The organism is Listeria grandensis, from assembly GCF_014322885.1.
Taxonomy (GTDB): Bacteria; Bacillota; Bacilli; order Lactobacillales; family Listeriaceae; genus Listeria_A; species Listeria_A grandensis.
In genome coordinates, this window is the sequence record NZ_JAASUG010000003.1 from 57672 (window position 1) to 115342 (window position 57671).

Here is a 57671-nt window from a genome sequence, read left to right on the forward strand (position 1 = left end):
CTTCTTCAATCACTCTACCGTCTTCCATTACGGCTACTCGATTACAGATTTCGCGAATAACAGACATTTCATGCGTAATAAGTAAAATCGTAATATTGTATTCTTTATTGATTTTTTGCAGTAGTTCGAGAATCGCGCCTGTCGTCTCAGGATCGAGCGCGCTTGTTGCTTCGTCACACAGGAGCACGTCAGGATTGGTTGCTAACGCCCGCGCAATACCGATGCGCTGTTTCTGTCCCCCTGAGAGCTGGTCTGGATAGTTTTTAGCCTTATCTGCTAGTCCCACAAAGGCGAGAAGCTCCATCACCCGTTGTTCGCGTTCTTTACGATTCGTATGTATTAAAGCCAGTGGAATCGCGATATTATCGAAGACGGTTTTCGAGTTTAGTAAGTTAAAATGTTGAAAAATCATACCGATCTTTTTTCGTTCCGCACGGAGTTCTTTGGCTTTTAATGTCGTCAAGTCTGTGCCTCCGACTGCAACGGAGCCTGTTGTCGGTCGTTCTAGCAAGTTCACTGTGCGAATCAACGTACTTTTACCAGCGCCGCTGAAACCAACCACGCCGAAAATATCCCCTTTTTCAATGGTCAAACTCACGCCGTCCAAGGCTGTTATTTCTTTTCCTCCGCTTTTGAATGTTTTTGTTACATTTTTGAATTCAATCATTTTCTCACTCCCTTAGTTACACAACTTTACCACAAAAAAATCTCCCCTTAAGTTAATAAGAGGAGATTCTAATCCAAACATCTATGTACCGAATAATTATACAGCCATATTAATGCAGTCTTTGTCGTCTCATCTTATCTACCAAGCACGTAAAATGCTTGTTGGAATTGGCACAGTATCAAAAAATTGATCTGTTGCCGAGGTTTCATAGGGCCAAATCCCTCCACCTCTCTGGATAAAATGCGTTCGTCGTTATTTATTTTTTATAACTATATCGTGTATTTCGGACACTGTCAACCATTTTTGAAAAAGTTATTTGTTTATTGTCCATTTTTTTTGCGTAGTTGCTCGAGTTTGGATGCGATTCTGGCTTTATTTTTGTTTGTTGTTTGCTCGTCTAATGTGATTGTGGTGCCATTGATGATGACTGAACTGCCTTCATGAATGTTTTTTGGTACTTTTGTTTGTGGGATTGTCCAGGTTTGCTGATTAGGCTCTAGTAGAAAAACAGCTTTTCCATCCTCGATATGATCTAAAATCGCTTTTTTCAAGTTGATTCACCTACTTCACGGTCGCAATGCCTTGTTCTTTTATTTGCCTAACAATGCCGTCGCCGATTCCGTTTATTTTTTTCAAGTCATCAATGGTGCGATATGGTCGCTCTGCAATAATTTTATCTGCTAAAACGGGCCCAACGCTTGGAAGGTACTGCAATTCTTCGGCAGTTGCGGTATTCACATTGATTTTAGCAGGGACAGGTACTGCATCTCCTGGTTCTTCCGCTGTTTGTTTGCCTGTTTCATTCCCCGGTTTCGGTGTTCCAGACTTCTCCGTTGCAACGTGAATTTGCTTGCCATCAGTCTCAATTGTGACTGTCCCTTCAACGTCTGTACCATATGTTGTAATATCACGATCCTTCAACCACTGAATGACTTCGCGATGTGGGTGCCCGTAGGAATTTCCTTTTTCAGCAGAATAAACTGCCACCTCAGGCTTCACTGCATCTAAAAAGTACGGTTGATTCGATGTAGAGGAGCCATGGTGTCCTAAATCTAGGATTTGTGCGTTCAAATCCAGACCGCTATCCACCATTTCACGTTCGCGCGGCTTCTCTGCGTCGCCTGTAAAAATAGCTGCCACATCTTTGTAAGTCAGACGGATCGCGATCGAGTCATTATTGGCGTTATCCGATAGTTTATCTGGACTCAATACTTGAATTCCAAACGGGCCAAATGTCGCTTTTTCACCGCGTCTTGGTTCTTTATATTTCGCATTGGATGCAAGCGCTGCGTCAATGACGCGCTCATAAATCGAACTATTGAATACAAGTCCATCCATCCAAATTTCTTTCGGTTTATATTGGTTGATAACTTTATCCGCGTTGCCAATATGATCCGAATGTGGGTGTGTTAAAAGCAGCAAATCAATTTTCTGGATATCTGCTTTTTCAAGGTAAGTCATAATCCGATTATCGTCATGGCGCCCTGTATCGATCAATATAGTTGTTCCATCGTCGGCTTGGATTAACGTGCTATCCCCTTGCCCCACATCGAAAAAAGTGAACTTCGCTCCTTTCAATGTATTTTCGGTCACGCTTGATTGTGTATTGTTCGAGCATCCGCTAATAAGTGCGATTAAAAAAATCGCGATGATGCCCCATCCTGTTAATCTCTTCAAAATCTCAACTCCCTAATTCTCTTCATTTAGAATAGCAGAATCATTGTCAGGAGTAAATAGCTGCACGCCAACTTGGGAGATTTCCACAAAATAAAAACGAGCCCCAAAAACAGGGACCCGCTCTCTATTATTTTACTTTCTCAAAGAATTTAAACGTCACTTCTTCGCTTTTTGGATTGTAGTCAATGATCCAATCATGGTCTTTAAAGTACCAATAATCATGATCCTCTACATAGAATAAAATATCGCCGATTTTGTGTTGCAATGCCATTTCTGTAGGCTTTTCAGATACTAAACCAATCGAAAAACCCGGATGTAGCGAACTATTTGAGCCACCATATTTTGCGAATAATCTAATTCCATTACCGTCAGCCGTGTTAAATTCATTTCTGAACCAGTGTTGTGCTTGATCGCTTACTTCGATTTGCATTGTCATCACTCCTCTTCCAAATTCGATTACTGCAAGAATAGCAGATATCTACACATTTCGCATGTATTTTGCTTACAACTAGATAACTGTATGTACCACTCTTTTTGAATAGTTAAACTTCTTTAGCAAAAATAAAAACGCAAAACCCGCATTCACAGGCTTTGCGTCATACTACTTATTTTTCTAATGGTGCTTTTCCAAGGAATGCTTTGAACATCCAGATATGTTTGTCGATCGCTGCTTTGAAGCCGATTAACATGTCTTGCGTTACATCATCGCCTTCTTTTCCAGTTAGTTCGATACCTTGTTGATATTCGTCACGCAATAATTCTAATGTTCCAACAAGATCTTCCATAAACTGATCGATTGTTTTTGGTTTTGTGTATGGTGCTTCTTCTACGCTAGCATTTTCTGAGAACTCTTTTAATGTCGAAAACGGTGCGCCACCAATGGCTAATAAACGCTCTGCTACTTCATCCATTTGTTCGCCGAATTCGCTGTATAGGTCGTCCATTTTTTCATGTAGTGTAAAGAAGTTATGTCCACGCATGAACCAGTGGATTTGGTGAATTTTCACCGTAAATACGTTTAAGTTCGCCACCTGATGGTTTAAAAATTCCTTCGTGTCTACTGAGTTAATTGTTTTCATTTATAATTCTCCTCCTTATTTATAATAACTATTATCTAATAATAATTATAAACTAGTTTTTCCGATTTGTCCAATCGTGTTATGCCTCACAATCATTTGTACCACTCTGACTGAAATTAAAACATAGTTGACATCTGTTTGTTTTGTAACTACAATGGTTACAAAGGAGTTGGTTTGCATGAAAATAAGTAGTCGTTTTACAGTTGCTACTCACATTTTATCACTAATTGCTACCGAAGAGCTACCATTAACCTCCGAACAAATTGCAGGGAGCGTTAATACAAATGCTGTCGTGATCCGGCGCATTAGTGGCCAACTAAAAAAAGCTGGACTCATCGCTGTGAGAGCTGGAACCGGTGGGGCAACACTCCTTAAGCCGCTAGATGAAATTACACTGCTCGAAGTTTATAAAGCTGTGGATAGCGTTGCGGATGGTGAGTTGTTCCAGTTTCATGATAATCCAAACCCAAATTGCCATGTCGGTGCACACATTCAAACCGCGATGGAGAATACTTTACGTGAGGCTCAGCTAGCCATGGAACACGTATTAGCAGATAAAACAATGGCTGACATCGTGAACGCAATTCGGCTAGAATTTACCTGAAACAATCGAATAGAATCATTTTTGATGTTCTTCTGAGTCAAAAGTGATTCTATTTGCTATACTATGTAGAGAGAAAGAGGTGAATGGCATGGATATTTGGTTGCACGCGGCTCCTCCTGCCTCGGAAACAGAAATTGCGGCATGGGAGCATAAACATGGTGTTTCTTTACCTGATACTTACAAGGCATTGTTGCGCGTACATAATGGTGGTTTACTTGCAAAAAATCATTTTCCCGTCGCAGAGCCTACTTCCTATGGACTGACGGACGCTGAAATTTATACGCTCGCTGGCTTAGATGAACTTCAGATACGGATTCCAGAAGCGCAAGATGTCGATTTACCCGGTGTCCAAGTTTATTTCCATCAAGATGGGCATCGTTACATTGGATTGGATTATCAAACCGCGGAACCTTGCGTGATTTATGTAGATTTTGAAACGCTGCAAACGCTCATTGTAGCAGAAGATTTTGATCGTTTTGTTGCCTCGCTGTACTTCTCTCCTTTTGCGGTGAATATGGTGTACGAATATCCGCTTGAAAAATTGGACCAGATGCTGGCGATGGCCAATGTAGCGAAAACCTTGGAAATCTTGCAGTTGCTGGAGGATCGTGAAGAGAAAGACTGGTATTTGACGCATTTGGATCATTTACTCCATTCGGAAGAAGCGCCTTATCAGCAAATTGGCATTACCTTGCTTGAAAATCAAATATATTATTTCAGACGAAAATTAGATCCCAAACGCGTTACGGCTATGTTATCATGGCTTGAATCACAGCATTTTTGGCCAGAAAAAGTGGCAGAATTACGAAGAGAATGGGAGGATTAGAATGGTAGTTCGAATATTGTTTGTATGTTTAGGGAATATATGCCGCTCTCCGATGGCAGAAGGGATGTTTCGCGCAAAAGTCGAAGCGGCAGGTTTAGGTGATCAGATCCGGATTGATTCCGCAGCAACAGGAAATTGGAATTTAGGCAATCCGCCACATCGCGGAACGCAGCAGATCTTGACGAAACACGGTATCGATTATTCACAAATGCGAGCGCGACTTATCGGTCAGGAAGACTTTGCTGATTTTGATTATGTTATCGGTATGGATGGCTCGAATATGCAAGACTTAGAGGCTTTAAAACCAGCAGATAGCCCCGTTGTTTTAAAAAAGTTGATGGATTTTGCAGCAGGTGAGGAGACAACGGATGTTCCCGATCCGTATTACACAGGGAATTTCGACGAAACCGAACGACTCGTTAGCGCAGGTTGCGAAGGACTTCTTAATGCAATTCGAGAGCGTTTTTCATTATAGCAACAACTGATTTGTTTTAGTAAGTAAGAATAGTGGATAGTTTTCAATCATTTATTAATACATGCACAGAGGTGACCTCATGACACTTGTTGTAAGGTTCTTCTTTTTGCCTATAATAATGGGCACGTTCTTGGTAAATTAATATGATTCATCCTTAACTGACCTACTCTGTATACCCCAAAAGAACATGCTAGCTCCTAGCGATATAGTCTAAATAACGATAACACCGTAATTCTCATTAAAAAAGATAACATGTATTAGATTTTATTTTCTAATTTAAAGAGTGACCATGTTCAATGACACATTTCTAAACTCCATTTCAAACATTTTGACATACCAAATACACATAAGAAAGAGCGTCACTTTTTCAGCGAGCCCTTTCTTACATTTACTTTGTTCGTTTCATCTATCCTTTATTTTTTGCTCTTCTCGTAGCAAGCAACAACGAAAAACATTATACATATTACTCCATACATTTCCGTTCCTATAAAATCACCATTTACTATATATTCTATCAAGTTCACCTTTCCAACGCTCCCAACCCAATAACTTCCAACTGCGTCCTTCTTCCAGCCCCCCCTCTTCTATTATCTGTTACTTTGTTCACTTCTTCTTTTGCCTTGTCAATATCTTGTTGTGTGGTTCCCTCAGCTAGCTTGCCATCTTTATCAAACAGGTTATTCGTTGCTTGTTCCGCTATCTGCTCCGCTGTTGTTGCATTTTGTAACTGCTCTGCTTTTTCAATTTCATCTAAAAGTGCCTTCTTCTTAGCTGCATTGGTCACTTTATTTACCAACGCTTTAGCTTTATTAATATTTGTCGCGGTAATCCCTTTTGCTAGCGTGTTGTGCATACAGTTGCCAAACAATTTATCGACTGCGTTGATTGCTGCTTGCAGATTTTTAGCTCCTGCAAGTATACTTTGAGCATTTGCAAGCTTATAAGCTAGTCTATCTCTCCATACTACATTTACTACACCACCCACTCGGTCTTTCAGGTCATCCAGATCAGATTGCGTGACGTACGATTTCAATTCTGTATGATTTGAGTTTGTAAATATACTTTCTACGGTTGCAGTAAGACTATGATTATAATTATATTGCCTTTGCGCTTCGGTAACTTTAGCTTGAAGTTCACTTTTAACCTTTTTGTTACCGTATATATACTGAACACACTCTTGTGCATCATCAATTTGTTCTTGCGTATTCTCAGTACTCACTCCAAGAACAATCAGATGGTTAAGATGATAATTAGCGTGTTGAACCCACTGTGCATCAGATATAGGCACTAACTCATCCTTAGTCAGATAACCCATATCCCTTCCTTCCTGGTCTGTTATTTCTAATTTAAAGTCTGAAGAACCACTTACGGGGGATGCAAGTCTCCATATAATGCCGTTCAAATAAGAATAATATGGTGTTCCTTCAACAATTGAGGCATGATAAGCATTATCCACCACTAGTCTGAAATTATATTTTTTTGTAGCCGCCCATGAAGGAAAATAAATAGCGGTTAAGTTCCCATTTTTATCCCATGTGAAATCTGAAAATACTTCTCCTACTGTGACTGAGTTAGATTTTCTTTAACTACTTCACTATTGATGACGATAGATTGAAGCTAATAATTGAACAGCTGCGCCCACTGTTTCCCTGTTTCTGAACCATATGGGCTAGGCGCTATAATCTTCGGTTTCCATCTTATTTTGTCGTTTCTTAAAAGCACAAAAAAGTGGTCAACTCTTTAATAATTGAAAACTTCGTGTTAGACAAAAGCGAAATCCTTGATCAACCTTACAAAAATGTAACTTTTAATTTTGATCAACCTTACAAAAACGTAATTTTTAATACAGTATTTACATGTTATAATCAAGACGATCAAACACAAAGAAAAGGGGTTAAAAGATGAGAAAAAAAATGATGCTATTCTTCCTTGCCACGGTATGCCTAGGTGTTTCATTGACATTACACAGTGTTCACGCGGCCAGTACGCCCGTAAAACCAAACGTTATTGATATTTCTAAGTGGCAAGATCCTAAAAAAATTGATTTTAAAAAATGGAAAGAACAAGGTATAGAAGCGGTGGTTATTAAGCTCACAGAAGGGATGGAAGATGATCAGCCCGTTTTAAATCTGCAGGCTGAAAAACAAATAGAGGGTGCACTTGAAGCCGGAATTAGAGTGAATTTTTATCATTACAGTTGGATGAACAGCATCCAAAACGCGCGAGAAGAAGCAGATTGGTTTGCTAAAATAGCAGACAAGTTACAAGTACCGAAAGATTCTGTCATGGCGGTAGATTTAGAAAGCAATGGCTTGACGAAAGATCGCCAAATGCTAACAGATCAAACTAATGCTTTTTTGGATAGAATGCGAGAACATGGCTACCAAAAATTAGATGTTTACGCTTCTCTGTCATGGTATCAAAATCGATTTTACCCTGAACAATTGTCCATTGATAATTTTTGGCTCGCTTATTGGCCTGAAACACCTATAGAACCTCCGTTCCCAGTTGGTTTATGGCAATTTGCCAGTGATTATCGATTAGATGGTTATGATGGGGATCTCGACGCTAACATTGACTATACGGGCTTTTACACAGGTAAGGAAGTTAAGTAGAGATACCAGATGGGGATCTCGCTAGCAAAACGCGGATTTCCCCGTTAAGGACTAAAATAGTCAAAAACCGAAGAGGATGGGACAAAAGTTGATTAGTATCAACAGATGTTCCATCCTTTTCTGACGTTTAGTCAAGCAATAAATCTCATAAGAATTTAAGTTTTGATTATTTATCTAGCAAATTGCGCGTTTCCGTTTTTTTCCGACGCGGTCTTTTTCAATCACTTTTTCGATGTAGTCAGTTGCTAGTGGAACTTTACATGAGGTGTCACCCATATCTACGTGAACTTGGCCGATTTTTTTTGCAACAGAAATGGCTTTTTCAAGTAGAGGAGGGTAGTAGGTTCCGGTGCAGATGACAAATTGATTCATCGTGTATTTCACGCTGTTTTTGGCGTCGTGAATATTTTTTTCGATATTTTCTAAAAGAGTGAACACCTCGGCTTCGTTAATTTCCTCGTTCGGTGCCAGTGATAAATAATTAGCGTAACAGCTCCATCCAGTATCCACCATTCGTTCTTCGCTCGATGCCATCCATGTTTTTGCGAGTTCGGTTGCATATGGTGTTTCTGCTGCGAGGCTTGCTACGATAGCTTCGTTTATAGCGGAACAGTTTGCAATTTCTGCCCAGTTGAGAAGTTCTTCTTTTGTGACTTCTTTTGGATCGATGGTTAAGCCAGCTAAATACTGAGCATCATAGTTCCCAGTCGCAAAAAGTTCACGTGAGACGTCTGGATCCTTTATTTTCTTGACTAAAAATTTTTTCATGTCCCCGATTTTAACACCAAAAATTGGTTCGTTAGCGCCATGTTTACAGAGGGTCTTTTTGGTTTGCTCAGAACCGAGAGATTCAAGTTGCTGCATCACTTCATTTGTATTCATGTGGTTCTCCTTTTTGAACTTCATTACTTTAGAGTATAGCGGAAATTTGGGTGGATAGCGAGCGAATTGTGAAATGCATGTTGAGCTCAGATTAATTTATATTTTCAAATTATATGCAACATTATATGTTAACGAGCACCCTTGCCGAGCATTCAATCTATATTAAAAGGGGATATGCTACATGAAATCTCCATAATTCCGACAATTCTGTGAACAATGGCTAACCAGCTATCTTTTTATGCGCCAAGACAGTATAATAAAATGGAATGGTAGTATTTAGAAAGTGGGGTATTCGTATGGTGCAAAAAATTTTTCAATATATCGAACAAAATAGAGAAAACATTGTTCGCTATTGGATTTCCACTTATTACACACAGTCCGAAGAATATACACAGCGAAAAGAATATGATGGATTTCTTATGACACAGGCGCAGGAAATCACACAACTCTTTCACATGATCAATCAACAACTGCAGCAGAATTATGTCAGTACATCCGTCTTTCAAAATGTTGGAGAAGATCGGAAGGATATCGGAACGCCATTGTTAGAAACAGTGCACTACTTCCATCTTGTCTTTACAGCTACACTGGAATATCTTTATCAACAACTCCAACAAAACAAGTTCACGTGCTCAAACACCGCTTTATATCAATATACCTTGCTTCTTCGTAAACTAGAGATACAAGCCGAGCAAGATTTAATCCTTGGATACATGAAATAAGGGCTGGCACATTTAGACATATCTTCGCGCTATTTCCCTCTACAAGTATGACAGAATTTGTTTTATAGACATCAAAATATACTAGGATGAGCAGGTAAAACCACGGTCATGGTCTTACCTGCTCATCTTAGTGTGTTTTCTATTTTGTTCCTAAATTTTTACTAGCTAAAAAGTCTTTCAAATCTTTCCTTGTTGGGTGTTTCAAACCGCGTTCAATTTGATCCGTCCAACCTTCCACACGCTTGCCACCAGTTCTAGCTGCATAGTAATCGCGGATGGTATCGTCATACATTTTGAAGTCATCCATTGTTTTTGGTTGGAAATGATTTTCGTGATAAACAAGGTCTGTAGCAAGTCTCGGCTTCGGTTCTGAATTCGCCTTCGGATGTCCAATTGTCAAGCCAAATAGCGGTGTCGCATAATCTGGAATGTGCAACAACTCCGAAACTTTCACAAGGTCGTTGCGAATGCCGCCGATATAACAAATACCAAAGCCCATCGATTCTGCAGCAATGGCCATGTTTTGTGCGGCCAATGTCGCGTCAACGGTTGCCACAAGTAGCCGCTCCATGGATGACAAGGAGTTCGTTTCCACACCTCGCGCTTTACCAATTTCGTGATGCCGTGACAAATCCGCGACAAAAACAAAGAATTGTCCAGTCTGAACGACATAGTCCTGGTTCCCAGCAACGGCAGAGAGCTCCTGACGCAACTTTGTATCCGTGACACCGATTATGGAGTATGCTTGCACAAAACTTGATGTAGAGGCTGCCTGTGCGCTTTTAACGAGCAGTTCAATCTCACTTTTTGTCAATGCCTCTTTTGTGAATTCACGTACCGAATAATGACTCAGAATCCCCTCAATCGTTTCGTTCATCCCACTCATCCCCTAATCTTTAAAAATTTTACGCTCATATTGCGGCATCTGATCTAGCGCACCGAACTGCTGTTGTCGCAAACATTCATAAATCAAAATGGCTGCCGTATTCGAAAGGTTTAGCGACCGAATATGATCCGTCATCGGAATCCGCAAACAAGTCTCCTCATGCGCCTCTAAAATGGCATCCGGCAACCCTGTCGTTTCCTTCCCAAAAATGAAAAAATAATCTTTGTCCGTATCTTGATAGTTGACATCACTGTACAAATGGCGTCCGAATTTTGTAATGAAATAAAATTCACCACCTGCATTTTTTTCAAAAAACTCCTCGATGGAATCATAGTAGTTCAATTTCACATGATCCCAATAATCAAGCCCTGCTCGCTTAAGCATCTTGTCATCCGTCGAAAACCCGAGCGGTCTAATTAAATGTAAGTAGGTATCCGTTCCTGCACACGTTCTTGAAATATTACCCGTATTTGCCGGAATTTCTGGTTGATAAAGCACAATATGATTTGCCAAATTCTTCACCTTGCTCCTATTAAATTCTTTGCTCGCGTAATTTCTGCGAGTACTTCTGTATCTTGTTCTTCCGCTCGCAATAGCGCCTGTTCTGCCTCTTCGCCGCCAATTTTTCCAAGCGCCCAGGCTGCCGTTCCCCGAATCACCGGACGTGGATCTTCTGTCATGCAACGAATGAGCTCGGGTACAGCCGTCTTATCCTTATAACGCGCAAGCACAATGATCGCATTGCGTTGGATCGGCTTTTTGCCACGCCAAGACCCAGCCATCGGACCAAATTTTTGCTTAAATTCTTTATTTGATATAGAAAGTAATGGCTTTAATTCCGGTTTCACAAGCTCTGGATCCGGCTCCATCGCTTCATGGAAATGAAAGTCATGTCCCCGATTGTACGGACAAACAGACTGGCACGTATCGCAACCATATAACCGATTATGCAACACATCTCGATATTTTTCATCCAAAAAGCCTTTCGTCTGGCTCAAATAACTCAGACAAATCTTCGGATTCATCTTGCCTTCCCCGAGCAAACTCCCCGTAGGACAAGCCTCGACACACTTATTGCAATCGCCACACAAATCCCCCATCGGTTTATCCGGCGCAAGCGGCAAATTCGTCAGCATCTCCCCTAAATAAATAAAAGAGCCAAATTCTGGCGATATCAAAAGCGTATTCTTGCCACGCCAACCAATGCCCGCTCGCTCTGCCACCGCCACATCAGAAAATTCGCCCGTATCTACCATGGATTTAAAACGAGCATCCGGAACTCGCTCTGCGATAAAAGCCTCTAGTAACGTCAGTTTTTCGCGAAGCACTGTATGGTAATCCGTTCCCCACGAGGCACGCGAAAAAATGCCACGCCTCGCTTCTTTTCTGCTCACCGGTTCATTCTTCATTTTTGAAGGGTAGGCAAGCGCAATCGCAATAATCGACCGTGGCTCCTTAAAAATCAGGTCAGGATAAACACGTTCATCGATATTTGGATGTTCAAAACCAGTTAAAACATCCTCTTTCGCCGCGACTTCTAACCGCGCTTTCAATTCCAAAAAAGGATCCGCCGAAGCAAATCCTATTTTTTGAATACCTATTTCAGCTGCGTACTCAATGATGTCTTGTTTTAAGTCGTTCATATCTATATTTTGCAAGGTTCGCACCTCAGTTCTTAGTATCTTTTGACTTTTGGTAAGATGAAAATATGGCTTTAAGCAACCGGACCCAGCTTTGTTGTAGCTCTTATGAGGGTATCTTCCCGATTTAGAGCCTCCATATGCAGTGGAATGAAATGAGACTGCCTTCCTGTTACCCAATGCAGCATTTCGAGTAAAATAAAACGCAATGCTTCGCTTATAAAGGTCGAAACACTGCGTTGATAACATATTTAAGAGCGGGTGATGAGAATCGAACTCACGACAACAGCTTGGAAGGCTGTAGTTTTACCACTAAACTACACCCGCATAGTTTAGAACAAGTTGTTCTAGCAACAATTAATATAATATCACTACTAATTAGGTTTGGCAAGGCTTTTTTGAAAGTTTTTTAATTATTTTCGAATATGGAATCAGTAGATATATTTTCGTAGAACTTAGTAAGCCTGATTTCGATTTTCACATAATATACACTGCGCTGGTTTGACTGTTAATATATACGAAAACACGCACTAGATTAAATTGTTAGTACGTGTTTTCACTTCAGAACAGTCTTTAATCTCTATCTCAAACTTAATTTACAACACTGGTACGCTTACTATATTAATCGTGCTACCTGTTGCGTCATAAGCTGTTAAGGTTACACTATCTGTCCGATTTTTAATCAATAATTTTGCATAGTATTGGTAGTCTGATCCTGTTGTTGGAACACTAATCGTCTTTTGAAGAACATTATTTACACTTAAGCTAATTTTTGCTACATCCGCAGTAAATTTGCCTTTCACATAGCCATCTGTACCAAGAAGGAATGGCTCTACTGTTACTCTATCATACGGGCTCGCAGAAACAAAAGGCACTGCTTTTGTACTAACTACTTGACCAGCTGAATTATAGCCTATCATTTCTACAACATCCGTAGCCTTCGTGATGTTTGGTTTTGCGTAAAATCTAATGACACCATCTGTTACCCCGATGCGTTTTATTGCTACTTTATTGACTTGTAGTTCTACTTTAGTGATATCACCTGTAAATGTTCCTGTTACATAACCGTCTACGCCGAGGAGGAAAGGCTCTACTATCATACTACCGCTCAAACCAGCAGATGCAAAAGGTACTGCTTTTGTGCTAACTACTTCGCCAGCTGAGTTATAGCCTACCATTTCCACGACATCTGTAGTCTTCGTGATGTTTGGTTTTGCATAAAAATTGATAATACCATCCCTTACTCCAATGCGCTTGATTGCTACTTTATTGACTTGTAGTTCTACTTTAGTGATATCACCTGTAAATGTCCCTGTTACGTAGCCATCCGTGCCAAGTTTATATGGTGCTATGGAAGTGATAGATCCAGCTACCACAGGTTTTGTTACTGCTACTGGTTTTGTGTCGAGTACTTTTCCATCAACGCCATATGCAGTTAGCTTCACGCTATCTGTTACATTACGTATAAGTGGATTGGCATAGTACTTAAAGTCTGGTGATGTGACGCTTATTTTATTACCTTCTACGTCGTTGACTGTCAAACTGATTTTTGCGATGCTACCAGAAAATTGTCCTGTTACGTAGCTATCTTTACCAAGTTGATATGGAGCTACTATTAAACTGAAGTTTTCTGGTGCCTTTGTTCCACTCAGTAAATTTTGTGCTTTGTCTAGCTCTTTTTGCATATTTGCTTTCACGACTGGGTCTAGGACTACATTAATCATATTCTGGGCAAAATCAATTGTCTTTTGGGCTGTAGTTGGTTTGAGTGTATTCGTGTTTGGCTCGTTGTCTTTGAAAAGGGCAAGTACTGCTGTTGCTGCCATTTGTTTTGCTAGCCCTTCATTGGCTCCTGGAACAAGCGGTTTCTCATTGTTGCTGACTTTTACTATTTTTCGAGCTACTTCGGTTGTACCAGTGTATCCTGCTACTTCTACTTTTGAGCCTTGTGTGATGAAATTGTTTGTGGAGAGGCTATAAGTTCGATCTGTATTTACTGTTACAGTTGCCTTCACAACACCATCTATAAGTAGGCATACACTGGTAACGCCTTTACCTACTGTTCCTGTAACGGCTGTTGATGTTATATCTGCATCATTCGCCAGTAAACTATAGTCTTGTGGTGTATTTTTTACTTTCAATAAATCTTTTGCTTGTTCCATTGTTACTTGCATGTTTGCTCTTATAGTTACATCTGCTAATCCGTCCACTAATTTTTGTGCATCATCAATTGCTTGTTGATCGGTTGTCGGCTTTAGTACATTGGTGCTCGGATTATTGTTTGCGAACAGCCCTAGTACTGCATTCGTTGCATCAAAAGGTCTCGTGGGAGTGAGAGCGAGCGTTGATGCCGAATTAGAACTGTTTAAAAAATTTTGGGCTAGTTGCACATTTACTAACATCTCTGTTTTCTGTGTGGAATCTGTCAATTGATTTACCAAAGCTTTAGCCGCATCAATCGCGCTTTGCGTTACAGTAGATTTAATAGTCCCACTTGTTTGTTCATTATTAACAAATAAATCACTAACAGCCCCATTAGCATTATTAAATTGTTTTTGTAGGTCTCTAGCATTGTTATCATCGAATTCCCACTGCATTTCATCTAAAAGGCGCATTAAACGGTCTCGTTCATAAGAGGATGCTACATTCTGCGCAGCGGCATATGCTGTGTCTATGTCGGCTTGTGTGATCCCTTTTGCAAGGTGAAGAAATAGTGTATTCTCATATAAATTATAGACTTTTTGACCAAAATCTTGAAGTCCTGTCAAATCGCCTATAAAGTCGGCTGCAGTCAAAATAGCATCATTTCGTTCTACTGTTTTGCCGTCTGGTGAGATAACATTGATGCCAACCATTGTATTTTTACCGAATTTTTGGGTTTCTATATAGATATATAGGCTCTGTGCCACTCCTACGGCGGTAGTTGAATATTGCGTGTCAATCGTTCCGTCTGGGAGGCTCGTTTGCAAGCCATACCCTTTAGGCAATTTAGTTACATCAACCACCAGATAGGAACCGTTAAATCTGATATTTGGTAAGTAGTTAGAGACATTCGTTTTCGTAAACAATAAATAAGGTGCTTGTGTTGCTGGAACCGTGTACTTCGGGGCTGTGGCTAATACCGTTGCTTCTACTGGTGCTTCTGAGAATACGTTAAAAGGTGTTACAATACTTGTTCCTAAAATAGAAGTTACGGTTAACACACTAATTACTTTCTTCATTTTACTATTCATTTTGCTACAACCTCTTTCGTTTTTGATTGGTATTACTTGATTATGAAAAAAATTGCGTCTAGATATTAGATATTGATTTTTTTGAATTATTCGACTTTAGATCCCTCGTTATTTTTTGCCCAACGTCGGCGCTAAAAAAATTATAGCACAGTAAAAATGATTACGGTAGTTCGTTTAGATATTTGTCACTAAATGTTTGGATTCTCGTGCCTTTTCCCTATCTGCTTTGACTTATGATCGTCAGGATTTGAATTTATTGCTCTTTTCAAGATTATATCTTTCGAAAATAATTTTGTATTTTAAAAGCTTATTTTTAGTCAGCTGATAACTCATACACGTTAGGATCAATGAAACATTTAAAACTAATTTCCCTAATTGTTCATTCTTTCTTCATATTTGCTAGATACACTTAGCTTATCAGTAATGAAGGAAGTGAATGGAATGGTGAAACAACGACGGATTGATTGGTATTTAATTGGTATTGCAGTGCTCGCTGCGTTTCTTAATTTTTGGGGTGTATGGAATGATGATACGGTAAATCCCTATTATACGGCAGCTGTGACAAGTATGACGGAAAGTTGGTCGAATTTTTTCTATGGAGCGCTTGATCCTTCGGGGTTTGTGACAGTCGATAAGCCTCCTGTTGCACTTTGGTTACAAACGATGAGTGCTCTTATTTTTGGTATTCACGGTTGGAGCGTTATTTTACCGCAAGCTCTCGCTGGTGTGGGCTCGGTCTTATTGCTTTATTTCCTCATAAAGCCGACGTTTGGCAAATGGGCAGCTCGGATTGCGGCGCTTGTTATGGCAACAACGCCGATTGCAGTAGCTGTGAGTCGGACGAATAACGTGGATAGCATTCTCGTCTTTGTCCTATTGCTCGGGACATGGGCACTATTTAAAGCCGTGAAAAAAGGCAAAATTGGCTTCCTACTCCTTGCGTTTGCCTTGATCGGGATTGGCTTTAATGTCAAGATGTTGCAAGCTTATATGGTCGTCCCAGCCTTCTTATTGTTCTATTTCATTGCAGCAAAATGTAATTGGAAGAGAAAAGCACTTCATCTCGTCATCGCCCTCGTGATGATGCTTGGCGTTTCGGTTTCATGGGCCGTCATCGTGGATAACACATCAGCAAGTGAGCGACCATACATCGGGAGTAGCCAAACGAACTCCGTGTTGGAACTCGCATTCGGTTACAATGGTATGGAGCGCTTATTAGGTCAAGAAACGGGAACAAATGCAAGCACGAATTCGCAAATGACTCCTCCAGGTTCCAGCTCAAACAATGATAATATCGCACCCGATGCATCAACAGAATCCACTCAAAATAGCCAGTCGATGTCTGGTCAACCACCTCAGCCTCCAAATGGTGGTATGCAAGGTGGCGGGCCTAATGGAAAACAAGGTGGCGGCTCGAAAATGATGGGCGGAACGGGCATGTTTGGTACTGGTACAGCTGGTCCATTGCGTCTTTTCCAAACGGCGCTAGGCGATCAGATTAGTTGGTTATTACCAATGGCATTTTTTGGCATCGCAGCCATCTTTATTGCTAACTGGAGTCGCAAACGTCGCTTCTTCCAATGGAATACCGCACAAAAAGAAATGACTTTTTGGGTGGCATGGCTCATTCCAGTTGCAGGCTTCTTTAGTATCGCTGGCTTTTTCCATCATTATTATTTAATCATGTTAGCTCCTGCAATCGCAGCCTTAACTGGTGCTGGATTCATGGCGTTACTCCATTTATATCGTAAAAATACGGGCGTACCAGGTTATTTATTGCCAAGCGCGATCGTGGTAACAACTGCTTTACAAATGTTCTTTATCGCGCAATATTCAGTGCTTTGGATGGGTGTCGCAGGCGTGATCGGACTTGGGCTTGCCACAGTATTATTCATCATCAAGCATCGACAACCTGCATGGACTTCTTGGGTCACCGTAGCTTCTCTCATCGCACTACTTCTCGCACCAACCTATTGGGCGTTAACCCCGATGATATACGGTGGCAATAGCGCGCTTCCTGAGGCTGGACCTCAACTAAAAACAAGCAGTGGTAGCGGTTTTGCTAATGCGACGATCAACGAAAAATTACTCGCTTATGTAGAGAAAAATAGTAACGGAACGGAATTCTTATTTGGTACCACAGATGCTTCTACAGCTGCACCTTACATTATTAAAACAGGCAAATCTGTCATGGCACTCGGCGGCTTCAACGGAACCGATCCAATTTTGACAGTAGAAGAATTAAAACAAATGATTAAAGATGGAAAAATCAAGTACTTCTACTTACCATCGAATAATAAAGGTAGTAGCTCCGATGTTGTGAAGTGGATTGAAGAAAATGGTACCAAAGTGGATAGCTCTGAATGGAGCGATCAGACAACGGATGTGACGACGAGTGCAACAACGAGTCAAAATTCCCCAAGTCATGGTGGCATGCAAGGCGGGCCTGGCGGCGGACAATCTGGCGGTACGCTTTACAAACTTAGCGGGGAGGATTGAGTAGTATGACGACAAAAATATCTGTAGTTATTCCACTTTATAATGAAGAAGCAGTTATCGAGCAAACGTATCATCGCTTAAAAAACGTGATGGAAAATTTGGCTATGGACTATGAACTCCTATTCGTCAATGATGGTAGTAAAGATGCCACTCTATCACTCGTTCAGGCGCTTAGCTTCACAGATCCACACGTCAAATGCCTTGTTTTTTCAAGAAATTTTGGCCATCAAATCGCGATTACTGCTGGCACGGACTATGCAAATGGGGATGTCGTTATTATTATCGACGCAGATTTGCAAGATCCGCCGGAGCTAATTCCGGAGATGGTGCAGAAATGGCAACAAGGCTATGATGTTGTCTATGCACAGCGAATCAAGCGTAACGGCGAAACCTTTTTCAAAAAATGGAGTGCGAAGATGTTCTACCGGGCGTTGCATAAATTAACTGATGTGGAGATTCCTGTTGATACCGGGGATTTCCGCCTCATGGATAAAAAAGTCTACAACGAGCTCAAAAAGCTAAACGAGAAAAATCCTTTTGTTCGTGGTTTGGTGAGTTGGCTCGGTTTCAAACAAACCGCCTTAGCATACGAGCGCGATGAACGGGCAGCCGGCGAAACAAAATACCCACTAAAAAAAATGTTAAAACTTTCTATGGACGGAATGACTTCTTTTTCGTACCAACCATTAAAATTAGCAAGCTATGCCGGTGTAGCTTTGTCTAGCGCTGGATTCATCTATATGTTCATCGTACTTTTCCAGACATTATTTACGAATACAACGGTAAGTGGTTGGTCTTCCATGATTATTATTCAACTTTTGTTTAGTGGCTTTGTCCTTATTATTTTAGGAATGATCGGCGAATATATTGGTCGAATTTATGATGAGGTCAAGGATCGTCCCTTGTATATCGTGGCTGAAAGTTATGGCTTTGAAGCATCTCGCATAAACAATGAAGCCGTCCCCCATCCTACATTTATGAACCAAAAAGTGAACTAGAGATTGATAAAACCGTATTTTCTCTCAGCTGGAGAAAGTATGGTTTTGTTTCGCATTCAAGGCTTAAAACTGCATTTTATCGGGTATTGTGAGAAAATAATAGAAAACTGGTTTAGGGTGGGATAAAGTGGTCTCTAAACTGAAAAATAAGCAGGAATCTTTGTATCCACCATTTTCTTAAATGGCTCTATACAAAGATTCCTGCTTTTTATTATAGCAAATGTTAATTTGGTGTTATAGTGGCGTAAGAATATTGAATAACACCATTTATAGTAGTTTTAACATACAGTGTTCTTCCAACTACTAATTCTGAAACATTTTCTACTGTCCAATCTCCAGTGCTATCTGATATTGCATGAAATACGTAGCCTCTCCCAGGCATCGTTATATTTATCTCTACGTTTGTATTTGGAATGGCTTGGCCGTATAAGAATGTCTGACCCTCATGTGCTGTTGATGTAATGGTTGGTTTTATTAAAGTACTCGCTTTTACCAATGTAGTTCGTAATTCATTTTTTAAAGCATCCTCTTGCAATCTATCTACACGTGCTTTTGCTGAAATATATTGTGTTACATCCGCTGTATCTTTAATAGCATTGTTAGGATCATTACCTTGGAATAGCTTGTTTACGATTGTTCTTGTCGGACTAACAACTATATTACTGTAGGAATATTGTATAACCCCATTTACCGCGGTTTTAACATATAACGTTCTTCCAATAAGTAACTGAGAAACTGATGAAATTGACCAGTCACCGTTACCATCTGATGTTGCATGAAAAACATAACCCGATCCTGGCATAGTTATATTTATTTCTACGTTTGTATTTGGAATAGCTTTTCCGGATAAGTGTGTTTGCCCCTCTTCATATGACGTTGCTGTAAAAGTTGGTTTTATCAAAGTACTCGCTTTTGTCAGCTTTTTTAATAAATCTGTTTTCAAACCGCCTGCAGAAAGTCTTTCTACACTCGCTTTTACTGCTACGTATTGGCTTACATCTGTCGTTTCTTTGATAGTATTGACAGGATCATCATCTTCGAACAGCCCATTCACAGCATCAATTACATCGTACACACTGTATTCTTGCGCAAAAACACTTGATGGAGCCAATGTGGTTGTAAACCCGCCACTTAATAACAATCCTCCTGATACTATAGCAATCGCAAGTTTTTTTCCATATTTTCTTTTCATCACAAACATCTCCTCTCTTCTTACATATGTAGATTACAAGAAAACGCATAGGCAATCCTTGTACTTTCAATATACTACAATACATGATGAAATGCTGTATACAAAAATCAACATTTATACTTATAAAAGCTACACGGAGAGCGCTTTCTTTACTTTTATAAGTATTATTAAAGGGAATGCGCTTGATTAGATCCCAGAGTGTCAACCGAATGAAATTACCCTTAGAAATCAAAAAGACGAACAATCACTTATTTTAAGGATATATTTATTCGTGTGTCAAAAAACATGTTTGTTGACACTATCCTATATGCAAAGAAAGAGCACCTTTTTTTCAGTGTGCCCTTTCTGCGCTGTCATGAATATCCATCAAATAGATCTAAACATTAAAACATCATTTTTTCATTTTATGATTAATAAACCATATTCGCACAAATCTTAAAAGAATCACACCTATAATAATAACAACACCATGCTTTTGATTACCTAGTAAATACCCCATAGTACCTAATATTCCGGCTGCAGTCATAGTTGCCCAATGTCTTAATTTTAATGTTGAAACGATATAACCAGCTATACCAATACTCCCTGAAGATAGTGTATTAAGAAATGTTTTACTCAAGTACAATTTGTACCCCCACCAATAGCGATTCATCTTAGTAACGTCCGCTGCAGATGGCGTAATTACGTTAGAATCAGTATTCAATTGACTATCATGCACTGAATTAATTGCTACTTTTTCTTCCGTGTCAATTTCTGGACTTGCATCCTCAATAAACTGATTAGCCTCATCTATATGTTCATTTATTTTAAGTATTTCTTCCTCGGTAAGTGAACCTAAAACAGATTGTGATATCGCTTCTGAGAACCCCTCACTATCCAGATATCTACTTTATCGATTACTGCATCATCTAAGCCTGTTATTTTTTCTGCTTCAATTACTCTGCCCTAAGTTAACTTTAGGTGCTTGAGTGTATGCAATTGTTTCACCACGATCATTATATGCCGTTACACGAGTATAGTATTCGTCATTTACCAACGAATTTTTGTTGTTCAATTTATACACCTGTGTTGGATTTATTGAAACATCTCCACCACTACCATCCACATGTAGTAATCCTTTATGGCTATTGATATCATCTTGCGTAGGCCAAATCCCTTTCCCTTTGGTTGACCATCCAGTTTGACCATCCGTATCGTGTGCTTTATAGTTGGCACCATCAAATATCCAAACTTTATACCCCGCTACATCCTCTAATTTTAACCAGTTTAATCCAATAAACCCATTATTAAGATTATCTTCATTTTTTTCAGAGTAAACATCAACAAAAGGGACTTCTTTAATTGGCAGTTCACTACCAGTTCCATTGACATGCAGTTGATAGTTACCATTCGCAACTTCTTCATTGGTTGCCCATATTTCTTCCCTTTGATGCTCCAGTTGCTTGTCTTACCCACGTCTACACAGTCATAATTGTACCCATTGAAAAGACCAATTTTATGGGAGACTGCAAACAATCAGGACGACAAGCCATCGCGATAGTACTTTTTTCATTCATTGACTCCCCTTTGATTGTATCTTTTTTTATTCCGAATAGCTGTGTACAAATTAAAAATTCCACCTAAAAAAAGATAAAAGATAGCGCTTTCTTTATGAGGTTGGTAGGCGTTTCTTCACCCGTATGCCTTATTTTCGGTTATGCGCGCAACATGTAACAAGGGCATCACAAATGTACTTTGGTGATACTCCCTTTCAGCGATCTTCACCTAAAAAGAAACACTCGATTGATCACCCTAATCCTACACTCCTACCCAACTTTTTCAGATATAGTTCCACGTTCGTTTTGGGTTACCCTTTTGAGATTTCTCTACCTTAGAGAAAAGCCTTATTGGATGCTACTCTATTGTTGAATCATTTATAAATACAAGTTAAGACACCACGCTATGTATGGAGCCTGCTATACACATAAGAAACGAGCCTGAGGCAAAAGGTTCTCAGACGCTTTGTTTCGCATTCAAGGCTTAAAACTGCATTTTATCGGGTATTGTGAGAAAATAATAGAAAACTGGTTTAGGGTGGGATAAACGATGATGGATTGGTATAACTCGTTGAAAGAGTTTTTCTCGTATGATAATATAATGCAATGGATGCAGTCCTACCGCGCTTTCGGGCCTTTGTTGGCGTTCTTTTTACCATTTATTGAGGCGTTTCTACCATTTTTACCGTTCTCTTTATTTGTTATTGTCAACGTGAGCGCATATGGGCTTGTTTGGGGATTTATCATTTCATGTTCTGCCGCCATACTTGGTAGTCTGTGCGTCTTTTGGATCGTGCGGAAATTTGGTCAGACTAGGTTTTTGCGGTTTATTACGCATCATAGGCATGTTCGCAAGGTTATGGACTGGATCGATGAACACGGGTTTGGTCCAATCTTCATTTTACTCGTGATGCCGTTTACGCCTTCTTCTGCAGTCAATGTTGTCGCTGCTTTATCGGAAATTCGTTTTTTCCAATTTTTGATGGCATTGATTGGCGGGAAGGTCATTAAAGTTTTTGCAATCAGTTATATCGGATATGATTTGCGTGATATTATACAACATCCTGTGAAACTACTGATTTTGGTCGTGATTGTCGCTGTTTTATGGTATGCTGGCAAGCGGTTGGAGCGTTGGATGGGATCAAAAAAGAAAGATACAAACTAGGAGGACACGATGGGTATACAGGAGCTTTTTTTTCATATTCATTATTGCAACGGTGGCAAGACTAGTGGTTCGGGGATACTTGCGAAGAAGTTAACGAGAACATTGCAACATCATGAATTAGTCCTCGTTACTGGTGGCTCGGGAAAATATCGAATGGCAGATAAGGCATTAGATTTCCACGAAGGCATGCTTTTTTACATTCCGGCCAATGTTTGGCATTCGATCGAAACAAGCCAGGCGCGACCAGCATCTTTTCTCACGGTACATTTCAGCTATGGGCGCGTTGGTTTCACTAATAATATGTGGACGATTGTGCCTGAAACGCAGCGGCTATCTTTACCAGCAGTCTCTGTTTTGCAAGATTATTATGCTGTTAGTGAAGCATTTGAAAATGTAGTAATTCGCTGGCATGAAAAATTGCCTGGATATGAGTTTGTCGTGAAAACATTGTTTCAACAGCTATTAATCGTGATTGATCAAAACCTCCGAAAGCAACATAAAAACTATGCCACGAGCCTAAAAGTGGAGAAAGTGATTGATTATATGCGGCAACATATTCATGGAAATATCACGCTCAATGAACTGGCAGAACTTGTGCAGCTCTCCCCTACATACTTGTCGCGTATATTCAAAGAAACAACTGGCTATCCTGTGATTGTCTTTTTTAATAAGATCAAGATAGATCTTGCGAAAGAGCTCATGATGGATGGGACAAAAAAGGTAAAAGATGTGGCACGCTTACTAGGTTTTACTGACGAATTTTATTTTAGTCGACTCTTCAAGCAACATGAAGGTATCAGTCCCACAGAATATTATAATAGAAATGTCCATGGTTTTTAATATTATGCATGGTTTCATGAGATTTTATCTCTTATAATAAAGTTGTTATTGTATAAGATAACTTGAGGAGATGGATTCACATGCCGATTTGGAAGAGAAATTTAATCGTTTGTTGGTTTGGAACGTTTGTGACTAGCATCGGTATGAGTCAAATTGCTCCTGTTTTACCGCTTTACATAAAGCATCTAGGCATTGATAATGCAGCACTTGTGGCTCAGATATCAGGCTTGACGTTTGGAATCACCTTTATTATGTCAGCTATCTTTTCACCGATTTGGGGACAAGCGGCTGACCGTTTTGGTCGAAAACCGATGTTGCTTCGTGCCAGTCTTGGAATGGCCATTATTATTGGATGTATGGGATTTACGCACAATGTGTATGAACTGATTGCGCTCCGTACTTTGCAAGGCGTCGTAACTGGTTTTGCGACAGCTTGTACAGCGCTTGTGGCGACGCAAACCGATGAGGCACATGCTGGTTGGGCGCTAGGTACACTTTCGACGGGTGCCATTACGGGCTCACTACTCGGTCCGCTTGTTGGCGGCGTTATCGCAGAACATTTCAGCTTGCAAAATGTCTTTTTCATCACGGGTGGGCTGTTGTTCGTCGCTTTTATTTTGACGGCATTGTTTGTAAAAGAACATTTCATGCGCACGGATAAAAAAGTGTTGAATACAAAAGAGATTTGGCGTACATTGCCGAATAAGAGTTTTATTTTGACGATGTTTGTCACCTTCTTTACACTGACACTTGCGCTTTATTCGGTGGAACCAATCATCACGGTATACATGCAACAACTCGTCCACGGCACTTCACACATTGCATTTTTGTCTGGACTCGCATTTTCAGCATCTGGACTCGCAAGCATTATCGCAGCGCCACGCCTTGGTAAGCTTTCAGATCAAATTGGGGCACAACGCGTTATTTTTGTCGCACTGATTGTTGCAGGGATTGTTTTTATTCCCCAAGCCTTCGTTCGCAGTCCTTGGGAGCTGATCGCGCTTCGCTTTATTCTCGGACTCGCGGTTGCTGGGCTGAATCCTTCTGTTAACATTCTGATAAAAAAAATGACGCCGCCCGAATTCACTGGTCGTGTCTTTGGGATTACGAATTCAGCTGGGTATCTCGGCATCTTTACTGGTGCTGTATTCGGCGGTCAAATCGCGGCTTTGCTGGGCATACAGTATGTATTTTTCATCACTAGCGCCCTGCTTTTAGTCAACGCGATCTGGGTTTATTTTAAAGTGTTCAAAAAGCTTAATGCGCGTGAAATCAACGCAAACAAAACTTGGAGGGAACAAACAAAATGAATTTACAAATCGAAAAAACGGCACTTGTGTTAATCGACTTACAAAATGGTATTATCGGAAGAAATAGCGCACCGCATAGCCCCGAGGAGATCATTGAACGATCTCGGCAATTAGCTCAATCCTTTACGGAGAAAGGTGGTTTCGTTGTTTTGGTGCGAGTCTCCTTTTTGGACGGTAAAGATTCGTTAAATCCGACGACAGACGCACCAGCAAGTGCGGCAATGGCCTTTCCTGATGGCTGGGATGTTCTCGTGCCAGAACTTGCAGAGATAAAGGGAACTTACACGATGACTAAGCGGCAATGGAGTGCGTTTCATGGCACCGATCTCGACTTGCAATTGCGGCGTCGTGGAATTGATACGATTGTACTTGGTGGCGTATCGACCGGTATTGGCGTGGATACCACAGCGCGCGATGCTTTCCAACTAGGCTATGATCAGGTTTTTGTGGAGGACATTATGGGGGCTACTGATAAAACGATGCATGATTACGTATGCCAAACTATTTTCCCGCGGATGGGCCGAATTCGTTCAACTGCAGAAGTCATTTCTAGTTTATAATAGCGAAAAAAGAGAAGGCTAGCGCTTATTGAAAAAACGCTAATCTTCTCTTTTCTTTTGCTTATACGAAAAAAAATCCATAGGGTGCTATTTTGTTTTTTTGAATTTTGGCTGCCTGTAAAATTGGAATCCAGTCTTCGCGCTGTGGATAAATTTTTGTAAGATCAATTTCTTGCTCTTGATGGGTTGGATTCATAATGAAAACATGCCAGTTATCCTCGTCTACGTGGCGAACAACACCGAATAATACACCGAGGGAAAATGGATGGTATTCCCCTTTTCGTAGCGCCTCGTTTGTATTGCGTAGCTTGATTGCAGCACGATAAAATTCGCTAATATCAGCGTCTTCGCGTCCCCACGGATAGAATTTGCGATTATCTGGATCTGCGCCGCCTGTCAGACCTGCCTCGTCACCGTAATATACGCATGGCACGCCTGGCAAAACCATCAATAAGTAAACGGCCAATCGCAACTTTGCTTTATTTTCCGATAACATCGTGAAAATACGGGCGGTATCATGCGTTCCAATATTGTTCAAGTTTGCGGCGAGTGCCTCAGCAGGATAGTTTTCCTTCATTGCCATCGTTTTTTGTACTGCTTGCTGTGCTGTGAGATTCTCGTTCAACAAATCAATAATAATCTGTCGGAAAGGATAGTTCATCACGCCTTGCAGCATGCCCCCTTCCAAGTAGTGGCGCCTCTCATTATAAGCAATTTTATTCGTGGCATCCTCCCAGACTTCGCCGATTAAAACGCGATCAGGATACTTTAATAATGTTTGCCGAATCCCACCAATAAATGCATCTGGAAGCTCATCCGCCACATCTAGCCGCCAACCAGCAACTCCGCGCGAGGTCCAATGATCAATCACGCTGTCCTTACCCGCGTAAATTAACCGCTGAAAATCCGCATCCTGCTTGTTCACCACGGGCAGATTACTGACACCCCACCACGTATCATACTGATCCGGGAAATTCTGAAAAGTAAACCAGTGATGGTACGGCGAATCCACGCTCTGATACGCACCAACCGAATCAAAATGGCCATTGCGATTAAAATAAATACTATCTTCCCCAACGTGGTTGAAAACACCATCCAAAATAATCCGCATACCATGCTCGCTTGCCGCTTGAATCAATGCTGCAAAAATCGTCTCATCGCCGAACATTGGGTCTATTTTTTTGTAATCAGAAGTATCGTACTTATGATTGCTCTTCGCTTCAAAAATCGGGCTTAAATACAGACCAGTGATACCCAGCTCCTTTAAATAGCCCAACTTTTGCTTAATGCCATCTAAGTTTCCACCGAAAAATTCCCAGCGCACAATTTCGCCTTTGTCATTTTTAATATAATATGGTGTATCCTCTGTTCTTGCGTAAATAAAAGAATCAGGCTTTGGCGCACGCACATGGTCGTCTGCATTGAAGAAACGGTCGACAAAGATATGATAGAAAACCGCATTCTGATACCATTCTGGGGCTTTATCCGCATATTCAAAACAGGTCAGCTGATACGTACAAACATCATCATAATTCTCGGTAAAAAAGCCTTCTCCGCCTTCCATACCACGATTATTAAAATAATATGTCGTCCGCACTTCCGTATCGAAGTTTTGCTGAATTTTGAAGTAGTAAAAATAAAGACCAGTCGCCGCATACGGTTTAAAAGAAACAATATACGCGACGCCTTGCTCATGCGTCATCTCAAAACTCTGTTCCTCCATACCATCTTTATGGATTTTCAGCTCTACTTTTGAAACGTAAGGAAGCGCGATATCAATCCGAAAATCGACCGTCGCGCTCACATTCACTGCGCCAAAAGGCTGTTTATATAACGCATTCCACGAATCAAATACAACTACTTTCGCCATTATTTAAACTTCCTCTCGTCACAAATTTTTATTGTGATGCACATTCCAAATTTCATCCGCATAATTCATAATCGTATAATCCGACGAAAAATCTCCCGCGTTCGCAATGTTTAATAGAGACATCTGATTCCATTTTTTGCGATCTCGGTATAGACCATCAATTCGTGACTGCGCCTGCACATACGAGTCATAATCCTTCAACACGAAATATTCATCATTATACTTCAGCAGCGAATCAAAAATCTCGCGCCCCTCTGCCTCTATGTTCGGAATCGTACCATCTACCAGTGCATCTATACAGCGCTTCAACCGTGGATTATGATCATAAATCTCATGTGAATGATACGAATTAGAATCGTAAAAATGATACAACTCCGCGTCCTGCATCCCAAACAATAACATGTTCTCGTCCCCGACTTTATCACGAATTTCCACATTGGCACCGTCCAGCGTCGCAAGTGTGATCGCACCATTTAGCATCAATTTCATATTACTCGTCCCCGATGCTTCTTTTGTTACAAGCGAAATTTGCTCACTAATGTCCGCCGCTGGAATTATTTTCTCCGCTAGTGTCACACCGTAATTCTCCACGAACACGATTTTAATTTTGTTATCAATCGTCGTGTCATTGTTGATCATGTCTGCCACAGCATTGATTAGTTTGATAATTTCCTTGGCATAAGAGTAACTCGGCGCGGCTTTGGCACCGAAAATGAAGACGCGCGGCACGATTTCCTCACCTGACTGCGATTCTTTCAACTTCAAATACATCGATAAAATATGGAGTACGTTCAAGAGCTGGCGTTTATACGCATGAAGTCGCTTGATTTGGACGTCAAATACAGCATTCGGATCAATCTCGATTCCCATCGTCTCTTCCACATAGGCTGCCAAACGTTGCTTGTTCTCAAACTTCACTTGCTCTAATTTTTCAAGTAGTACAGAATCTTCTTTAAAAGCTTTCAATAAGTATAGCTCATTCGGTTTTTTCTTCCACTCGCTACCGATATAATCACTGATCAAGTCGCTCAAACCTTCATTGCTAAGGAGCAACCAGCGGCGATGTGTAATACCGTTCGTTTTATTATTAAATCTGGCAGGATACGCCAAATAAAAATCGTGCAAGGCCTTCTCTTTTAAAATATCCGTATGCAGTTTCGCGACACCATTCACGCTATGGCTACCAATAATCGCCAAATGCGCCATATGAATGATACCATCTTGAATAATCGCTGTTCGCTGCGTAAAATTCACGCCATAAAGCGGCGACATACTATCTAAATGCCGGCGATTAATCTCGCAAATGATTTGATAAATCCGTGGCACTAGATTCGAAACCATCTGCTCTGGCCACTTCTCAAGCGCCTCAGCCATAATCGTATGGTTCGTATAAGAACACGTCTTCATCGTAATCGTCCATGCCGCGTCCCAACTCAAGCCCTCTTCATCTAGTAAAATTCGCATCAATTCAGGAATACACATCGTCGGATGCGTATCATTAATATGGATCGAAATCTTCTCTGCTAAATGCTCCATTGGCACGCCTAACTTCCGGTAATAACGAATAATGCTCTGCACGCCCGCCGACACGAAAAAGTATTCCTGTTTCAGGCGCAACAACCTGCCATCATAATTCGAATCATCCGGATAGAGCATTTCCGAAATACTATGAATCGATTTCCGACGCTCCTCCGAAAAGTAGTCCATCTCCTCGCTCGGTGGGATCTCAGCAGACCACAGTCGCAAATTGTTGACCGTGTCATTTTCATAACCCGTCATCGCCGTATCATAGGGCACCGCTAAAATATCTTCTGTGTGCGAATAAACTGGTTTGATTTGACCATTCGCGTCCTCTTCCAGATGCACATCCCCGAAAAAGCGCACAATTTCCGCCTTATTTTCGCGCCTCGTTTCCCACACATTCTCATGTCTCAACCAGTCATCCGGTAACTCGACCTGGTAACCATTCACAAATTTCTGCTTAAACAGCCCATAACGATAACGAATTCCATTCCCATTTCCGGGAACATCACACGTTGCCATCGAATCCATAAAGCAAGCCGCCAAACGCCCCAAACCACCATTACCTAAACCTGGATCAGCCTCAATCGCTTCTAACTTGGCAAAATCGACACCAAGCTCAGCCAAACCTTCACGCACCTTGTCCAAAATACCTAAATTCAACAAATTGCTTTTTAATAACTTCCCAGGTAGAAATTCAATCGAAAAATAGTAGACTTGCTTTGCTTGATCCTGCTGATATTCTTTTTTTGTTTGCATCCAATTTTGAGCCGTATAGTCCTTCACTACACTCCCCAACGTGATGTACTGTTCCAATGGCGTCAAATCATGAATTTCAGAGGCATAAAGGCTCGTCAATGCACGCCTATACTCTTTCTTAAAATGCTCCTTACTAATTTTCAATATGATTCCTCCTTATCGGGTCTGTAAAGCTATGCCTTGTCCTAACATCATCATTCCTCGTAGATACCCTTGTACTTTTGGGCTGAAACTTCCCAGCTATAATCCTTGTCCATCGCCTGTCCTACAAGTTGTTGCCACACAGCAGGTTCCTCTTGGTAGACATCAATCGCCATCAACAATATATTTCTGAAAACACTTGCCTCATAATTGCTAAAACTAAAGCCCGTGCCCTCATTCGTATATTGATTAAACGGCGTCACGGTATCCTTCAAACCACCTGTTTCATGCACGACTGGAAGCGTTCCATAGCGCATTGCAATCAGCTGTGAAATCCCGCATGGCTCAAACCATGAAGGCATCAGCAGTATATCTCCCGCCGCATAAAGCTGTTGCGCAAAACCGATATCAAAATCAATATTCGCCGACATTTTCTCTGGATAAACGTGTGCAAAAAAGCGATATGACTCTTCAAAGCTCTGCTCACCCTTGCCGAGCACAGCAACTTGAATATCCTTTTGAAGCAACTCATCTAGGCTTGCTTCAAGTAGATGGCATCCTTTTTGATGTGTCAGTCGCGAAACCATGATGATAAGCGGAACATCCGCACGCACGGGCAAACCGAGCCGTTTTTGCATCGCAGCCTTGTTCGCCGCTTTCCCGGACAAATCTGCTTTCGTAAAATGATTCGGAATCAGTGGATCACTTGCCGGATCATTCAACTCCTGATCGATTCCATTCAAAATCCCCAACAACTTCCAGGCGTTGGCTCGCAGTAATCCATCCAATCGCTCCCCATAAAGCGGCGTCTGAATCTCGTTGGCATACGTCGGACTCACCGTCGTGATTCGGTCTGCAAACTGAATCGCACCCTTCATAAAATTCACGTTATCATAGTACTTTATCCCGTCCTCATGCCACGTCTGCCGTCCAATTCCGAGCAATTCTTCCAACACTTGCGGCGAATAAATCCCTTGGAATTGCAAATTGTGAATCGTCAGCACCGTCCGAATCCCTCTATACGCCTCAATCCAATCATATTTATCAGCAAGAAGTAACGGTATAATCCCCGTGTGCCAATCATTCACATGCAACCAATCCGGAATAAAGTCAATTTTCTCCATCATTTCACAAACCGCCATCGAGAAAAACGCATAGCGCTCCGCATCATCATAGTCCCCATACACATTAGGTCGATCAAAATAATACAGATTATCTATAAAATAAAATCGTACGCCATCACGCATCAACGTTTTCACACCGCAAAACTGCTTGCGCCAGCCAACATCGATCGTAAACTGCGTCAGATCCTCCATCTCCGCCTTCAATTCTTCCGCTATCTTCGTATGAAACGGCAACACGACCCGAATATCAACACCTTGTTTCACGAGTTCTTTCGGCAAGGCATACGCCACATCCGCTAGTCCGCCGACCTTCACAAAAGGAAACACTTCTGCTGCTGCAAATAAAACTTTCATTACACTTCCGCTCCTCTGTTGGCCTCAATCTGTTCATCTTTTTTCACAACAATCGGTTGCTCTTTCGTGCCGATTAATTCGACACCTGGTGCAATTACGCTCTTCTTATCCGCGATCACATACTCTAGCCTAGCACCCGCACCAACCTTCGCGCCCTGCATAATCATCGAGTGCTTCACATCTGCACCCGCATCCAATGTTACATTCCGGAAGATCAACGAATGCGTCGCTGTTCCCCGCAACAAACAACCATTGGCAACAAGACAATCCGTAATATCCGATTCTTCCGCATAAAACGTCGGTACCTCATTTTTAGCCTTCGTATGGATTTTTTGATTTTCTTGGAACAATCCCGTTAAATCACGGTCATCCAGCATATCAAAATTCCCCTCAAAATACGAGTTCACCGAATAGATTTGGCGCATGTAGCCCGTATACTCAAAACCATTGGCATTCGTGTGCTCCACAGCCTGCTTCATCACCGCATCCAACGAGAAATCCCGACCTGTTTCCCGGTAATTTTCAAGCAATTTTACCAACAACTCTTGTTTCAACAAATAGATCTCCAAGCTAAGCGCGCTGTGCTCCGCCACTTGCTCTGTTTTCTCAACGACCGTATTCGCCAAAATAGCACCTTCTGGACTGAGTTCAAACGTCGTCAAATGTTCATGATCGAAAGGCTCAATCGGTGTCGCAATTCGTTTATAAACGACCGTCACATCCGCATCCTGCTGCTTATGATGCTGTAAAACTGCCTTTAAATCAATATTACAGATCATCTTGCTGCCCATTATCACGACATATTCCGTCGCCGATTTCGTCAAGAAGTTCAGACTATTATCATAATTCTCCTGCGAAAAGTCATCCGCATTTCGCTCGTCAAATACGAACAAACCGCCATACATCGTGTTCAAATCCCATTCCTTACCACTTCGAATATGGTCAAACAACGACCGATTATTCTCGTTCAAAAACATCGCAATCGTATTAATTCCCGCATTGGTCATATTCGATAACGGGAAGTCAACCAACCGATAACGACACGCAAAAGGCATCGCAGCAAGAGGCCGGTTTTTCGTCAAAGGCTGTAATCCTTCTTTAATTTCCGACAAATTTAAGATCCCACAAATTTTATTAGCCTTCATCTTCCGACACTCCAATCATCTCATGGTGGCCGACAACTTCAATCTCGTCCCCACCTATAATTTCCACATGATCCGCAATAACCGCATTTTCCCCAACGATCGCCCGTTTTAACACTACATTTTTTCCAATCACCGAATTTGGCATGATGATACTATCCTCAATCACACTATTCTCGCCAATTTTGACATTTTGCGACAAGATCGAATGCTTCACCTGACCATTAATATAACAACCGTCGACGATTAGAGCATTCTTCACATCAGCCTGTTTCGTAATATGTTGCGGTGGCGCGATTGGATTTTTCGAGTAAATCCGCCATTCCCGGTCGCGGATATTGAGCTCATGACATGGATCGATAAACTCCATGTTTGCCTCCCAAAGGCTCGAAATCGTTCCAACATCCTTCCAATACCCAGAGAATCGATACGCAAAAATGTGCTCTCCATTATTCAAATAAGCCGGTACGATATTTTTACCAAAGTCGCTCATATCAATATCTTTCGTCTGGCCTTCTTTCAAATATTGCTTCAAAAGACTCCATTTAAAAATATAGATACCCATCGATGCTAGGTTGCTTTTCGGCTCCGCTGGTTTCTCATCAAATTCAATAATTCGCTCTGTATTATCCACGTTCATAATTCCGAATCGCGATGCCTCTTCCATTGGCACCTCAATAACCGCAACCGTTAACGCCGCATTTTTCGCCTTATGGTAATCGAGCATTTTCTCGTAATCCATTTTATAAATATGATCCCCCGACAAAATCAATACGTACTCCGGATCATGACTATCAATGAAACTCACATTTTGATGAATCGCATGCGCCGTTCCTTTAAACCACTTTTCCCCTTCTAAACTGAGATGCGGTTGCAAAATCGTCACGCCACCACTCTTATAATCCAAATCGAAATATGAACCATCTCCAATATGTTCATTCAACTCAAGTGGCTGATACTGCGTCACCACACCGACCGTATCAATCCCCGAATTCGAACAATTACTAAGCGAAAAATCAATAATCCGGTATTTCCCGCCAAACGAGACCGCCGGTTTTGCCATTGTTTTCGTTAAATCACCGAGCCTTGAGCCCTGTCCACCTGCTAAAATCATTGCAATCATGTCATTTTTCATAATTATCTGGGCCCGCCTTTTACTAGCGAATCCCTTTCACCGCCCTTTTTATATCCTTTTATTCGTTTCGGCTTAATCATCAGTACACTCATCGCTGGTAAGATTACTTCGATACTAAATGGTTGTCCATTATGTCCCTCATCCATCGTACGCATTTCCGGTTGCGCGACATCCCACGTTCCACCAAACGCACGCGACTCCGTATTCAGCAATTCTGTATAAACGCCCTCATAAGGCACACCAATCCGCACGTGTTGCCTTTCTACTGGGACAAAATTACACGCCACAATCAGAAACTCACGCGGCTTCACACCTTGGCGAATAAACGTCAAAATCGACTCATCGCGATTATCCGCATCCAAAATCGCCATTCCTTCTGGCACATGATCCTGCTCAAATAGCGCACGATGATCCACATACAACTCATTTAGCGTCTGCACAAAGAACTGGTACTGATGATTCAAATCTTGTTTCAAATCGGCCCATTCCAATTCCTCCGCAAACTTCCATTCCAAAAACTGCCCCGTCTCGTTACCCATAAAATTCAACTTTTTACCCGGATGAGTCATCAAAAACGCCTCTAACGTCCGGAGACCAGCAAACTGGTTATATCGATCGCCCGGCATCTTGTGCATCATCGATTTCTTGCCATGCACCACCTCATCGTGGGACAACGCCAAGATATAATTTTCCTTAAACATGTACATAAACGAAAACGTGACAAGGTTAAAATGATCCTTACGAAACAACGGATCCATCTCGAAAAACTTCAAAATATCGTTCATCCATCCCATGTTCCACTTATAATTAAAGCCGAGCCCATTCGCGTCCACCGGCATCGTCACATTCGGATATGCCGTGCTTTCCTCTGCGATCATCAACAAATCAGGATACCGTTTAAAAACTTCCGTGTTCAACTTTTGCACAAAAGCGATGCCAGCCTTGTTCAAGTTGTTCCCATCCTCATTCGCTTCCCAATACCCCTCATCATAATCCAAATAAATCATCGCCGACACCGCGTCGACACGCAATCCATCCAAATGACACATCTCAATCCAAAACAACGCATTCGAAATCAGAAAACTGTGCACCTCGGCCTTTGACAAATCAAAATTGAGCGTCCCCCAGCGCACATTATCCGCCTGAAACGACTTCCAATACTCAAATTGTGGCGTCCCATCAAAATAGGCCAACGCATTATCATTTCTACAAAAATGACCTGGAACCCAATCCATAATCACACCAATGTTCGCCGCATGGCACGCATCCACGAAGCCCATAAATTCCTCCAAACTCCCGTAACGCGCCGATAACGCATAATAGCCCGTGATCTGATAGCCCCATGACGCGTCTAACGGATGTTCCATGAGCGGCATAAACTCAATATGTGTAAATCCCATCTCCGCCACATACGGAATCAACGTCTCCGCCAACTCTCCAAACGTATAAAATTCCACATCTGAGTCTTTCGGCTTGCGCCACGATCCAGCGTGTACCTCATAAATATTTAGTGGTGCCTCATACACCGATTTCCGTTTTCGTTTGGCCATCCAGCGTCCGTCCGACCATTTAAAATCAGGCAACTTCGTCACAACAGCCGCATCTTTTGGTCGCGTCTCAAACGAAAACGCGTACGGATCCATCTTCAATTTCTGATGCCCCTTTTGATCCACAACGAGTACCTTATAATGCTGTCCAGGCTTTGCCGAAAGCGAAAACCCTTCCCAGATCCCCGTTTCCCCCTTTTTCTCTAACTTCAATCCTGTCTCCCAATCACAAAAATCACCCACAATGGCAATTTCACGCGCATTCGGAGCCCAAACTCGAAATGAAAAACCCTCATTCCCAGACGCATCCACTGCAAACTGACATCCCATAAGCTGATAACTTTGAAAATGATTCCCCATATTAAATAAATATGTATCCGCTTCTGACATGTTTCCGATCTGCAATTTATTGCTCACTTCATCACTCCCTTTTTGAATAATCTGTTTTTTTATCTTTCTTAAAACAAAAAATCATTCTGCCGTGTTCAGATATGAAGTAAATCGAAAACTGTCAAACAAGTTTTCTTACCTCTAATATACCAGATTTCCCGCTAATTTGAAAATAATACCACCGTTCGAAAGTTAACATTTTTCCAGATTCCAAAAAAAGAGCGCAAACCATCTGGCTCGCACTCTTTTTTATCACTTAATACACTAAATCTAAAAAATCTTCCATCGTTATATTACCGAAATAATGCTTCATATCCGTCCCTTTTAACGCCGCTTCTATTGCTTCGCGCTCGTAATTCACCCCGCGAAGCTTATCCTCGATTTCCGTGACATCGCCAACACCGAAGAAATCACCGAAAATCTTCACATCTGCAATCACACTTTTCACGACATCCAGACGCACATCAATGCCGCCAACTGGGAAACGCTTCGTCCGCTCCAAGTTAAACTTCGGCGACTTTCCATAATTCCAATCCCAATTGTTGTAACGCTTCTCAGAAATCGCATGAATCTTTGCCCAATCCGCTTCCGTGAGCACATACTCCTTCACATCCGCCACATCCGATACCTCAAAAAGATCCAATAACAGCAAATCGCGGAAAGCTTCTGTCGTCATTTTTTGCTCCATGAATTCCGAAATGTTGGCAACACGGCTACGCACCGACTTAATGCCCTTCGATTCAATCTTGTCCTTGCGCACCTTCAGCGATGCGACCACATGATCGATATTCAAATCAAACATCAACGTCCCGTGCGAAAACATCTTGCCCTTCGTTGCAAACTGTGCATTTCCAGACACCTTAAAACCATCGATCAGCAAATCATTGCGACCCTTTAGCTCCGCATTCACGCCCTGCTTTTTCAGAGCCGTTACAATCGGTTGCGTAAACTTGGCAAAGTTATGGAACGAATCACCGTCATCCTTCGTAATAAAGCTGAAATTCAGATTGCCCTCATCATGATACACCGCGCCACCGCCCGATAAACGACGCACAACCTTGATATTATTTTTGGCGACATAGTCTGTATTAATTTCCTCAATCGTATTCTGGTTACGCCCAATAATGATCGACGGCTGATTAATATAGAAAAGCAGCACCGGCTCGTCCAAATCAAGCTCCGTCAAAATAAATTCCTCCACCGCCAAATTAATCGTTGGATCTAACATATTCTTATTATCTATAAAATACACGCCTTATTTCCTCCTTAAAACTCGATAATCAAGCCCTTTTCAGCCAACACAATCTGTCCATCAAATGCCGACGCCGCTTCCGACTTCAACGTTGCCAACTCCCCAAACTGCGGCAAATGCGATAACAATAGCGTCGTCACACCAGCATCTTGCGCCAATTTGCCAACCTCCGTACTCGCCATATGAATCTTGCTCGTCCCAGCAAACTCTTTATAAAAATTCGTATCCGCCATCAATAAATCCGCACCCTTCGCAAAAGGAACAAACGACTCCTGGTACGCCGAATCCGCCGTGAATACAAACACCTTCCCGTTCGCCTCCATTCGCATCGCATAACAAACAACCGGATGCACCGTCTTCAAAAACGTGATTGTAAAAGGCCCCACATGGAGCGGCTTACTCGGATCATAAGCAATACCCTCCGACACATTCGGCATCGAAAGATAAGAGAAACCACGCGCATCCTCCTCATGCCCATACACTGGCAAGACCGACACATCCCTGTTCATCCCACCAATCAATCGATAATGCTGCAAAATCCCAACATCCGCGACATGATCCGGATGATAATGCGAAATAATCGCCGCATCAATCTCATTTGGATCGACATAATTTTGCATAATAGAAACGGCACTCGCACCGACATCAATCAATAGCTTAAACCCATCCTCTTCCAATAAATAACTCGACGTTCCCTCATCCACTTTCGGATAGCCGCCCCAATGACCAAACACAGTCAACTTCATGCCACCACGTCCTCTCTCGATTTAGCTTACCTTTTTATCATACACTAAAATGGAGAGGGAGAACAGATTTTGCGACTGAAAAAAGCACGCCATTTTCATGACATACTCTCATTTTTAGTACGTATTCAATTTGTGTGAAGGCCATGCTTCATTCTTCCTAACAAGTATCCTCTACCATGTTAAATTTCCTGTCACTTTTCTTTAAATCTATAAATTGACGTGACAGATAAGATTATACAAGTAGCCACAGGTATACCAATTGATATGAACCAAGTACTACTGAAAACAAACTTCAAAACTAAAAAGAAAATTATAGATGAAATTAAAATGCCTTTTGTATAGGAAATTACCTCTTTATTCATTGTCAACTATCCTTGCCACCTTTTATTTAAGCTACTACTTTAGCTACCCATATAATTGGAAATTTTTAAAATTAATCATGATCTATTTAACGAAAATAAATTTCTATAAAAAACGCCAGCATAGAATTAACATTCCATGTCAGGCGCATAAATGAAAACTTATTTAAAATACTTATCTTCTTTCTCTTTCGTCAGCTTCTCTGTTGAAACTAACTTCCCAATCGCGACAAAGCGCTGATCGGTTTCAGTGGCAACATCGCACGTAATCAACGTGATCTGAGGCTCTTCCGTATTGTCGATCACGCTAACTTCTGTATCTTTAATGATTTCTGTTTTCGTTACCTCATACGTGTAAAGGTTCTTCAAATCGGTCAGATACACCTTGGCGCCTTCCTTTACGTTCATCACTGGTCCAAATAGCATCGAGCCGTTACGCATGTGATGTCCAGCAAGTGGATAGTTTCCTTTTCCCATCACCTGATCCGCGCGCATCGTCGTTGCACCGGCAAGCAGGTTCGCTGTATTCGTCCCTTTTAATACCATCAGACTAAGATCTACACTCGGAATCGCAATCGAACCAACGACCGCGTTCTTGTCGTAATCTACAGCTCCTTTGGCAACGGATGTCATCGATGGTAATTCGACACTCGCAAAATCAAAGTTGGCGTCTCTGTTATTATTTTTTTCAATCGTTTCTGCACTGTAATTCGTCACGGAGTCCCGCTCACTTAGGTACTTCACAATCCCGCTCTTAATAAACGGCGAAAGTACGAGAAGCAACCCGATAATTAAAATGATAATAGCAATCGTTTTCTTCAATATTTATTCCTCCTTGCTGTTGTTCCTATTATATAGTAGCTTCTGCTCTAAAAGCAACTATGAAAGGCAAAAAAAGCCCGTTAGCCTCGGACAAAATTTGTTAGGGGCGCAGTGAGAAACCTCTTTTGATTTTTTTGTGGAGGTTGTGAAAACTTTGAGGGACTCTCTTCTGTAACTGGTTTCGGAAAACATCAAAACCAAAATACCGAACGCAGTCAACAAAATACGATTCACATACGTCTCAACTTATACGTAGTAAATACATCTTTTTAGCGCGACCTATAGAACCGCTTATTTGTCAAAAGAAACCGCCATAAACCTTGATGAAAGCCAATTCCTAAACCATATCAGCCTCTAGACTCATGTTTTTTAGTTTCACTTTTGTTAAAGTTATGTTACTATTAGGTTAACGTGGGTTTGGATTTAGCGTAATGCTTTTTACATATGAAACCCAGTTTTTTTTATTCTAATTAGACAATCAAAGAACTATACTTGAATTAGTAAGTATTTAGGAGAGGTGAATTATGAAAGATTGGAAAGATAAAGTCCTCAGTTTTTTAAGTAAGAACTACGGATTTTTTATTCTAGCCGTCATTCTATTTTGGCTAAAAACGTATATTGCTTATCAAACAGAATTTAACCTTGGTATTGAGAATGCCATGCAACAATTTTTACTGCTTATCAACCCGTTGAGCTCGGCTGTGTTCTTTATGGGACTGGCTTTATTCGCAAAAGGTAGACGCTCATTTGTCTGGATTATCATTATTGATTTATTGCTGACCATCGTCTTGTTCGCGAACATGGTTTACTACCGATTCTTCAGCGATTTTATTACACTACCGAACATTAAAGAGGCGTCAAGCCTTGGGGAACAAAGTGGCAGTATCGGAGCTTTAATGAACTGGACCGATGCGCTTTACTTCTTGGATATCATTTTCCTGATTGGATTACTTGTTTTCCGAGTTGTAAAACCAAATAAAGAAGCGCGTATTCGTGCTCGCAAAACCGTAGGCGTTCTAACGCTAGGTGTGGCAATGTTCTTCGCCAACTTAGGTCTTGCGGAAATCGATCGTCCGGAACTGCTTACGCGTACGTTTGACCGCACATATATCGTGAAATATCTTGGTATGACAAACTTCCAGCTGTACGACGCTGTAAAAAGTACACAAAATTCAACGCAACGTGCCCTTGCTGATAGTAGCGACGTCAACGAAGTGTTGAACTATACGAAGTCAAATTATGCCCAGCCTAACCCAGAGTATTTTGGCAAGGCGAAAGGCAAGAACGTGATCTATATTCACTTGGAGAGTTTCCAACAGTTCTTGATTGGCTACAAGCTTCACGGTGAAGAAGTCACACCATTCATCAACTCGTTCTTTAAAGATAAGAACACGATTAGCTTCACGAATTTCTTCCATCAAACTGGGCAAGGGAAAACATCGGATGCCGAAATGATGCTAGAGAATTCTTTATTCGGACTTCCACAAGGTTCTGCCTTCTCTACAAAAGGTAAGAACACGTATCAATCTGCACCTGCCATTTTAGGCCAACAAGGATATGATTCAGCGGTTTTCCACGGGAACTATAAGAGTTTCTGGAACCGTGATGAAATTTACAAGCAATTTGGCTACAACCATTTCTTCGATGCTAGTTACTATGACATGAACGAAAAAGACGTTTCGAATTACGGTTTGAAAGATAAGCCGTTCTTCCAAGAGTCCGAGAAATATATCGAAACTTTGAAACAGCCGTTCTATGCGAAATTTATTACACTAACGAACCACTTCCCGTATCCAATTACACCGGAAGAAGCGACGATAGCACCTGCTGAGACCGGTGATTCATCTGTCGATAGCTATTTCCAAACGGCTCGCTATTTAGATGAGTCTGTGAAGAGCTTCGTGCAGTACTTGAAAGATGCTGGTTTATATGAGAATTCGGTGATTGTTATGTACGGCGATCACTACGGTATTTCTGACAACCATGCACAAGCGATGACCAAAATTTTAGGAACCGATTATGACGCGTACCAAAATGCGCAAGCACAACGCGTACCATTCATGCTTCATGTACCGGGCGTAAAAGGTGGCGTCAATGAAACGTACGGCGGCGAAATCGATATGTTGCCAACACTGTTACACTTGCTTGGTACCGATACGAAAAATTACGTGCAACTAGGTAACGATTTGCTTTCTAAAGACGTGAAACAAGTCGTACCATTCCGAAACGGTGACTTCATAACGCCTGCTTATTCCATGATTGGCGGCAAGTTCTACAATCAAAAAACAGGCGAAGAAATCACAACTGAAACGGACGCCATGAAAGCTACAAAAGACAACGTCGCGAAAGAACTTGAGCTTTCCGATGAAGTTTTACAAGGCGATCTGCTTCGTTTCTACACACCAGAAGGCTTCAAGAAAACCGATCCTTCGAAGTACAACTATAATAATAAAAATAAAACGACAAGCACTGATAAAGAAAGCACAGATTCAAACTCTACAGAATCAAATTAACGTCAGAAGCCTCCGATTTCTAAGCACGCTTTAGATTCGGAGGCTTTTTCTTTCGCATTTATTGCAAAAAGCGCTTCCCTTTCACGCTTTAAAATGCTATTCTAGAAAAAGATAAAGGGAGGTTTTACTACATATGAAAGTACTAAAAAATTATACATTCAGTTTATTCTTAATCACCGGAATTATATTAGGTGGTGCGGCTGGTCTCATTTTTGGGGATAAGACAGCTGTAGTTAGGCCTATCGGGGAAATATTTTTGAATCTCATGTTTGTCGTGATTGTACCACTTGTTTTTCTCAGCGTCTCTTCTGCAATTGCCAATATGCAGGGCATGAAGCGTCTTGGGAAAATTATGGGGACCGTTTTTGCGGTATTCTTTTCAACGGCTCTAATCGCGGCGGTCATCGCTTTCATTGGGACAACGATTTATAACCCGCTACAAGGTGTCGATATGACGCACATTATTAAAAACTTGCCCGCAGCACCGGAATCAGTGAGCTCCGGCATCGGTGAAACGCTCGTCAAAACGTTCACAGTGCCCGATTTCCTGGACTTATTCTCTAAGTCTAACTTATTGCCTCTGATCGTATTTTCTATCCTGTTAGGGCTTGCTACATCGATGGCTGGCTCCAAAGGAAAACCTGTTGCAGATTTTTTAAACGCAGGAACCGAAGTCATTTTAAAAATGGTGAAAGTGATTATGTTCGCCGCACCAATTGGTCTTGGTTGTTACTTTGCCGATACAGTCGGTAAACTTGGACCACAAATTATCAACGGGTATTTGAACTCATTCTTGCTTTATTTAGTACTAGCGGTTATTTATTTTTTCGGTGCTTTTACTTTGTACGCTTTTATCGCGGGTGGTCGACTTGGTGTAAAAGTTTATTGGAAAAACGTTATTACGCCTTCGATTACAGCGATTGCAACTTCATCCAGTGCTGCTTGTATTCCTGTTAATTTACAAGCTACGAAAAAAATGGGGGTACCGGATGATATCGCAGAAACTGTTATTCCTCTCGGTGCAAACACGCATAAAGATGGTTCTGTCATGGGCGGTATCATCAAAATCATCTTCTTGTTTACCTTATTTGGTAAAGACATGACTTCACCAATGAGCATTCTAGCCATTCTTGGCGTCGCCTTCCTCGTTGGAGCTGTGATGGGCGCCATTCCAAGTGGTGGTATGACAGGTGAACTAATGATTTGTGCGGTGTTTGGTTTTAATCCGGAACTCGTGGGAACCATCATGATTATTAGTACGATAATTGATATACCTGCAACATTACTAAACTCAACCGGAAATACGGTTTGTGCGATGCTTGTTAGTCGATTTGTGGAAGGTAAGAATTGGCTCTCAAAACAGTTTGCATAATACGATCTATTGAAAGTGAAACGCAGTTGTATGCTGTGCTTCACTTTTTTATTTTGTCCAAATGCTAGGTCCCTCCTCACTTTGAAAAAACTTTTAATATTATGGTTTACTTTTCTCAAAAATAGGAGTATGATATGTCGCATAGCTCAGAAATAGAAATAATAGTTCACTTTATGAAGTACTGGTATAACTAGCGTTTCGCGTTTTTTTGGCAGCTATTTTGCGTTTTAAAATCGATTTTCAAACAATTTCATATGCGTGAAGCACAGGATACAGAACCTGTATTTCGCGACAGGAAAAGGGAGATGGAATGATGCTTTGTACGGCCCCTTACTTGTGATCCGCGGATGGATATCTGGGGTGTTTTTTTATTGGGGCCATGATGAATAATAGCGTAAAAGCTTGAGGGAGGATTTAAAATGATTGCAATGCTGATAATTGCGATTTTGTTACTGGGTTATTTAGTCTATGCGCTCGTTCATCCAGAGAAATTTTAATTAAGGGAGATATGGAGACAATGGAAATTTTACAAATTGTTGTTGTCATTTTGATTTTATGTTGTATCATCAAACCGCTCGGAACTTACATGTACCACATTTATGCGGGGGCACCGGCAAAAGCAGATCGTTTTTTTGGAAAGGTGGAAGCCGGTATTTATCGGCTAGCGGGATTGCAAGATCGTCCGGGAATGACTTGGAGGCGTTATGCGATTTCTTTGCTACTCGTCAATGCGATTTTGATGATTTTTGGCTTTTTGGTCGTTTTTATGCAAGGTATTTGGGCAAATCCTACCGGCCTAAAAGGGCTTGATCCAACGCTTGCTTTTAATACGGTTATCAGTTTTATGACAAATACGAACCTGCAACATTACAGCGGGGAAACGGCGTTAACTAACATGACGCAAATGATTTTTATTACGATGATGATGTTTACGTCTGCTGCGAGCGGGATTTCTGTTGCGATTGCATTCATTCGTGGGATTACGAGTAAAGGCCAAACGCTGGGTAATTTTTATGAAGATTTCACGAGGACCATCACACGGTTGCTCTTGCCTTTTTCCTTTGTTTTAGCTATCGTTTTGGTGGGACTTGCGGTGCCGCAGACTTTAGCGAGCTCGCAAACGTTGACAACGCTTGAGGGCGTAAAACAAACCCTTGCACTTGGACCTGTAGCATCTCTTGAAGCGATCAAGCATTTAGGAACGAACGGCGGTGGATTCTTCGGTGCTAACTCGGCGCATCCATTTGAAAATCCAACGCCGATTACAAATGTGTTGGAGATGCTAGCAATGTGGTGTATCCCTGCTTCACTTACCTACACATATGGCCGTTTTGCTAAAAATCAAAAGCAAGGCTGGGTTATTTTTTCCGCGATGTTTGTCTTGTTTATCGTTTTTCTTGGGCTGATTTTCATGTCGGAGAAAGCCGGTAATCCGGTGTTAACTGGGCTCGGGGTTTCCAATGCGCAAGGCAGTATGGAAGGCAAAGAAATGCGCTTTGGACTCGGTGGTTCGACGCTCTTTAGTACGATTACAACGGCGGCCACGACTGGATCGGTGAACAATATGCATGACACGTTGACGCCGCTCGGTGGTATGGGAACGCTAGCCTTGATGATGCTCAATGTCGTATTTGGCGGTGATGGTGTCGGCTTAATCAACATGTTGATGTACGCGATGCTCGGTGTATTTTTATGCGGGCTCTTGATTGGGCGCACACCCGAATTTCTTGGTCGCAAAATCGAGCCGAGGGAAATGAAGCTAATCACCCTGACACTGCTCGTTCATCCAATAATTATCTTGGTTCCCACAGCTGTAGCATTGCTTACAACACTAGGAACTGAAGCCATTTCTAATCCTGGTTTCCATGGCATGACACAAGTTTTATATGAATTCACTTCTTCTGCTGCAAACAATGGCTCGGGTTTTGAAGGGCTTCAAGATGATACCCCGTTTTGGAATTTGACGACTGGAATCGTGATGTTTTTAGGGCGCTATGCTTCAATCGTACTATTACTGGCCGTCGCGGGTTCAATGACAGCAAAATCGTTTATTCCCGAAACCATCGGGACGTTCAGAACAGATAATGGCTTGTTTGCAGGGATTTTAGTGATGGTCGTGCTCATTATCGGCGCCCTGACCTTCTTACCTGTCCTCGTACTTGGACCAATTGCAGAAAGTTTAACTTTATAGGAGTGTATAAAAATGGAGAAAAAAAACGTCTTATTTAATCGAGAAATGATGCTCACTGCTATAAAAATGAGCTTTGTAAAATTGAATCCGGTAGTCATGATGAAAAATCCAGTTATGTTTGTTGTAGAAGTTGGAACTTTTGTTGTACTGTTACTTCTTTTGTTTCCGCAGTTTTTTGGTATAACAGGGGCATTTGGTTACGAGCTGACGGTGTTCCTTATTTTATTCGTCACAATTCTATTTGCGAATTTTGCGGAAAGTTTGGCAGAAGGTCGCGGAAAGGCGCAAGCCGATTCACTTAAAAAAACGAAGCAAGATACGGTAGCAAAATGGATTCAAAAAGATGGATCTGTGAAAGAAGTTCCGGCCTCCACGCTACACAAAGGAGATATTGTCCTCGTTGAAATGGGCGATTTGATTCCGAGTGATGGGGAAATTATTGAAGGGCTTGCATCGATTGATGAATCGGCGATTACTGGTGAATCGGCGCCTGTTATTAAAGAGAGCGGCGGTGATTTTGCCTCGGTTACTGGTGGAACAATGGTTCTTAGTGACGCTATTAAAGTCCGGATTGAGAGCAACCCTGGTGAGTCCTTCCTTGACAAGATGATCTCCATGGTCGAAGGGGCTAAACGTCAAAAAACGCCGAATGAGATTGCACTCACCATTTTGCTCATTACGCTGACCGTTATTTTTATGATTGTGGTCATGACGCTGTATCCAATTGCGCGTTTTAATGGCGTCCTGTTGTCGATTCCAACGCTGGTGGCCCTGCTAGTTTGCCTTATTCCAACAACGATTGGCGCCCTCCTTTCTGCGATTGGAATTGCGGGAATGGATCGGGTGACACGCTTCAATGTACTTGCGATGAGCGGAAAAGCCGTGGAAGCAGCTGGGGATATTAATACCATTATTTTAGATAAAACCGGCACCATCACGTTTGGAAATCGGATGGCGAGTGAGTTTTTGCCGGTCGGTGGTCATACAATGGCCCAGGTCGCCGAAATCGCTACGATTAGTTCGTTAAAAGATGATACACCAGAAGGGAAATCCGTGTTAGCTTTGGCTAAACGACTGGAAATCACCTACCCTGACAATGATTCGCAGATCGCTCAGGAAATCGAATTCCAAGCAGAAACGCGAATGAGTGGTATTACCTTACAAGACGGTCGTAAAATCCGTAAAGGGGCCTCCGATTCGATTGCTCGCTGGGTAGAAGGTTTAGGTGGTAATTTGCCTGCTGATATGCAAGAAGTTGGAGATAGTATTGCACGGCTTGGCGGTACGCCTCTAGCGGTCTCTGTCGACGCCGAAATTTACGGTTTTATCTATCTGAAAGATACAGTCAAGCCCGGTATGCAAGAGCGGTTCGCTCAACTGCGCAAAATGGGAATCAAAACGATTATGTGTACAGGAGACAACCCATTGACAGCGAAAACAATTGCTGCGGAGGCCGGAGTCGATGATTACATCGCCGAATCCAAACCGGAGGACAAAATTCAAGTAATCAAAGATGAGCAAGCACTTGGCAAACTCGTCGCGATGACTGGCGATGGCACGAATGATGCACCTGCACTTGCTCAAGCCGATGTTGGTCTTGCGATGAACTCTGGAACAATCGCTGCAAAAGAAGCCGCGAACATGGTAGATTTGGATTCTGATCCAACAAAAATTATCGAAGTTGTTTCGATTGGAAAACAGCTCTTAATGACGCGCGGTGCCTTGACAACATTCAGTATTGCCAACGACATTGCCAAATACTTCGCGATTATCCCGGCGATGTTCGCCATTGCCATTCCGGCGATGAACCAACTAAATATAATGCAATTGGACTCCCCTACTAGCGCGATTATTTCTGCACTCGTTTTTAATGCTGTCATCATTCCGATCTTGATTCCGCTCGCGATGAAAGGCGTCAAATACACGCCAATGAAGGCAAGTAAGCTACTCCAAAAAAACCTGTTCGTCTACGGCCTCGGCGGTGTTATTGCCCCATTTTTCGGTATTAAAATAATTGATTTGGCCGTTTCGGTCTTCCTATAGGAGGGAAAAAAGATGAAAGCACTACGTTTATGCCTTGTCTTCATCGTTATTTGCGGACTTATTTACCCACTCGCGACAACTGGCGTGGCCCAAGTTCTTTTTCCAAAGCAAGCTAATGGTTCGCTAATCAAAAAGGATGAGAAAATCGTCGGTTCCAAATGGATTGGACAAAACTTCTCATCGGCTAACTACTTTCATGGTCGCGTCTCTTCTATCAAAAATGATGCGAGTGCAAGCGGTTCTCTAAATTTAGCAGCTTCGAATCCAGCCCTGAAAAAGCGCGTCGAAGCATCTATTGCACAGCTTATGAAAGATAATTCCACCATGGATCGCACCAATATCCCGGCAGATTTAGTAACAAACTCCGGGTCGGGTCTTGATCCTGATATCTCTGTCGCCAGTGCGAAATTGCAAGTAGCGCGCGTTGCCAAGGCAAACCATTTAGAAGCTGCCACGGTTTCTAAACTTGTTGCGGACTACACAGCATCACGCTCTCTCGGTATTTTTGGTGAGCCACGTGTAAATGTTTTACATTTAAATTTAGCCTTATCAAAATTACATGACTAAGGAGGTCGGAAGCCTATGACCGATGATGGTAATTTTTCCTTTCGCCGCAAGACTCCCGAAGAAATCCTTGCCGAAATTGAACGTCTGAAAAAAGGCAAACTCAAGATTTATATCGGCTCCGCACCGGGTGTTGGTAAGACATATCGCATGCTCATCGAAGCCCAAGACATGAAAAAAGAAGGGCTCGATGTCGTGGTCGGTCTAGTAGAAACGCATAATCGCGAAGAAACGAAAAATATGATTGGAGATCTGGAAATCATCCCGCTAAAATCAATTCCATACAAAGGTAGTACTTTTCATGACCTCGATGTGGATGCCATTATTCGTCGCAATCCAGATGTTGTCATTATTGATGAACTCGCGCATACCAATATTCCTGGTTCCAAACATGACAAGCGATATCAAGATGTGTTAGATATTTTAGATCATCGCATCAACGTCCTGACAGCCGTCAATATTCAGCATTTGGAGAGCTTGCATGATGCGGTGCAAACCATTACTGGCGTGAAAGTACGCGAACGCATTCCCGATCATCTTTTAGATACAGCCAGTGAGGTCATCCTGATCGATATCTCTGCAGAAACACTCCAAAAACGGCTTCGCGATGGGAAAATCTATGCCATCCATAAAATCAATCAATCACTCGAAAATTTCTTCACACAGCGCAACCTATCCGCACTCCGCGAAATGGCATTGCGCGAAGTCGCTGATGATGTCGATGATAAGACTCCCGAAAAGGAGTCCAAACACCGCGCCGCTGCTATGAACGAAAAAATACTCGTCTGTATTAAAAATGATGACAACGCTGAAAAACTGATCCGTCGCGGCTGGCGAATCGCGAATAGACTGCGCGCAGAACTCTTTATTCTCACCGCAATACCTGGAAATTTTAGCGATCTCGATCCGCATACCCGCAAGAAATACGACACCTGGAAAAAGCTAGCCAAAGAATTCAACGCGCATTTTATAATTGAGTCCAATCATAGTCGCAAGATTTTCAGTGTCATTACAGATGTCGCAAAAACACATCATATTACGCAAATCATTCTTGGTCAATCCGTCAAAACGCGTCTAGAAGAACTGACAAAAGGCTCTGTCGTAAATGCCATTATGCGTGAAACAGACGGAATCGATATTCATATCGTCGCCGATTCAAGAAAAAACTGATGACAAAAAGAAGGATGCATCGCCCTATATTTGCTGGCAATGCACCCTTCTTTTAACTTATACCATTCAATATATACGTGACAGTTCGCTCGATTTCCGCATCATCATCCCAATCGGCTTTTGGCATAATCATAAACCGCGTCATCAAAAAACCAACAATATTCGTAATCAGCGCCCGCATAATCGTACTATTTGGCATATCGTTAATCTCCCCGCGTTCTTTAAAAAAACCAATAACCCGATCAAACTGCCCCTTCACATGCACCATAAAAACCTTTGAGAATTGCTCCCGCATCTCATCATGATATAACAGTTCCTGCATATAAATCTTGATCACCTGACTATTCTCACGCACAAAATCAAACCGATTCTGCACAAGTTCCGTTAAGAAAGCCCTAAAATCTGGATACTCCTGCTCAAATACCTCCGCCACAAAAGTCCTAGCCAAAAATGGCGCGACACTATCAATCATGATCGGCACAGTGATTGACGTTAATAAATCTTTCTTTGTCTTATAATGTCGAAAAATTGTACCTTCTGCAACACCAGCGCGCTTCGCAATCTCACTCGTTGAAGTCGCCGCAAAACCACGTTCAGCAAACAATTCAATCGCAGCCGCTACAATTTTCCGCTGCTTATCGCTCATTTTTTTATCCTGTTCCGCCACCTCAAGCATCTGCGTCAAGATATCGTTATTTTCAGCCATTACCACCATTCCTTTCTATATTTTACGATATTTTTTCAATGCAAAAATGTTTAAAATCATGAAAATGAGCGCAAATCCAAGTAAAATATAGAAATCCGTCGCAAAACCACCGAATCCTTCGCCTTTTACCATGATCGATGTCAATGCATCCGCGCCATAATAAAGTGGCATAATGTGCGCCACCCACTGTAACCAATCCGCCATTCCTTCTAGCGGAAAGATACCACAAAACAGCACTTGTGGTACAATCACAATCGGAATAAATTGCACAATTTGAAACTCATTATTCGCAAATGTCGACAGCAGAATGCCAAGTGTCAATGCCACCATGGCTAACATCAGCGTAATCAGTAAAACATACCAAATCGAGCCCATTTGTACCATATTCAGCACGTGAATCGAATAAAGCGCCACGATAATGGACTGAGCCAAGGCAAATATCCCAAAACCGAGCAAATATCCCGTTTCCAGCTCCCACCGCTTAATCGGCGTCGCCATCAACCGCTCTAAAGTCCCCGTTGTCCGCTCACGCAAGAACGAAATCCCTGCAATCAAAAAGACAAAGAAGAATACAAAAAAGCCAATAAAAATCGGTCCAATCGTATCAAAAAACGTTGTATCCGCGTCACCATATATATAGGCCGTCGAAATCGATAGCTGTTGCTGTTCTTTTGGAATCGGCAAATTCACCGTCGGGATGTCTAACGGCTGACCCGTTTGTGCTGAGTATTGTTTTGCAACCATCGCTAATGTCTGCTGTATCTTCGCGCTCGCTTCTTGCATCGACACGCCTAGCTGCTTCATGGTATCTTTCTGCTCCGCCATCAAAGCCGCCTGCAATTTCATCTGAATCTGTTTGCTAACACCTGGATCACTGTTCTCAAATGTTAAATTCACATCCGCGCCATCCTGCCTAATAAATGCGTCCAGCCCGTCCGACTTGATGGTCCCCTTCACATCACTCACCAAATCATATTGCTTCACCGTCATATCCGTGTCCCTCAGCTGTGCTACCATCTCACCTGACACGCCTTCCACACCGATTTTCGGATCCACCGCATTTCCATCAAATAAATAATTGATCAACGTAATCAAAATAAGTGGTGCAATAAACATCAAAGCTAACGTCCTTTTATCCCGTCGGAACTGATTCGCAATCCGCCTTACAATCGCCATCACCCGCATCATGACTGCACACCTCCAAATTGTAAAAAGGCATCTTCTAATTTCCCCGTTGCCGTCTTCGCTTCCAATTCTGCCGGCGTCCCAACCGCTATAATTTTACCATCACGCACCATCGCCAACCGGTCGCATTTTTCCGCCTCATCCATCACATGCGTCGTCACGAGAATACATTTCCCTTCGCCCTTCAGCATGTCCAGTTCTTCCCAAATCGATTTTCTAAGCTCCGGATCAATCCCAACTGTCGGTTCATCCAAGATCAGCACATCAGGGTCCTGCAACATTGAAATAGCCAATGACAGGCGCCGTTTCATGCCTCCCGAATAATCGCTGACCTGCTTATTCAACTCTCCCTCTAGATTCACCAACTTCGCTGCATAGGCAATCCGTTCCTTGCGCTTCGTTCCTTTTAGCGAGTATAAAGCCGCAAAAAATTCCATGTTCTCCTTCGCCGTTAAATCAATATAAAGCGCATCAGACTGGGCCATATAGCCAATATTAGCGATTACACCAAGGTTCGGCATACGCTTATCAAGAACCGTAACATTCCCCGAATCTCCTTTTTCCATCCCAACAATGACCTTAACAAGCGTCGTCTTTCCCGCACCAGAAGGACCAATCAACCCAAAAATCTCACCCTTCGCCACTTCTAGTCCAATATCCGCAAGAATCTGTTTCTTCCCAAACGACACATTCAGATCTGCCACACGAATCGCTGCCTCTCCCATTTCAAAAAACCTCCTTCAGGTTCATTAAAAACACCTCATCACGATAATGAGTGATTACTCACTTTTATTTTACATCAAAAAAATAAAATGTAAAGAAATAAGTGAAATCAGGGTTAAAAAATCACGAAATCAATGAAAAGGCAAAGTTACCAGAAAGGCTTAATTTTATGCCACCTGCGTGCTATAATTATAGCAGTCGTCAACCTTCCAGCATGCTTTTATGAAGGAGGTGTATCTATTGATTCTGATTTTTTCCACACTTATTGCTCCGATTCTTGTTGGGATGACACTCATGACCTACAAGTACTGGTTAGAACATCGGAAGCGTGAGCGGCCACAACGACGATCAAAGTTCTAATCCAACAAAAAAAGCCCCGATATCTTTAGCCGAGAGTCGGGGCTTTTTGTGTATCTACTGATTCTTTTTCCTAAATTCATCTTAACACATCTCTTTTTTTTTTTCAATCTTTTTTGCTGGATGTTATTTGCGCAAGTACACGTCTGAAATAAGATGATCCGCACCCTTTTTCAAAATAAGTTGCGCTCGATATTTCGTTCGCTCAATATTTTCTTTCAGATTCACGCCATTAATTTTATCCCATGTTGCAAGCGCAAACTGGCGCGCTTCTTCTTCACTGATTTTTGTATAGCGGTGGAAATAGGAGCTTGTATCTTGAAAAGCGGTCTCGCGTAGCATGAAGAATCGCTCCAAATACCAGCGCTTGATTTCCGCCTCCTCTGCATCCATATAAATCGAGAAATCAAAGAAATCACTCGGAAAAACGGCCTGCTCTGGGTCGACCTGTAAAACGTTAATTCCCTCCACGATGATGATGTCCGGCTGACTAATAACACGTGTCTCCTCCAAAATATCATACGTAAAATGGGAGTATAGCGGCACCTCAACATCAGCTTTATTGCTCTTCAAATCACTTAAAAAAGCCACAAATCGGCTCCGATCATAACTTTCTGGAAAACCTTTGCGCTCCATCAAGCCCTTTTCCTCTAGCACAGCATTTGGGTATAAGAAACCGTCTGTTGTGATCAGCTCCACTTTTCGCGTCTTCTGGAACCAGCGATTTAGCATGATTTTAAGCACCCGCGCTGTCGTACTTTTACCAACTGCCACACTTCCAGCAATCCCAATAACAAATGGTGTGTGTGCCGCGTGACGTTTCAAATATTCCATTTTTTCGCCGTGAATGAAGATTTGCTCATGGTAATGGATCGCCAGCAACTTCACAAGTGGCAAGTATATTTCTGCGATATCTTCTAATGATATACGATCGTTTAAACCTCTGATGTCCTCTAGCTCTTCCGCCGATAACATCTGGTCTTTACTTACTTCCAGCTTACGCCAATCCTCACGCGGAAAGTGAAAGTAGGGTGAATAATGATTCATATTCATTCCCATCCTTCTTTAGGTTTGTTTTCGTTTTCACAGGTTTAAGCATACCGCATGTGAACCATTTCCGCAACCTAATATTTGCGATAAACATAGACATCTTTTGGTTTTGGAATTTCACCGTATTTGGTCACCTTCACAGCAGGAATGTCCATTTTAAAAGGAGCGTAGTATTCTTGCTCAATAACGCCACTCACTTTTACCCACGTATCATTGCTGAGATCATTTTCCCCGTCAGGCATGTGTACAAGCATCCCATAAACGCCCGAATCCGCAACACAATGAATAATTCCAAAGCGAAATACAAATAAGTTGGCGCCCTTCGTCACTGGATCATTATACACAAAACCAGTAAATTCAATCTGCTTCCCTTCAAATTCCCCTGGATAACTATAAATAATTTCCATTGTCATCAAATAGTTCGCGTCTGTCACCTTGATTGGATTATCATGAATGATCTCCGCCTTCTCTTTGGCAATCATTTTCTCATAATCCGATTTACCAAAATAACCACTCGTATCTGGCTTCAAAAATTGGTTCATCGCATACGGATCATCGCCCGCCGCATTATTTTTCGGAAAATGAAATCCTTTAGCGTCCACAATCGTTGAATTAAGCGTGGCAATCGGGAACATAAAGCCTGCCACAAGCGGATAAACAAGAAGCCCATACACTAAAATCTTTTTCCAAAACGTATTTTCTCCATCATGCGTGTGCCCCATATGCGCGTGATCCTGTACTAAATCCTCATCGCGGAAGATCATGATTAATTGCACCAAGCCGAGCAAAAATGCAGCAATCATCGCAGCTTGTGACAAATAAGAATACTTCATATTGATATACTTGCTAATATCGCCCGTCACATGCAGTTGCATCAAGTAGAAGGCGAATCCGAATAAAATAAAAACACGAAACATCAAAACGCCCTCCTTCTATAATAATAATGCATAGACAAACACCGTCACGGTAACACCAATCACGACAAATGCTACAAACTTCGCTTTAAAAGTCGCCAGCATCATCATGAGATTTTTAATATCGAGCATCGGCCCAAAAACGAGGAAGGCAACAATCGATTGCGTCGAAAAAATACTGCGGAAAGAAGCGCCAATAAAGGCATCTGCCTCCGAGCAAAGCGACAAGACAAACGCCAAAACCATCATTAACAGAATCGATAAAATAGGTCCGTGCCCAATCGAAACGAGCGTCGACGTCTTAATATACGTTTGCATCACCGCCGCCAGCAACGCACCAAACACAAGAAATTTCCCAACTGAGAAAAATTCATCCACCGCATGTTGCAACGTGTGCCAAACCCTATCTTTCATCGGCATTTTGGCCTCATCATGACTATGCTCGTGGTGATGATGAGGCTGTTCTTCCTCATTCGGCATCGTATGCGCCGATCCCGAAGCAATTGTCCCGTCCATTCCCACAATCGCCATCACAGCTGGAGCCTCCGCTTTCTCATTAGCCTCTCCCGCCGTTTCATACAACATAAACTTCTCTTTCAAACCTTCACCTTTATAAAAATAAGCAATCGCGTTCCCTACAACCATCGCGACGACTAAACTCCCTAAAACACGTAGCAGCGGCACTTCCCACGTACTCCCAAACGCAACATACGTTGAAAATAGTACCACAGGATTGATAATCGGCGCCGTCAACATAAACGCGATTCCCGCATGAAGCGGTACCCCTTTTGCAATCAAATTTCGGACAATCGGCACAATCCCACACTCACACGACGGAAAAAGCACACCGATCACCGAACCTACAATCACCGCTAAAAATCGATTTTTTGGCATAATCTTAGCAATAAACGCCTCAGAAATAAACATTTGAATGAAACCAGCAATAAAAACACCAATCAACACAAATGGTAAAGCCTCAATCATAATCGAGATAAAAATCGTATTCATTTGTAAAAAAGAATCTGGTAAATTTTGAAACATATGTTCACTTCCTTGCCTCTTTCAGTTTTGCTAAGCTAACCTCTTGATTTTATGCTTCTTGGGAGAAGAAATCAAGTTGTACACGAAAAAATGTTTCGAAGCAACGCAAATAAAAATAGTAGGCAAAACCGATGTATCAAGGCTCTGCCCACTATCTTTTTATCCTTTATTAGCCTTCAATTTGTACATCCAAATCACCCACTTCTACGTAAGCACTATACCCGATTTTTGTCCTTCCCCAACTACTTTCATATTTCAATCTACTTACACTTCCTATTACATCAACGTTAAATACTTGATGATTAATAAAATAATAAGTCGTACTGTTGCCGTCTAGACTCACACCAGATAGGCTAGAATAGCTACCTGTTGAACTTCCAATCAGATTTCGTAATTGGAGTGTTGCTCCGTCTATCCATTTTATCTCGAGTAAAGCCACATCATCAGGACTCAGTACGCTTAATGTCCTACCAAGATTTTGATTGTGTGCATTAATACGTTCCAATGGTTTAGAAGAAATCGTAGGAGCCCAATCTGATAATATTTTACTATTCATTATTTGATTCCCACCAATATCCACGGTGACCAGTTTTGCTAGCTTTGTTGCTGGAACAATGCCCTCATTCGTAATTCTATTGTTATCCAGTTTTAGCGTCTTTAAATTGCTTGCATACTCGATCCCAGATAAATCTACAATCCCTTTACCAACTGCTGTAAAATCGGTTAATGTTTCCATCTTCTTTTTTGTGATTTGATTGTCATCTGTTACACCAAGCGCCTCTTTTATAACTGTTCGCAAATTAGTATCGGGAATTTCTACTATTTCATCTGGAATAGTCGTCGATGGATCCGCGACTATATTCCAGTTTAAAGAAGCTTGCTGTTTCCCGACCGTAGCATCTTTAGGAATCGTTAGTGTCACACCATCCATGCCACCAAGTAGTGCCGAGTGACTACCCATACCGGCATTTTCACCCGCAATCAGCATATCAATCTCGTCACCATCACCTGCCAGCTCACCACCAATTGTTTCGATACCTTGGTCCGCACCATTATATTCTGGCTGGAACCCAAGAACACCGCCACGAACAAGCTCGCCACTTTGCGATACTTTTAAAGACCAGCCTTCCCCAGTTCCGCGTAAATCGGCAATATTGATAAATGCTGGTAGTTCTTGATCGGCTTTCGTTTTGACTTTTCCAGCATGTAGCGTTTCTTTCCGTCCTGTTAATGTGAAATCGCCAAAATTCAAGTCTGATACGTGATTAATTCGCAAGGAACCAGGATTTGGATTAATTGGATCAATCGGCACGCCAGGCTCTTCTGGATCAATCGGGTTTATGATTTCTGGATCAGTCGTGCCTTCCCCAGGTAAAATCTGAATGGAAGCCTCGCTTGTTGCACTATCTGGTCCATCAAACGTTGTTGCTAAAACCGTGTTTCCCGTTGTTGCCGTGACTAGCAAACCAGTCATAGCAATGATACTTAACTTCTTCATAAATGTGTGACACTCCTTTAAATTTTTACTTTAAAGGTTAATGATAGCCTATGCACCCCCAATCTCGCCATCACTTCTTTTGCAGTTTTTCGGAAAATTACGGTAGGAAAAAGCGACGAACACAAATCTATTTCAGATTTTCGTTCGTCGCTTTTCGTACAATGTTAAACTAATTTCGAATGCGGTTGTGCGTGAAACATCCACAGTAAACCGTACTTATCTTTAATAATACCCATCTTGCCGCCCCAAAATTTCTCGTCAAGTGGATCAATAATTTCTACACCACTTTCGGTGATTTTCTTGTATAGCGTATCCAATGCCTCCACCTCTTCTGCATCTTCTGAATTGAAATCAAGCATCAGGGTTACACTAGAAGAAAATGGCTCGCCTTTACCGAAACGGTCGCTACAGAAAATCGTATTTCCCAACACAACAAAGCCACCATGGATCGTTGTATCTTCCAAATTATCCGTTGACATGCCCCACTCTTTTGCCATGCTCTCATCCATTTGATTGCGTTCCAATAAAGTTGCACCAAATACGTCTTTATAGTAATCCATCGATTCTTTCGCGTTATCAAAGCTTAAATAAGAATATAATTTTGCCATCTTGTTTTCCACCTTTCAAATGAAGTTACAACTGAATTATAAGGGATGGCTCGAATAATTACAATGCATATCCTAGCTATACACAAAAGTTGGGTGATTTCACAAAAGTGGTCTACTTACGATACATTTTGAATTCCAAGAACAATTCATTGTAATGCGCCAACATTTTCTTACCTAGATTATCGTAAACCTCTAAATTCTCCAATTGGTCTAGGGCTGGATAGAAACGTTCATCACTTGAAATTTCCTTTGGCAAAAGTTTTACAGCGGCTTCATTTGGCGTCGCATAACCGACATATTCCGCATTTTGTGCTGCATTTTCAGGTTTTAACATGAAATTGATGAATTTATGCGCCCCATCCACATTTCTCGCTGTTTTCGGGATCACCATATTATCAAACCACAAATTGGAACCCTCTTTTGGAATTACGTACTCCAAGTCCTCGTTTTGATCCAACATCTCGGCAGCCTCACCAGAGAATGTCACCGCAACTCCGGCTTCATTTCCAGCCATCAAAATCTTGATCTCATCCCCAACAATCGCCTTCACATTCGGCGTCATTTCCTTCAGCTTCATCAACGCTTCCTGCAACTGTGCCTCATCCGTACTGTTCAGCGAGTAGCCAAGGCTGTTGAGTCCAAGCCCCATCACCTCACGCGCGCCGTCGATGAGCAGAATCTGATTTTTCAATTCCGGTCGCCACAAATCGTTCCAACTCGTGAACGGAATATCGTGAACCATCTTTTTGTTATAAATAATACCCAGCGTTCCCCAGAAATACGGCATCGAATACTTATTTTCCGGATCAAACGACTGGTCCATAAAACGCGGATTTAAGTACTTCCTATTCGGCAATTTCGCTTTATCAAGTGGAATAAGCAACTTCTCCTCACGCATTTTACTAATCGCATAATCACTCGGAACCGCGATGTCAAACGTTGTCCCGCCTTGCTCAATTTTCGTCATCATCGCCTCATTTGAATCAAACGTCTGATAAATCACTTTGATACCAGATTCTTTTTCAAATTTTTTCAGTAAATCAGGATCAACATAATCACCCCAATTGTAAATTGTCAGCGTATTGCCGCCCGAATAGCCCTCCGATTTGTTCAGCGAGTAGGTTAGCACCATCATCAGAAGCACCGCAACCACGACCAGACCAAAAACA

Annotated in this window: 50 protein-coding genes, 1 tRNA gene and 1 riboswitch (2 of these 52 cut by a window edge); of the genes, 19 read left to right on the forward strand and 32 right to left on the reverse strand. The window is 41.8% G+C overall.

Going from position 1 to position 57671, the window contains the following annotated elements; all coding sequences use genetic code 11:
- The 5 genes from HCJ54_RS05265 to HCJ54_RS05285 all read right to left on the reverse strand — a co-directional run.
- Positions 1–667: the 5' portion of a methionine ABC transporter ATP-binding protein gene (locus HCJ54_RS05265; RefSeq protein ID WP_187136886.1), read on the reverse strand. It extends 365 nt beyond the left edge of the window; the window shows 667 of its 1032 coding nt (coding positions 1–667); the start codon lies at positions 665–667; its stop codon lies beyond the left edge, outside the window.
- 131 nt (positions 668–798) lie between these two features.
- A riboswitch (SAM riboswitch) is annotated at positions 799–909 on the reverse strand.
- A gap of 78 nt (positions 910–987) precedes the next feature.
- Positions 988–1218, reverse strand: coding sequence for a DUF3006 domain-containing protein (locus HCJ54_RS05270; protein ID WP_185409060.1), 231 nt, complete (start codon positions 1216–1218; stop codon positions 988–990).
- Between the two features lie 10 nt (positions 1219–1228).
- Positions 1229–2344, reverse strand: a complete 1116-nt coding sequence (locus tag HCJ54_RS05275; protein WP_187136887.1) for an MBL fold metallo-hydrolase — start codon at positions 2342–2344, stop codon at positions 1229–1231.
- Positions 2345–2471: 127 nt separating this feature from the next.
- Positions 2472–2774, reverse strand: a complete 303-nt coding sequence (locus HCJ54_RS05280; RefSeq protein WP_036064150.1) for a HesB/YadR/YfhF family protein — start codon at positions 2772–2774, stop codon at positions 2472–2474.
- Between the two features lie 175 nt (positions 2775–2949).
- Positions 2950–3423, reverse strand: coding sequence for a Dps family protein (locus HCJ54_RS05285; protein WP_036064148.1), 474 nt, complete (start codon positions 3421–3423; stop codon positions 2950–2952).
- Positions 3424–3601: 178 nt separating this feature from the next.
- On the opposite strand from HCJ54_RS05285, the gene HCJ54_RS05290 reads away from it, so the two are divergent.
- The 3 genes from HCJ54_RS05290 to HCJ54_RS05300 all read left to right on the forward strand — a co-directional run bounded on the left by HCJ54_RS05290 (position 3602) and on the right by HCJ54_RS05300 (position 5328).
- A complete protein-coding gene (locus tag HCJ54_RS05290) occupies positions 3602–4027 on the forward strand; it encodes an Rrf2 family transcriptional regulator (protein ID WP_187136888.1) in 426 nt (141 codons plus the stop codon).
- Between the two features lie 88 nt (positions 4028–4115).
- Positions 4116–4853 (forward strand): SMI1/KNR4 family protein, encoded by a 738-nt coding sequence (locus HCJ54_RS05295; RefSeq protein ID WP_187136889.1) that lies wholly within the window; start codon positions 4116–4118, stop codon positions 4851–4853.
- A gap of 1 nt (position 4854) precedes the next feature.
- Positions 4855–5328, forward strand: a complete 474-nt coding sequence (locus tag HCJ54_RS05300) for a low molecular weight protein-tyrosine-phosphatase (protein ID WP_187136890.1) — start codon at positions 4855–4857, stop codon at positions 5326–5328.
- Between the two features lie 520 nt (positions 5329–5848).
- Here the strand turns inward: HCJ54_RS05300 and HCJ54_RS15550 are convergent.
- A complete protein-coding gene (locus HCJ54_RS15550; RefSeq protein ID WP_187136891.1) occupies positions 5849–6784 on the reverse strand; it encodes a toxin Cry1Ac domain D-VI-related protein in 936 nt (311 codons plus the stop codon).
- A 445-nt stretch (positions 6785–7229) separates the two neighbouring features.
- Between HCJ54_RS15550 and HCJ54_RS05310 the strand changes: the two genes are divergently transcribed.
- The gene (locus tag HCJ54_RS05310) at positions 7230–7943 is read left to right on the forward strand and encodes a GH25 family lysozyme (protein WP_187136892.1); all 714 of its coding nucleotides are present in this window, start codon (positions 7230–7232) and stop codon (positions 7941–7943) included.
- A 174-nt stretch (positions 7944–8117) separates the two neighbouring features.
- Here HCJ54_RS05310 and HCJ54_RS05315 read toward each other — a convergent pair whose 3' ends face one another.
- Positions 8118–8825 (reverse strand): DNA alkylation repair protein, encoded by a 708-nt coding sequence (locus HCJ54_RS05315; RefSeq protein ID WP_187136893.1) that lies wholly within the window; start codon positions 8823–8825, stop codon positions 8118–8120.
- Between the two features lie 296 nt (positions 8826–9121).
- On the opposite strand from HCJ54_RS05315, the gene HCJ54_RS05320 reads away from it, so the two are divergent.
- Positions 9122–9547 (forward strand): hypothetical protein, encoded by a 426-nt coding sequence (locus HCJ54_RS05320; RefSeq protein ID WP_187136894.1) that lies wholly within the window; start codon positions 9122–9124, stop codon positions 9545–9547.
- A 139-nt stretch (positions 9548–9686) separates the two neighbouring features.
- Here HCJ54_RS05320 and nfsA read toward each other — a convergent pair whose 3' ends face one another.
- The 5 genes from nfsA to HCJ54_RS05345 all read right to left on the reverse strand — a co-directional run bounded on the left by nfsA (position 9687) and on the right by HCJ54_RS05345 (position 15306).
- A complete protein-coding gene (gene nfsA, locus HCJ54_RS05325; protein WP_187136895.1) occupies positions 9687–10424 on the reverse strand; it encodes an oxygen-insensitive NADPH nitroreductase in 738 nt (245 codons plus the stop codon).
- A gap of 12 nt (positions 10425–10436) precedes the next feature.
- Positions 10437–10946 (reverse strand): tRNA (uridine(34)/cytosine(34)/5-carboxymethylaminomethyluridine(34)-2'-O)-methyltransferase TrmL, encoded by a 510-nt coding sequence (gene trmL / locus HCJ54_RS05330; RefSeq protein ID WP_187137061.1) that lies wholly within the window; start codon positions 10944–10946, stop codon positions 10437–10439.
- A gap of 5 nt (positions 10947–10951) precedes the next feature.
- Entirely contained in the window at positions 10952–12076 is a 1125-nt protein-coding gene (queG, locus tag HCJ54_RS05335; RefSeq protein WP_187137062.1) for a tRNA epoxyqueuosine(34) reductase QueG, read from the reverse strand.
- A gap of 253 nt (positions 12077–12329) precedes the next feature.
- A tRNA-Gly gene (locus tag HCJ54_RS05340) sits at positions 12330–12400 on the reverse strand.
- Between the two features lie 269 nt (positions 12401–12669).
- Positions 12670–15306: an immunoglobulin-like domain-containing protein gene (locus HCJ54_RS05345; RefSeq protein ID WP_187136896.1), complete on the reverse strand. Its 2637-nt coding sequence runs from the start codon at positions 15304–15306 to the stop codon at positions 12670–12672.
- A 441-nt stretch (positions 15307–15747) separates the two neighbouring features.
- Here HCJ54_RS05345 and HCJ54_RS05350 point away from each other — a divergent pair, with 441 nt between their 5' ends.
- Positions 15748–17805, forward strand: coding sequence for an ArnT family glycosyltransferase (locus HCJ54_RS05350; protein ID WP_187136897.1), 2058 nt, complete (start codon positions 15748–15750; stop codon positions 17803–17805).
- A 5-nt stretch (positions 17806–17810) separates the two neighbouring features.
- The gene (gene gltA, locus HCJ54_RS05355; RefSeq protein ID WP_187136898.1) at positions 17811–18803 is read left to right on the forward strand and encodes a glycosyltransferase GltA; all 993 of its coding nucleotides are present in this window, start codon (positions 17811–17813) and stop codon (positions 18801–18803) included.
- A gap of 223 nt (positions 18804–19026) precedes the next feature.
- On the opposite strand, the gene HCJ54_RS05360 is transcribed toward gltA, so the two are convergent.
- Together HCJ54_RS05360 and HCJ54_RS05365 are read right to left on the reverse strand one after the other, a co-directional pair.
- Positions 19027–19995: a toxin Cry1Ac domain D-VI-related protein gene (locus HCJ54_RS05360; protein WP_187136899.1), complete on the reverse strand. Its 969-nt coding sequence runs from the start codon at positions 19993–19995 to the stop codon at positions 19027–19029.
- 391 nt (positions 19996–20386) lie between these two features.
- Positions 20387–20614, reverse strand: coding sequence for a hypothetical protein (locus tag HCJ54_RS05365; RefSeq protein ID WP_187136900.1), 228 nt, complete (start codon positions 20612–20614; stop codon positions 20387–20389).
- Positions 20615–22083: 1469 nt separating this feature from the next.
- Here HCJ54_RS05365 and HCJ54_RS05370 point away from each other — a divergent pair.
- The 4 genes from HCJ54_RS05370 to HCJ54_RS05385 all read left to right on the forward strand — a co-directional run bounded on the left by HCJ54_RS05370 (position 22084) and on the right by HCJ54_RS05385 (position 25405).
- On the forward strand, positions 22084–22695 hold the full coding sequence (locus HCJ54_RS05370) for a TVP38/TMEM64 family protein (RefSeq protein ID WP_187137063.1): 612 nt from the start codon (positions 22084–22086) through the stop codon (positions 22693–22695).
- 9 nt (positions 22696–22704) lie between these two features.
- Positions 22705–23535 carry a helix-turn-helix transcriptional regulator gene (locus tag HCJ54_RS05375; protein ID WP_187136901.1) on the forward strand — a complete coding sequence of 277 codons (831 nt, stop codon included), beginning with the start codon at positions 22705–22707 and terminating at the stop codon, positions 23533–23535.
- A gap of 80 nt (positions 23536–23615) precedes the next feature.
- Positions 23616–24845, forward strand: a complete 1230-nt coding sequence (locus tag HCJ54_RS05380; RefSeq protein WP_187136902.1) for a multidrug efflux MFS transporter — start codon at positions 23616–23618, stop codon at positions 24843–24845.
- Positions 24842–25405: an isochorismatase family protein gene (locus HCJ54_RS05385; protein WP_187136903.1), complete on the forward strand. Its 564-nt coding sequence runs from the start codon at positions 24842–24844 to the stop codon at positions 25403–25405. Before HCJ54_RS05380 ends, HCJ54_RS05385 begins: the two co-directional genes overlap by 4 nt.
- 61 nt (positions 25406–25466) lie before the next feature.
- Here the strand turns inward: HCJ54_RS05385 and HCJ54_RS05390 are convergent, their stop codons facing one another.
- The 9 genes from HCJ54_RS05390 to HCJ54_RS05430 form a co-directional block, all read right to left on the reverse strand.
- Entirely contained in the window at positions 25467–27275 is a 1809-nt protein-coding gene (locus HCJ54_RS05390) for a glycoside hydrolase family 13 protein (RefSeq protein WP_187136904.1), read from the reverse strand.
- 18 nt (positions 27276–27293) lie between these two features.
- Positions 27294–29699 (reverse strand): glycogen/starch/alpha-glucan phosphorylase, encoded by a 2406-nt coding sequence (locus tag HCJ54_RS05395; protein ID WP_187136905.1) that lies wholly within the window; start codon positions 29697–29699, stop codon positions 27294–27296.
- 50 nt (positions 29700–29749) lie between these two features.
- Positions 29750–31174, reverse strand: coding sequence for a glycogen synthase GlgA (glgA, locus tag HCJ54_RS05400; protein ID WP_187136906.1), 1425 nt, complete (start codon positions 31172–31174; stop codon positions 29750–29752).
- Positions 31174–32319 (reverse strand): glucose-1-phosphate adenylyltransferase subunit GlgD, encoded by a 1146-nt coding sequence (gene glgD / locus HCJ54_RS05405; protein WP_187136907.1) that lies wholly within the window; start codon positions 32317–32319, stop codon positions 31174–31176. Before glgD ends, glgA begins: the two co-directional genes overlap by 1 nt.
- The gene (locus HCJ54_RS05410) at positions 32309–33451 is read right to left on the reverse strand and encodes a glucose-1-phosphate adenylyltransferase (RefSeq protein WP_036066001.1); all 1143 of its coding nucleotides are present in this window, start codon (positions 33449–33451) and stop codon (positions 32309–32311) included. The genes glgD and HCJ54_RS05410 overlap by 11 nt, the downstream gene beginning before the upstream one ends.
- A 2-nt stretch (positions 33452–33453) precedes the next feature.
- Positions 33454–35415, reverse strand: a complete 1962-nt coding sequence (glgB, locus tag HCJ54_RS05415; protein ID WP_342354446.1) for a 1,4-alpha-glucan branching protein GlgB — start codon at positions 35413–35415, stop codon at positions 33454–33456.
- Positions 35416–35644: 229 nt separating this feature from the next.
- On the reverse strand, positions 35645–36640 hold the full coding sequence (lplA, locus tag HCJ54_RS05420; RefSeq protein WP_187136908.1) for a lipoate--protein ligase: 996 nt from the start codon (positions 36638–36640) through the stop codon (positions 35645–35647).
- A 14-nt stretch (positions 36641–36654) separates the two neighbouring features.
- Entirely contained in the window at positions 36655–37386 is a 732-nt protein-coding gene (locus HCJ54_RS05425; RefSeq protein ID WP_187136909.1) for an MBL fold metallo-hydrolase, read from the reverse strand.
- A 521-nt stretch (positions 37387–37907) separates the two neighbouring features.
- Entirely contained in the window at positions 37908–38570 is a 663-nt protein-coding gene (locus HCJ54_RS05430) for a sortase (RefSeq protein WP_187137065.1), read from the reverse strand.
- A 521-nt stretch (positions 38571–39091) separates the two neighbouring features.
- Between HCJ54_RS05430 and ltaS the strand changes: the two genes are divergently transcribed.
- The 7 genes from ltaS to kdpDN all read left to right on the forward strand — a co-directional run bounded on the left by ltaS (position 39092) and on the right by kdpDN (position 48420).
- The gene (gene ltaS / locus HCJ54_RS05435; RefSeq protein ID WP_187136910.1) at positions 39092–41080 is read left to right on the forward strand and encodes a lipoteichoic acid synthase; all 1989 of its coding nucleotides are present in this window, start codon (positions 39092–39094) and stop codon (positions 41078–41080) included.
- A 133-nt stretch (positions 41081–41213) separates the two neighbouring features.
- Positions 41214–42452 (forward strand): dicarboxylate/amino acid:cation symporter, encoded by a 1239-nt coding sequence (locus HCJ54_RS05440; RefSeq protein WP_187136911.1) that lies wholly within the window; start codon positions 41214–41216, stop codon positions 42450–42452.
- Between the two features lie 428 nt (positions 42453–42880).
- Positions 42881–42949, forward strand: a complete 69-nt coding sequence (gene kdpF / locus HCJ54_RS15660; protein WP_376699094.1) for a K(+)-transporting ATPase subunit F — start codon at positions 42881–42883, stop codon at positions 42947–42949.
- A 20-nt stretch (positions 42950–42969) separates the two neighbouring features.
- Entirely contained in the window at positions 42970–44643 is a 1674-nt protein-coding gene (gene kdpA / locus HCJ54_RS05450; RefSeq protein WP_187136912.1) for a potassium-transporting ATPase subunit KdpA, read from the forward strand.
- 12 nt (positions 44644–44655) lie between these two features.
- Complete coding sequence (gene kdpB, locus HCJ54_RS05455; RefSeq protein ID WP_187136913.1) at positions 44656–46686, forward strand: potassium-transporting ATPase subunit KdpB; 2031 nt, start codon at positions 44656–44658, stop codon at positions 46684–46686.
- 12 nt (positions 46687–46698) lie between these two features.
- Positions 46699–47253 (forward strand): potassium-transporting ATPase subunit KdpC, encoded by a 555-nt coding sequence (gene kdpC, locus HCJ54_RS05460; protein ID WP_187136914.1) that lies wholly within the window; start codon positions 46699–46701, stop codon positions 47251–47253.
- 15 nt (positions 47254–47268) lie between these two features.
- The gene (gene kdpDN, locus HCJ54_RS05465; RefSeq protein WP_187136915.1) at positions 47269–48420 is read left to right on the forward strand and encodes a KdpD-like non-kinase potassium sensor; all 1152 of its coding nucleotides are present in this window, start codon (positions 47269–47271) and stop codon (positions 48418–48420) included.
- 52 nt (positions 48421–48472) lie between these two features.
- Here kdpDN and HCJ54_RS05470 read toward each other — a convergent pair whose 3' ends face one another.
- The 3 genes from HCJ54_RS05470 to HCJ54_RS05480 are packed head-to-tail and all read right to left on the reverse strand — an operon-like array spanning position 48473 to position 51036.
- Positions 48473–49126 carry a TetR/AcrR family transcriptional regulator gene (locus HCJ54_RS05470; protein ID WP_425324793.1) on the reverse strand — a complete coding sequence of 218 codons (654 nt, stop codon included), beginning with the start codon at positions 49124–49126 and terminating at the stop codon, positions 48473–48475.
- 15 nt (positions 49127–49141) lie between these two features.
- Positions 49142–50311, reverse strand: a complete 1170-nt coding sequence (locus HCJ54_RS05475) for an ABC transporter permease (RefSeq protein ID WP_187137067.1) — start codon at positions 50309–50311, stop codon at positions 49142–49144.
- Entirely contained in the window at positions 50311–51036 is a 726-nt protein-coding gene (locus HCJ54_RS05480; RefSeq protein ID WP_187136916.1) for an ABC transporter ATP-binding protein, read from the reverse strand. The genes HCJ54_RS05475 and HCJ54_RS05480 overlap by 1 nt, the downstream gene beginning before the upstream one ends.
- A gap of 220 nt (positions 51037–51256) precedes the next feature.
- Here HCJ54_RS05480 and HCJ54_RS15665 point away from each other — a divergent pair, with 220 nt between their 5' ends.
- Positions 51257–51394 carry a type I toxin-antitoxin system Fst family toxin gene (locus HCJ54_RS15665; RefSeq protein ID WP_222712969.1) on the forward strand — a complete coding sequence of 46 codons (138 nt, stop codon included), beginning with the start codon at positions 51257–51259 and terminating at the stop codon, positions 51392–51394.
- Positions 51395–51517: 123 nt separating this feature from the next.
- Here the strand turns inward: HCJ54_RS15665 and coaA are convergent, their stop codons facing one another.
- The 6 genes from coaA to HCJ54_RS05515 form a co-directional block, all read right to left on the reverse strand.
- Positions 51518–52438 carry a type I pantothenate kinase gene (gene coaA / locus HCJ54_RS05490; RefSeq protein WP_187137068.1) on the reverse strand — a complete coding sequence of 307 codons (921 nt, stop codon included), beginning with the start codon at positions 52436–52438 and terminating at the stop codon, positions 51518–51520.
- Positions 52439–52515: 77 nt separating this feature from the next.
- The gene (locus tag HCJ54_RS05495; RefSeq protein WP_187136917.1) at positions 52516–53358 is read right to left on the reverse strand and encodes a TIGR03943 family putative permease subunit; all 843 of its coding nucleotides are present in this window, start codon (positions 53356–53358) and stop codon (positions 52516–52518) included.
- A gap of 15 nt (positions 53359–53373) precedes the next feature.
- Entirely contained in the window at positions 53374–54396 is a 1023-nt protein-coding gene (locus tag HCJ54_RS05500) for a permease (RefSeq protein WP_187136918.1), read from the reverse strand.
- Between the two features lie 169 nt (positions 54397–54565).
- Positions 54566–55894 (reverse strand): WxL domain-containing protein, encoded by a 1329-nt coding sequence (locus HCJ54_RS05505; RefSeq protein ID WP_187136919.1) that lies wholly within the window; start codon positions 55892–55894, stop codon positions 54566–54568.
- Positions 55895–56058: 164 nt separating this feature from the next.
- Positions 56059–56502 carry a VOC family protein gene (locus HCJ54_RS05510; RefSeq protein WP_187136920.1) on the reverse strand — a complete coding sequence of 148 codons (444 nt, stop codon included), beginning with the start codon at positions 56500–56502 and terminating at the stop codon, positions 56059–56061.
- Between the two features lie 112 nt (positions 56503–56614).
- On the reverse strand, positions 56615–57671 hold the 3' portion of the coding sequence (locus HCJ54_RS05515; RefSeq protein ID WP_187136921.1) for an ABC transporter substrate-binding protein. Its footprint extends 17 nt past the window's final position; only the last 1057 of its 1074 coding nucleotides appear in the window; the start codon falls outside the window, past its right edge; its stop codon occupies positions 56615–56617.

Bases quoted from the DNA above. Each gene is read 5' to 3' on its own strand.
- HCJ54_RS05280 (WP_036064150.1), bottom strand. From the start codon at position 2,774: ATGCAAATCGAAGTAAGCGATCAAGCACAACACTGGTTCAGAAATGAA.
- HCJ54_RS05285 (WP_036064148.1), bottom strand. From the start codon at position 3,423: ATGAAAACAATTAACTCAGTAGACACGAAGGAATTTTTAAACCATCAG.
- HCJ54_RS05290 (WP_187136888.1), top strand. From the start codon at position 3,602: ATGAAAATAAGTAGTCGTTTTACAGTTGCTACTCACATTTTATCACTA.
- HCJ54_RS05295 (WP_187136889.1), top strand. From the start codon at position 4,116: ATGGATATTTGGTTGCACGCGGCTCCTCCTGCCTCGGAAACAGAAATT.
- HCJ54_RS05300 (WP_187136890.1), top strand. From the start codon at position 4,855: ATGGTAGTTCGAATATTGTTTGTATGTTTAGGGAATATATGCCGCTCT.
- HCJ54_RS05310 (WP_187136892.1), top strand. From the start codon at position 7,230: ATGAGAAAAAAAATGATGCTATTCTTCCTTGCCACGGTATGCCTAGGT.
- HCJ54_RS05315 (WP_187136893.1), bottom strand. From the start codon at position 8,825: ATGAATACAAATGAAGTGATGCAGCAACTTGAATCTCTCGGTTCTGAG.
- HCJ54_RS05320 (WP_187136894.1), top strand. From the start codon at position 9,122: ATGGTGCAAAAAATTTTTCAATATATCGAACAAAATAGAGAAAACATT.
- nfsA (WP_187136895.1), bottom strand. From the start codon at position 10,424: ATGAACGAAACGATTGAGGGGATTCTGAGTCATTATTCGGTACGTGAA.
- queG (WP_187137062.1), bottom strand. From the start codon at position 12,076: ATGAACGACTTAAAACAAGACATCATTGAGTACGCAGCTGAAATAGGT.
- HCJ54_RS05345 (WP_187136896.1), bottom strand. From the start codon at position 15,306: ATGAATAGTAAAATGAAGAAAGTAATTAGTGTGTTAACCGTAACTTCT.
- HCJ54_RS05350 (WP_187136897.1), top strand. From the start codon at position 15,748: ATGGTGAAACAACGACGGATTGATTGGTATTTAATTGGTATTGCAGTG.
- gltA (WP_187136898.1), top strand. From the start codon at position 17,811: ATGACGACAAAAATATCTGTAGTTATTCCACTTTATAATGAAGAAGCA.
- HCJ54_RS05360 (WP_187136899.1), bottom strand. From the start codon at position 19,995: ATGAAAAGAAAATATGGAAAAAAACTTGCGATTGCTATAGTATCAGGA.
- HCJ54_RS05370 (WP_187137063.1), top strand. From the start codon at position 22,084: ATGGATTGGTATAACTCGTTGAAAGAGTTTTTCTCGTATGATAATATA.
- HCJ54_RS05375 (WP_187136901.1), top strand. From the start codon at position 22,705: ATGGGTATACAGGAGCTTTTTTTTCATATTCATTATTGCAACGGTGGC.
- HCJ54_RS05380 (WP_187136902.1), top strand. From the start codon at position 23,616: ATGCCGATTTGGAAGAGAAATTTAATCGTTTGTTGGTTTGGAACGTTT.
- HCJ54_RS05385 (WP_187136903.1), top strand. From the start codon at position 24,842: ATGAATTTACAAATCGAAAAAACGGCACTTGTGTTAATCGACTTACAA.
- HCJ54_RS05390 (WP_187136904.1), bottom strand. From the start codon at position 27,275: ATGGCGAAAGTAGTTGTATTTGATTCGTGGAATGCGTTATATAAACAG.
- glgA (WP_187136906.1), bottom strand. From the start codon at position 31,174: ATGAAAGTTTTATTTGCAGCAGCAGAAGTGTTTCCTTTTGTGAAGGTC.
- glgD (WP_187136907.1), bottom strand. From the start codon at position 32,319: ATGAAGGCTAATAAAATTTGTGGGATCTTAAATTTGTCGGAAATTAAA.
- HCJ54_RS05410 (WP_036066001.1), bottom strand. From the start codon at position 33,451: ATGAAAAATGACATGATTGCAATGATTTTAGCAGGTGGACAGGGCTCA.
- HCJ54_RS05425 (WP_187136909.1), bottom strand. From the start codon at position 37,386: ATGAAGTTGACTGTGTTTGGTCATTGGGGCGGCTATCCGAAAGTGGAT.
- ltaS (WP_187136910.1), top strand. From the start codon at position 39,092: ATGAAAGATTGGAAAGATAAAGTCCTCAGTTTTTTAAGTAAGAACTAC.
- HCJ54_RS05440 (WP_187136911.1), top strand. From the start codon at position 41,214: ATGAAAGTACTAAAAAATTATACATTCAGTTTATTCTTAATCACCGGA.
- kdpA (WP_187136912.1), top strand. From the start codon at position 42,970: ATGGAAATTTTACAAATTGTTGTTGTCATTTTGATTTTATGTTGTATC.
- kdpB (WP_187136913.1), top strand. From the start codon at position 44,656: ATGGAGAAAAAAAACGTCTTATTTAATCGAGAAATGATGCTCACTGCT.
- kdpC (WP_187136914.1), top strand. From the start codon at position 46,699: ATGAAAGCACTACGTTTATGCCTTGTCTTCATCGTTATTTGCGGACTT.
- kdpDN (WP_187136915.1), top strand. From the start codon at position 47,269: ATGACCGATGATGGTAATTTTTCCTTTCGCCGCAAGACTCCCGAAGAA.
- HCJ54_RS05470 (WP_425324793.1), bottom strand. From the start codon at position 49,126: ATGGCTGAAAATAACGATATCTTGACGCAGATGCTTGAGGTGGCGGAA.
- HCJ54_RS05475 (WP_187137067.1), bottom strand. From the start codon at position 50,311: ATGCGGGTGATGGCGATTGTAAGGCGGATTGCGAATCAGTTCCGACGG.
- HCJ54_RS05480 (WP_187136916.1), bottom strand. From the start codon at position 51,036: ATGGGAGAGGCAGCGATTCGTGTGGCAGATCTGAATGTGTCGTTTGGG.
- HCJ54_RS15665 (WP_222712969.1), top strand. From the start codon at position 51,257: ATGAAGGAGGTGTATCTATTGATTCTGATTTTTTCCACACTTATTGCT.
- coaA (WP_187137068.1), bottom strand. From the start codon at position 52,438: ATGAATCATTATTCACCCTACTTTCACTTTCCGCGTGAGGATTGGCGT.
- HCJ54_RS05495 (WP_187136917.1), bottom strand. From the start codon at position 53,358: ATGTTTCGTGTTTTTATTTTATTCGGATTCGCCTTCTACTTGATGCAA.
- HCJ54_RS05500 (WP_187136918.1), bottom strand. From the start codon at position 54,396: ATGTTTCAAAATTTACCAGATTCTTTTTTACAAATGAATACGATTTTT.
- HCJ54_RS05505 (WP_187136919.1), bottom strand. From the start codon at position 55,894: ATGAAGAAGTTAAGTATCATTGCTATGACTGGTTTGCTAGTCACGGCA.
- HCJ54_RS05510 (WP_187136920.1), bottom strand. From the start codon at position 56,502: ATGGCAAAATTATATTCTTATTTAAGCTTTGATAACGCGAAAGAATCG.